At 51.4% G+C, this 57,671-nt stretch carries 47 protein-coding genes, 1 tRNA gene and 5 pseudogenes (2 of these 53 cut by a window edge); 20 read left to right on the top strand and 33 right to left on the bottom strand.

All coding sequences use genetic code 11. From position 1 onward, the window contains the following. On the bottom strand, window positions 1-1,480 hold the 5' portion of the coding sequence (gene acs, locus ACLJRS_RS14435) for an acetate--CoA ligase (RefSeq protein ID WP_000083877.1). Its footprint begins 479 nt before the window's first position; the window shows 1,480 of its 1,959 coding nt (coding positions 1-1,480); its start codon is at window positions 1,478-1,480; its stop codon lies beyond the left edge, outside the window. Between the two features lie 431 nt (window positions 1,481-1,911). Between acs and nrfA the strand changes: the two genes are divergently transcribed. The 7 genes from nrfA to gltP all read left to right on the top strand — a co-directional run bounded on the left by nrfA (window position 1,912) and on the right by gltP (window position 10,067). Then, window positions 1,912-3,348: an ammonia-forming nitrite reductase cytochrome c552 subunit gene (gene nrfA / locus ACLJRS_RS14440; protein ID WP_000101770.1), complete on the top strand. Its 1,437-nt coding sequence runs from the start codon at window positions 1,912-1,914 to the stop codon at window positions 3,346-3,348. Window positions 3,349-3,392: 44 nt separating this feature from the next. After that, complete coding sequence (gene nrfB, locus ACLJRS_RS14445; RefSeq protein ID WP_000115065.1) at window positions 3,393-3,959, top strand: cytochrome c nitrite reductase pentaheme subunit; 567 nt, start codon at window positions 3,393-3,395, stop codon at window positions 3,957-3,959. Then, complete coding sequence (gene nrfC / locus ACLJRS_RS14450) at window positions 3,956-4,627, top strand: cytochrome c nitrite reductase Fe-S protein (RefSeq protein ID WP_001278030.1); 672 nt, start codon at window positions 3,956-3,958, stop codon at window positions 4,625-4,627. Before nrfB ends, nrfC begins: the two co-directional genes overlap by 4 nt. Next, window positions 4,624-5,580, top strand: a complete 957-nt coding sequence (gene nrfD, locus ACLJRS_RS14455; RefSeq protein WP_000199636.1) for a cytochrome c nitrite reductase subunit NrfD — start codon at window positions 4,624-4,626, stop codon at window positions 5,578-5,580. The genes nrfC and nrfD overlap by 4 nt, the downstream gene beginning before the upstream one ends. Then, the gene (gene nrfEF, locus ACLJRS_RS14460; RefSeq protein WP_000551707.1) at window positions 5,573-7,795 is read left to right on the top strand and encodes a heme lyase NrfEFG subunit NrfEF; all 2,223 of its coding nucleotides are present in this window, start codon (window positions 5,573-5,575) and stop codon (window positions 7,793-7,795) included. The genes nrfD and nrfEF overlap by 8 nt, the downstream gene beginning before the upstream one ends. Then, window positions 7,792-8,412 (top strand): heme lyase NrfEFG subunit NrfG, encoded by a 621-nt coding sequence (nrfG, locus tag ACLJRS_RS14465; RefSeq protein WP_000083243.1) that lies wholly within the window; start codon window positions 7,792-7,794, stop codon window positions 8,410-8,412. The genes nrfEF and nrfG overlap by 4 nt, the downstream gene beginning before the upstream one ends. 344 nt (window positions 8,413-8,756) lie before the next feature. After that, the gene (gene gltP / locus ACLJRS_RS14470) at window positions 8,757-10,067 is read left to right on the top strand and encodes a glutamate/aspartate:proton symporter GltP (RefSeq protein WP_000793278.1); all 1,311 of its coding nucleotides are present in this window, start codon (window positions 8,757-8,759) and stop codon (window positions 10,065-10,067) included. Window positions 10,068-10,224: 157 nt separating this feature from the next. Here the strand turns inward: gltP and yjcO are convergent, their stop codons facing one another. The 6 genes from yjcO to ACLJRS_RS14500 form a co-directional block, all read right to left on the bottom strand. Then, a complete protein-coding gene (gene yjcO, locus ACLJRS_RS14475; protein WP_410957835.1) occupies window positions 10,225-10,914 on the bottom strand; it encodes a Sel1 family TPR-like repeat protein YjcO in 690 nt (229 codons plus the stop codon). Window positions 10,915-11,090: 176 nt separating this feature from the next. Next, window positions 11,091-13,238, bottom strand: coding sequence for a formate dehydrogenase H subunit alpha, selenocysteine-containing (locus tag ACLJRS_RS14480; RefSeq protein ID WP_011233236.1), 2,148 nt, complete (start codon window positions 13,236-13,238; stop codon window positions 11,091-11,093). A 353-nt stretch (window positions 13,239-13,591) separates the two neighbouring features. Beyond that, a complete protein-coding gene (gene lpxO / locus ACLJRS_RS14485; RefSeq protein ID WP_000457031.1) occupies window positions 13,592-14,500 on the bottom strand; it encodes a lipid A hydroxylase LpxO in 909 nt (302 codons plus the stop codon). A 257-nt stretch (window positions 14,501-14,757) separates the two neighbouring features. Beyond that, window positions 14,758-15,192: an aminoalkylphosphonate N-acetyltransferase gene (gene phnO / locus ACLJRS_RS14490; RefSeq protein ID WP_001673662.1), complete on the bottom strand. Its 435-nt coding sequence runs from the start codon at window positions 15,190-15,192 to the stop codon at window positions 14,758-14,760. A gap of 151 nt (window positions 15,193-15,343) precedes the next feature. Then, window positions 15,344-15,787: a VOC family metalloprotein YjdN gene (yjdN, locus tag ACLJRS_RS14495; RefSeq protein WP_001131301.1), complete on the bottom strand. Its 444-nt coding sequence runs from the start codon at window positions 15,785-15,787 to the stop codon at window positions 15,344-15,346. Window positions 15,788-15,906: 119 nt separating this feature from the next. Continuing rightward, the gene (locus tag ACLJRS_RS14500) at window positions 15,907-16,242 is read right to left on the bottom strand and encodes a zinc ribbon domain-containing protein YjdM (protein ID WP_000056482.1); all 336 of its coding nucleotides are present in this window, start codon (window positions 16,240-16,242) and stop codon (window positions 15,907-15,909) included. Window positions 16,243-16,709: 467 nt separating this feature from the next. On the opposite strand from ACLJRS_RS14500, the gene proP reads away from it, so the two are divergent. Both proP and pmrR read left to right on the top strand, forming a co-directional pair. Continuing rightward, window positions 16,710-18,212, top strand: coding sequence for a glycine betaine/L-proline transporter ProP (gene proP, locus ACLJRS_RS14505; protein ID WP_000919710.1), 1,503 nt, complete (start codon window positions 16,710-16,712; stop codon window positions 18,210-18,212). Between the two features lie 69 nt (window positions 18,213-18,281). Next, window positions 18,282-18,371: an LpxT activity modulator PmrR gene (gene pmrR / locus ACLJRS_RS14510; protein WP_000844399.1), complete on the top strand. Its 90-nt coding sequence runs from the start codon at window positions 18,282-18,284 to the stop codon at window positions 18,369-18,371. Between the two features lie 7 nt (window positions 18,372-18,378). On the opposite strand, the gene pmrB is transcribed toward pmrR, so the two are convergent. From pmrB to melR, 7 genes are all read right to left on the bottom strand, one after another. Beyond that, window positions 18,379-19,449 (bottom strand): two-component system sensor histidine kinase PmrB, encoded by a 1,071-nt coding sequence (gene pmrB, locus ACLJRS_RS14515; RefSeq protein ID WP_001212189.1) that lies wholly within the window; start codon window positions 19,447-19,449, stop codon window positions 18,379-18,381. 9 nt (window positions 19,450-19,458) lie between these two features. Next, window positions 19,459-20,127 (bottom strand): two-component system response regulator PmrA, encoded by a 669-nt coding sequence (gene pmrA / locus ACLJRS_RS14520; protein WP_000697899.1) that lies wholly within the window; start codon window positions 20,125-20,127, stop codon window positions 19,459-19,461. Beyond that, window positions 20,124-21,767, bottom strand: coding sequence for a phosphoethanolamine transferase EptA (gene eptA / locus ACLJRS_RS14525; RefSeq protein WP_000919293.1), 1,644 nt, complete (start codon window positions 21,765-21,767; stop codon window positions 20,124-20,126). The genes pmrA and eptA overlap by 4 nt, the downstream gene beginning before the upstream one ends. Before the next feature lie 133 nt (window positions 21,768-21,900). Next, window positions 21,901-23,238: an arginine/agmatine antiporter gene (gene adiC, locus ACLJRS_RS14530; protein ID WP_000093130.1), complete on the bottom strand. Its 1,338-nt coding sequence runs from the start codon at window positions 23,236-23,238 to the stop codon at window positions 21,901-21,903. A 139-nt stretch (window positions 23,239-23,377) separates the two neighbouring features. Then, window positions 23,378-24,139 carry an AraC family transcriptional regulator gene (locus ACLJRS_RS14535; RefSeq protein ID WP_001217075.1) on the bottom strand — a complete coding sequence of 254 codons (762 nt, stop codon included), beginning with the start codon at window positions 24,137-24,139 and terminating at the stop codon, window positions 23,378-23,380. Between the two features lie 297 nt (window positions 24,140-24,436). Further along, the gene (adiA, locus tag ACLJRS_RS14540) at window positions 24,437-26,704 is read right to left on the bottom strand and encodes an arginine decarboxylase (RefSeq protein WP_001669297.1); all 2,268 of its coding nucleotides are present in this window, start codon (window positions 26,702-26,704) and stop codon (window positions 24,437-24,439) included. A gap of 232 nt (window positions 26,705-26,936) precedes the next feature. Continuing rightward, window positions 26,937-27,869, bottom strand: a complete 933-nt coding sequence (gene melR / locus ACLJRS_RS14545; protein ID WP_000106992.1) for a transcriptional regulator MelR — start codon at window positions 27,867-27,869, stop codon at window positions 26,937-26,939. A gap of 268 nt (window positions 27,870-28,137) precedes the next feature. Here melR and melA point away from each other — a divergent pair, with 268 nt between their 5' ends. Both melA and melB read left to right on the top strand, forming a co-directional pair. Continuing rightward, window positions 28,138-29,493, top strand: a complete 1,356-nt coding sequence (melA, locus tag ACLJRS_RS14550) for an alpha-galactosidase (RefSeq protein WP_001527488.1) — start codon at window positions 28,138-28,140, stop codon at window positions 29,491-29,493. 83 nt (window positions 29,494-29,576) lie between these two features. After that, on the top strand, window positions 29,577-31,007 hold the full coding sequence (gene melB / locus ACLJRS_RS14555; protein WP_410957836.1) for a melibiose:sodium transporter MelB: 1,431 nt from the start codon (window positions 29,577-29,579) through the stop codon (window positions 31,005-31,007). A gap of 97 nt (window positions 31,008-31,104) precedes the next feature. Here the strand turns inward: melB and fumA are convergent, their stop codons facing one another. The 5 genes from fumA to ACLJRS_RS14580 form a co-directional block, all read right to left on the bottom strand. After that, a complete protein-coding gene (gene fumA / locus ACLJRS_RS14560) occupies window positions 31,105-32,751 on the bottom strand; it encodes a class I fumarate hydratase FumA (RefSeq protein WP_000037202.1) in 1,647 nt (548 codons plus the stop codon). Window positions 32,752-32,846: 95 nt separating this feature from the next. Then, the gene (gene dcuB / locus ACLJRS_RS14565) at window positions 32,847-34,187 is read right to left on the bottom strand and encodes an anaerobic C4-dicarboxylate transporter DcuB (RefSeq protein WP_000899149.1); all 1,341 of its coding nucleotides are present in this window, start codon (window positions 34,185-34,187) and stop codon (window positions 32,847-32,849) included. A 146-nt stretch (window positions 34,188-34,333) separates the two neighbouring features. Continuing rightward, window positions 34,334-34,600 (bottom strand): hypothetical protein, encoded by a 267-nt coding sequence (locus ACLJRS_RS14570; RefSeq protein ID WP_410957837.1) that lies wholly within the window; start codon window positions 34,598-34,600, stop codon window positions 34,334-34,336. 316 nt (window positions 34,601-34,916) lie between these two features. After that, window positions 34,917-35,636: a two-component system response regulator DcuR gene (gene dcuR / locus ACLJRS_RS14575; protein WP_000611307.1), complete on the bottom strand. Its 720-nt coding sequence runs from the start codon at window positions 35,634-35,636 to the stop codon at window positions 34,917-34,919. Continuing rightward, complete coding sequence (locus ACLJRS_RS14580; protein ID WP_000682894.1) at window positions 35,633-37,264, bottom strand: sensor histidine kinase; 1,632 nt, start codon at window positions 37,262-37,264, stop codon at window positions 35,633-35,635. Before ACLJRS_RS14580 ends, dcuR begins: the two co-directional genes overlap by 4 nt. A gap of 374 nt (window positions 37,265-37,638) precedes the next feature. On the opposite strand from ACLJRS_RS14580, the gene ACLJRS_RS14585 reads away from it, so the two are divergent. The 4 genes from ACLJRS_RS14585 (at window position 37,639) to ACLJRS_RS14600 (ending at window position 42,143) form a co-directional block, all read left to right on the top strand. After that, window positions 37,639-40,068 carry a DMSO/selenate family reductase complex A subunit gene (locus tag ACLJRS_RS14585; protein ID WP_000403490.1) on the top strand — a complete coding sequence of 810 codons (2,430 nt, stop codon included), beginning with the start codon at window positions 37,639-37,641 and terminating at the stop codon, window positions 40,066-40,068. A 13-nt stretch (window positions 40,069-40,081) separates the two neighbouring features. Then, window positions 40,082-40,708 carry a DMSO/selenate family reductase complex B subunit gene (locus ACLJRS_RS14590; protein ID WP_000816143.1) on the top strand — a complete coding sequence of 209 codons (627 nt, stop codon included), beginning with the start codon at window positions 40,082-40,084 and terminating at the stop codon, window positions 40,706-40,708. Further along, on the top strand, window positions 40,701-41,474 hold the full coding sequence (locus tag ACLJRS_RS14595; RefSeq protein WP_000544933.1) for a dimethyl sulfoxide reductase anchor subunit family protein: 774 nt from the start codon (window positions 40,701-40,703) through the stop codon (window positions 41,472-41,474). The genes ACLJRS_RS14590 and ACLJRS_RS14595 overlap by 8 nt, the downstream gene beginning before the upstream one ends. 75 nt (window positions 41,475-41,549) lie before the next feature. Beyond that, window positions 41,550-42,143, top strand: a complete 594-nt coding sequence (locus tag ACLJRS_RS14600; RefSeq protein ID WP_001575311.1) for a molecular chaperone — start codon at window positions 41,550-41,552, stop codon at window positions 42,141-42,143. A gap of 83 nt (window positions 42,144-42,226) precedes the next feature. On the opposite strand, the gene ACLJRS_RS14605 is transcribed toward ACLJRS_RS14600, so the two are convergent. Next, window positions 42,227-43,627, bottom strand: a complete 1,401-nt coding sequence (locus ACLJRS_RS14605; protein ID WP_000773785.1) for a DUF1996 domain-containing protein — start codon at window positions 43,625-43,627, stop codon at window positions 42,227-42,229. A gap of 303 nt (window positions 43,628-43,930) precedes the next feature. On the opposite strand from ACLJRS_RS14605, the gene ACLJRS_RS14610 reads away from it, so the two are divergent. After that, complete coding sequence (locus ACLJRS_RS14610) at window positions 43,931-44,836, top strand: SdiA-regulated domain-containing protein (protein ID WP_001268195.1); 906 nt, start codon at window positions 43,931-43,933, stop codon at window positions 44,834-44,836. Between the two features lie 294 nt (window positions 44,837-45,130). Here ACLJRS_RS14610 and ACLJRS_RS14615 read toward each other — a convergent pair. Both ACLJRS_RS14615 and ACLJRS_RS14620 read right to left on the bottom strand, forming a co-directional pair. Continuing rightward, window positions 45,131-45,262, bottom strand: a pseudogene (locus tag ACLJRS_RS14615) (hypothetical protein); the annotation flags it as partial. A gap of 117 nt (window positions 45,263-45,379) precedes the next feature. Then, window positions 45,380-45,685 (bottom strand): annotated as a pseudogene (locus ACLJRS_RS14620) (Ig-like domain-containing protein); the annotation flags it as partial. Between ACLJRS_RS14620 and ACLJRS_RS14625 the strand changes: the two are divergent. After that, entirely contained in the window at window positions 45,621-45,929 is a 309-nt protein-coding gene (locus ACLJRS_RS14625; RefSeq protein WP_072095651.1) for an ATP-binding cassette domain-containing protein, read from the top strand. The pseudogene ACLJRS_RS14620 and the gene ACLJRS_RS14625 sit on opposite strands and share 65 nt — an antisense overlap. Here the strand turns inward: ACLJRS_RS14625 and rtsB are convergent. From rtsB to ACLJRS_RS14640, 3 genes are all read right to left on the bottom strand, one after another. Further along, window positions 45,922-46,209 carry a transcriptional regulator RtsB gene (gene rtsB / locus ACLJRS_RS14630; protein ID WP_001269916.1) on the bottom strand — a complete coding sequence of 96 codons (288 nt, stop codon included), beginning with the start codon at window positions 46,207-46,209 and terminating at the stop codon, window positions 45,922-45,924. The two genes, ACLJRS_RS14625 and rtsB, sit on opposite strands and share 8 nt — an antisense overlap. Next, window positions 46,206-47,081: an AraC family transcriptional regulator gene (locus ACLJRS_RS14635; RefSeq protein ID WP_000921674.1), complete on the bottom strand. Its 876-nt coding sequence runs from the start codon at window positions 47,079-47,081 to the stop codon at window positions 46,206-46,208. The genes rtsB and ACLJRS_RS14635 overlap by 4 nt, the downstream gene beginning before the upstream one ends. Before the next feature lie 264 nt (window positions 47,082-47,345). Further along, window positions 47,346-47,567 carry a hypothetical protein gene (locus ACLJRS_RS14640; RefSeq protein ID WP_001576552.1) on the bottom strand — a complete coding sequence of 74 codons (222 nt, stop codon included), beginning with the start codon at window positions 47,565-47,567 and terminating at the stop codon, window positions 47,346-47,348. Window positions 47,568-47,683: 116 nt separating this feature from the next. On the opposite strand from ACLJRS_RS14640, the pseudogene ACLJRS_RS14645 reads away from it, so the two are divergent. Next, a pseudogene (locus tag ACLJRS_RS14645) lies at window positions 47,684-48,565 on the top strand (IS3 family transposase). Window positions 48,566-48,902: 337 nt separating this feature from the next. Further along, a complete protein-coding gene (locus tag ACLJRS_RS14650) occupies window positions 48,903-49,904 on the top strand; it encodes a DUF1202 family protein (RefSeq protein ID WP_000676525.1) in 1,002 nt (333 codons plus the stop codon). An 88-nt stretch (window positions 49,905-49,992) separates the two neighbouring features. Here ACLJRS_RS14650 and ACLJRS_RS14655 read toward each other — a convergent pair. Both ACLJRS_RS14655 and ACLJRS_RS14660 read right to left on the bottom strand, forming a co-directional pair. Then, window positions 49,993-51,038, bottom strand: a pseudogene (locus tag ACLJRS_RS14655) (IS256 family transposase). A 142-nt stretch (window positions 51,039-51,180) separates the two neighbouring features. Next, window positions 51,181-51,933 carry a non-specific acid phosphatase gene (locus ACLJRS_RS14660; RefSeq protein ID WP_000842430.1) on the bottom strand — a complete coding sequence of 251 codons (753 nt, stop codon included), beginning with the start codon at window positions 51,931-51,933 and terminating at the stop codon, window positions 51,181-51,183. Window positions 51,934-52,486: 553 nt separating this feature from the next. Here ACLJRS_RS14660 and ACLJRS_RS14665 point away from each other — a divergent pair. After that, a pseudogene (locus ACLJRS_RS14665) lies at window positions 52,487-52,564 on the top strand (helix-turn-helix domain-containing protein); the annotation flags it as partial. 79 nt (window positions 52,565-52,643) lie between these two features. Here the strand turns inward: ACLJRS_RS14665 and ACLJRS_RS14670 are convergent. The 6 genes from ACLJRS_RS14670 to aspA all read right to left on the bottom strand — a co-directional run. Next, window positions 52,644-52,719 (bottom strand) — tRNA-Phe (locus ACLJRS_RS14670). Window positions 52,720-52,834: 115 nt separating this feature from the next. Beyond that, complete coding sequence (locus ACLJRS_RS14675; RefSeq protein WP_001188509.1) at window positions 52,835-53,410, bottom strand: transcriptional regulator; 576 nt, start codon at window positions 53,408-53,410, stop codon at window positions 52,835-52,837. 36 nt (window positions 53,411-53,446) lie between these two features. Next, entirely contained in the window at window positions 53,447-55,150 is a 1,704-nt protein-coding gene (locus ACLJRS_RS14680; RefSeq protein WP_000068885.1) for a protein-disulfide reductase DsbD, read from the bottom strand. Beyond that, a complete protein-coding gene (gene cutA / locus ACLJRS_RS14685; RefSeq protein WP_000887832.1) occupies window positions 55,126-55,473 on the bottom strand; it encodes a divalent cation tolerance protein CutA in 348 nt (115 codons plus the stop codon). Before cutA ends, ACLJRS_RS14680 begins: the two co-directional genes overlap by 25 nt. A gap of 120 nt (window positions 55,474-55,593) precedes the next feature. Further along, window positions 55,594-56,895, bottom strand: a complete 1,302-nt coding sequence (gene dcuA / locus ACLJRS_RS14690; RefSeq protein ID WP_000637595.1) for an anaerobic C4-dicarboxylate transporter DcuA — start codon at window positions 56,893-56,895, stop codon at window positions 55,594-55,596. A gap of 114 nt (window positions 56,896-57,009) precedes the next feature. Continuing rightward, window positions 57,010-57,671: the 3' portion of an aspartate ammonia-lyase gene (gene aspA, locus ACLJRS_RS14695; protein ID WP_000069440.1), read on the bottom strand. The gene runs 775 nt beyond the window's last position; the window shows 662 of its 1,437 coding nt (coding positions 776-1,437); its start codon lies off the right edge, out of view — the gene reads right to left on this strand; it ends in the stop codon at window positions 57,010-57,012.

Consider the following 57,671-nt stretch of genomic DNA (forward strand, 5'->3'; position numbering starts at 1 on the left):
TCTTAAAGGTAGAGAAATAGGTCTGCTCAAAACGTTCATGATCGCCGAACAGAGTGCGCGCCTGGCCCGGCCAGGAATCGGTGATGACCAGATTGCCTTCCGTCGCGCCTTCTTGCGGATGGCCTTCGTTATCCACCAGCGCAGGCTGTACGCCAAAGAAAGGACGGGTGGCGGAACCGGCTTTCAGTTCGATAGCGCCTGGTAGCGGCGTGATCATAAAACCGCCTGTTTCAGTCTGCCACCAGGTGTCGACGACCGGACATTTTTCCTTGCCGATCTTCTTCCAGTACCATTCCCACGCTTCGGGATTGATCGGCTCGCCGACGGAACCCAGAATGCGCAGTGAAGAACGGTCGGTGCCTTCAATGGCTTTATCGCCTTCCGCCATCAGCGCGCGGATAGCCGTCGGGGCGGTATAAAGAATGTTGACCTGGTGTTTGTCGACCACCTGGCACATGCGAGCGGGCGTTGGCCAATTCGGCACGCCTTCAAACATTAAGGTGGTCGCGCCGCAGGCCAGCGGGCCATACAACAGATAGCTGTGCCCCGTCACCCAACCCACATCGGCGGTACACCAGTAAATATCGCCAGGGTGATAATCAAAGACATACTTAAAGGTGGTCGCGGCGTAGACCAGATAGCCGCCGGTGGTGTGCAGCACGCCTTTCGGCTTGCCGGTGGAGCCGGAGGTATAAAGGATAAACAGCGGATCTTCGGCATTCATCGCTTCAGGCTGGTGCTCAGGGCTGGCTTTTTCAATCAAATCGCGCCACCACAGGTCGCGGCCTTCTTGCCAGTCAATGTCGCTGCCGGTGCGCTTCAGGACGATCACATGCTCAACGCTAGTGACATTCGGGTTTTTCAGCGCGTCATCGACATTCTTTTTCAGCGGGATACTGCGTCCGGCACGTACACCTTCGTCAGCGGTGATCACCAGCCGCGAGCTGGAGTCGATAATGCGTCCGGCGACGGCTTCCGGCGAGAAGCCCCCGAAGATCACCGAATGCACCGCACCGATGCGGGCGCAGGCCAACATTGCCACCGCCGCTTCCGGCACCATCGGCATATAAATCGCTACCACATCGCCTTTTTTAATGCCCAGATCCAGCAGCGTATTCGCGAAACGGCAGACATCGCGATGCAGTTCGCGATAAGAGATATGTTTACTCTGCGACGCGTCATCGCCTTCCCAGATAATGGCGGTGCGATCGCCATTTTCCTGCAAATGGCGGTCAAGACAGTTCGCCGCCAGATTCAGCGTGCCGTCCTCGTACCATTTAATCGACACATTGCCTGGCGCAAAGGAGGTGTTTTTCACTTTTTGGTACGGCGTGATCCAATCGAGAATTTTTCCCTGTTCGCCCCAAAACGTATCGGGGTCGTTAATAGACTGTTTATATTTAGTCTCATACTGCTCTGGATTTATCAGGCAACGATCCGCAATGTTGGCGGGAATGGCGTGTTTATGTGTTTGGCTCATGCTGTTGTTCTCCTTGTAGGATGTTAATAATATGTCGCATAAACGTTAAATGTAGGGTCTTAATAAGTTTTGTTTAGTATTTGGGCGACAGATCACGCAAAAAGGGAACTGTGCAAATAAGCAGCAATCTATTTTTTGATTGTGTCCCGCAAAATTAGATAAATTTTCGGGATAACATGACGTTATATGAAATTTTTTAAAAAAGTGATCCGTGTCCGGAAATCAGAAAAGAGAGGGAGTTTTGTCCAGGTTACTAACTCTAAAGTGGTATTTTACATACACTTACAATTGATTAAAGACAACATTTTAAGTGTGGTTATTTGTTACACATAGAGGAGATCAATGTAATAACAGTATTTGTGCGGTTGCTGTTATGGAAAACGATAAAAAATCGCCATTAAAGATAATGGCGCAATCTGGATGAGACCTCTATGGCAAGGAAAACACTACGCGCACGCCGTTTCTTCAGCCTTATATTTCCTTTTTTCTTCATTACCTCTGTTTACGCTGAGCAAACGCCTGAATCCGCAAAAACCGTTACTGTTGAAGCGAAAAATGAAATGTTCGCGCCTCAACACCCCGACCAATATCAGTCATGGAAAGCGACGTCAGAACAGTCTGCCCGTGAAGATGCGCTGGCGGAAGACCCTCGTCTGGTGATCCTGTGGGCGGGCTATCCCTTCTCCCGTGATTACAACAAACCACGCGGCCACGCGTATGCGGTAACTGACGTGCGCGAAACACTGCGTACCGGCGCGCCAAAAACGGCGGAAGACGGCCCGCTGCCGATGGCCTGCTGGAGTTGTAAAAGCCCCGATGTCGCGCGCCTTATCCAACAAGAAGGCGAAGACGGCTACTTCCATGGCAAATGGGCGCGCGGCGGCCCGGAAATTGTCAACGATTTGGGCTGTGCCGACTGTCATAACACCGCGTCGGACGATTTCGCCCAGGGGAAGCCAGCGTTAACGTTGTCGCGCCCCTATGCCGAACGGGCGATGGAGGCTATCGGCAAACCGTTTGATAAAGCGGGACGATTTGATCAGCAATCGATGGTCTGCGGTCAGTGCCACGTGGAGTACTACTTTGACGGTAAAAACAAAGCCGTTAAGTTCCCGTGGGATGAAGGCATGAAGGTCGAAAATATGGAGCAATACTACGACGCCATCGCCTTCTCTGACTGGACTAACTCGCTGTCGAAAACCCCAATGCTCAAAGCGCAGCACCCGGAATATGAAACCTGGAGCGCGGGCATTCACGGTAAGAACAACGTGACCTGTATCGACTGCCACATGCCGAAAGTACAGAACGCCGAAGGCAAGCTCTACACCGACCATAAAATCGGCAACCCGTTCGACAATTTCGCGCAAACCTGCGCCAACTGCCACACCCAGGACAAAGCGTCCCTGCAAAAAGTGGTCGCCGAGCGTAAACAGGCGATTCATGACCTGAAAATCAAGGTTGAAGATCAGCTGGTACATGCGCACTTCGAAGCGAAAGCCGCATGGGATGCGGGGGCGACAGACGCGGAAATGAAACCGATTCTGAACGATATTCGCCACGCGCAGTGGCGTTGGGATCTGGCGATTGCGTCACACGGTATTCATATGCATGCCCCGGAAGAAGGTCTACGGATGTTAGGCAGTGCGATGGATAAAGCCGCGGATGCCCGTACTAAACTGGCGCGACTGCTGGCGACCAAAGGCATTACCCATGAAATTCCGCTGCCGGATATTTCGACGAAAGAGAAGGCGCAGAAAGCGATTGGTTTGAATATGCAACAAATCAACGCGGAGAAGCAGGACTTCCTGAAAACGGTCGTACCGCAGTGGGAAGATCAGGCGCGTAAAAACGGTCTGTTAAGCCAATAACCCCATTCCGCCCCGTAAGGGGCGGATAACTCAACGGAGTGAATATGAGCGTATTACGTTCGTTATTAACTGCTGGGGTGCTGGCGTCAGGCCTGTTCTGGAGCCTGAGTGGAATTACTGCCACGCCAACGCCGCAGGAGTCGGATCAACGCTGGACGGTCACCCAGCAGCGTAATCCGGATGCTGCCTGTCTGGACTGTCACAAGCCGGACACCGAAGGTATGCACGGTAAACATACGGGCGCTATCAACCCGAACAATAAATTGCCGATAACCTGTACCAACTGCCACGGTCAACCGTCGCTTCACCACCGTGAAGGGGTGAAAGATGTGATGCGTTTTAACGACCCGATGTATACGGTAGAGCAACAGAACAGCGTCTGTATGTCCTGCCACTTGCCTGAACAACTGCAAAAAGCGTTCTGGCCGCACGATGTTCATGTTACTAAAGTGACCTGCGCCAGTTGCCATTCCCTGCATCCGCAGCAAGACACGATGCAGACGCTAAGCGAGAAAGGGCGGATCAAAATATGCGTGGATTGCCACAGCGATCAGCGTACTAACCCGCACTTTAACCCGGCGTCCGTTCCGTTGCTTAAGGAGCAGCCATGAGTTGCACCCGACGTCAATTTATTACCCGCGTCGGCGCGCTGGCGGCGGTCAGTGGGATGGCAGGACGCGTTGTAGCGAACACGTTGAATATTAACGGCGTGCGTTATGGCATGGTACACGATGAGTCATTATGCATCGGCTGCACGGCCTGCATGGATGCCTGTCGGGAAGTCAACACCGTGCCGGAAGGCGTATCGCGCCTGACGATTATTCGCAGCGAGCCGCAGGGGACGTTTCCTGATGTGAAGTATCGCTTCTTCCGCCACTCGTGCCAGCATTGCGACCATGCCCCCTGCGTTGACGTCTGCCCGACGGGGGCATCATTCCGCGATGCCGCCAGCGGTATTGTCGACGTGAATCCGGACCTTTGCGTCGGCTGCCAGTACTGCATTGCCGCGTGTCCCTACCGCGTGCGCTTTATCCATCCGGTCAGTAAGACGGCGGATAAATGCGATTTCTGCCGGAAAACCAACCTGAAAGCGGGCAAACAGCCCGCCTGCGTTGAGTCATGCCCGACGAAGGCGCTGACGTTTGGTAATCTGGACGATCCCAACAGCGATATTTCCCGTTTGTTGCGGCAGAAAACCACCTATCGTTACAAGCTGGCGCTGGGCACAAAACCGAAGGTCTACCGCGTTCCCTTTAACTATGGGGAGGTGAGCCAATGACATCCGCTTCTGCATTTCATTTTGCATCACTGGTGTGGGACTGGCCCATCGCCATCTATCTGTTTCTGATTGGCATCTCCGCCGGACTGGTTACGTTGGCGATTCTGCTGCGCCGCTTCCATCCGGAGGCGGGCGGTTCGGACAGTACGCTGCTGCGCACTACGCTGGTGTTAGGGCCGGGGGCGATTATTCTTGGTCTGCTGATTCTGGTCTTTCACCTGACGCGCCCGTGGACCTTCTGGAAGCTGATGTTCCACTACAGCTTTACCTCGGTGATGTCGATGGGGGTGATGCTGTTCCAGTTGTACATGGTAGTGCTGGTGCTGTGGCTGGCGAAAATCTTTGAAAAAGAGGTGATTGCCCTGCAGCAGCGTTGGCTGCCGCGGTTAGAGATCGTGCAGAAAGTGTTGGCGCTAATAACGCCGTTTCACCGTGCGCTGGAGACGTTAATGCTGGTGCTGGCGGTTCTGCTCGGGGCGTACACCGGGTTTCTGCTGTCGGCGCTGAAATCTTACCCGTTCCTGAATAACCCGATCCTGCCGGTACTATTCCTGTTCTCCGGGATTTCCTCCGGCGCGGCGGTGGCGCTGATCGCCATGGCGTTACGCCATCGTAGCAACCCGCACAGCACCGAAGCGCGCTTTGTGCATCGCATGGAGGTTCCGGTGGTATGGCTGGAAATTTTCCTGCTGGCGGCGTTCTTCGTCGGTCTGGCGCTGGGCGATGACGGCAAAATGCGCGCGCTGGCGGCGGCGCTGGGCGGCGGATTCTGGAGCTGGTGGTTCTGGCTTGGCGTCGTAGGGCTGGGATTGATTATCCCGCTGCTGCTGAAACCCTGGGCAAATCGTAGCGTCACGTTTCACGGCGTGCTGGCCGTTTGCGGCGCCAGTTTGACCGGCGTGCTGCTGCTGCGCTTTTTCATTCTTTATGCGGGACAGCTAACGGTTGCATAATCTGGACATCTTCCTTCCTGAAGCCGGATTTCTGGCGCTGTTGTTGAGTCTCGGGGTCAACGTGCTGACCCCGCTGGCGACGTGGTGCGGGATGGGGCAACATTGGCGTGGCGTCATGCGCCTGACGACCTGCGGCGCGTGGACGGCGTTCACGCTGCTGCTACTGGCGTTTGCGATTCTGGTTAGCTGTTTTCTGACCAGCGATTTTTCGGTCGTTTATGTTGCGCAGCATAGCCATAGTCAGTTGTCATGGGGACTGAAACTGGCGGCGGTATGGGGCGGTCATGAAGGCTCGCTCCTGCTGTGGGCGCTGCTTTTTTCGGGGTGGACGGCGCTATTCGCCTGGCGCTCCCGGCATGAATCTGACGCGCTTTTTCCGCTGACCCTGAGCGTCTTGTCCCTCATTATGGCTTCGCTGCTGCTATTTATTGTGCTGTGGTCCGATCCGTTCCTGCGTATTTTCCCTCCCGCCATGGAAGGGCGCGACCTTAATCCCATGCTGCAACATCTGGGGCTGATCTTACATCCGCCGCTGCTCTATCTGGGTTATGGCGGCCTGATGACCGCGGCGAGCGTAGCGCTGGCCTCGCTACTGTGCGGCGGCTTTAACGCGGCAACCGCCTGGGTGTGCTGGCGCTGGGCGTTACCCGGCTGGTGCGCTCTGACGCTGGGGATCATTCTCGGATCGTGGTGGGCGTATTGCGAACTGGGCTGGGGCGGCTGGTGGTTCTGGGACCCGGTGGAAAATGCCTCGTTGTTGCCGTGGCTTGCCGCCAGCGCGTTGCTGCACAGTCTGTATGTCAGCCGCCAGCGCGGGAGCTTCCGTCACTGGTCGCTGCTGCTGGCGATACTGACGCTGATCCTCTCGTTGCTGGGAACGCTGATTGTGCGTTCCGGCATTCTTGTTTCGGTACATGCCTTTGCGCTGGATAACGTGCGCGCCGCGCCGCTGTTTGCGCTGTTTAGCGTATTGAGCCTGGCGTCGCTCGGGTTGTACGCCTGGCGAGGCCAGCAAATTCGCCAGAATGCGCGTTTTGGCGGCTGGTCGCGTGAGATGCTTATTCTGGTCGCGCTATTACTTTTTTGCGCGGTGCTACTGATTGTGCTGATTGGCACGCTCTATCCGATGATTTACGGGTTGTTCGGCTGGGGAAGGCTTTCGGTGGGCGCGCCCTATTTTAATCGCGTCACGCTGCCGTTTGGCCTGCTGATGCTGGTGGTTATCGTGCTGGCGACAATCAGAAGCCGCAAAGTCTCTGTGCATCGTCAGCTTCCGGCGTTGCTGGCGCATACGGGCGTATTTATCTTCGCCGCCGGGATCATGGTTTCCAGCGGCAGTCGGCATGAAATCAGTCTTAACCTCAGCCCCGGGCAGCAGGTGGTACTGGCGGGCTACATTTTCCGCTTTGAGCGTCTGGATCTGGAGGCCAAAGGCAACTACACCAGTGAAAAAGCGCGGATCACGTTGTGGCGGAATGAAAAACGCATTGGCAGCCTGCAGCCTGAAAGGCGCTTCTATGCCGCGCGTCGTCAACAGATGATGGAGCCGGGGATTCACTGGAACCTGCTACATGACTGGTACGCGGTGATGGGCGAAAAAACCGGACCGGATCGTTACGCCATGCGCTTATACGTGCAGACCGGCGTGCGCTGGATCTGGGGAGGGGGATTGTTGATGGTGTTTGGCGCGCTGCTGAGCGGATGGCGGGGGAGGAAGCATCCTGAGTTATTGCCTGATGGCGCTGCGCTTATCAGGCCTACGAGTGAAAAGCATGGTAGGCCGGATAAGGCGTTTACGCCGCCATCCGGCAAGACGATGTTACTTGTGGCTTTTCTGATTTTTCTGCCTTTTACCACCCACGCCCAGGTGGTGGATACCTGGCGCTTTGACAATCCGCAACAGCAGGAAAAAGCGCTGTCTATTGCCAGTCAACTGCGCTGTCCGCAGTGTCAGAACCAGAATTTGCTGGAATCCAATGCGCCCGTGGCGGTCAGTATGCGCCATCAGGTTTACAGCATGGTGGCCGAAGGTAAAAGCGAAGCGGAAATCACCGCCTGGATGACCGACCGTTATGGTGATTTCGTACGCTACAACCCGCCGTTGAATGAGCAAACGCTGCTGTTGTGGGCGCTGCCGTACCTGCTGTTATTGCTGGTGGGCGTGGTGGCCTGGCGGGTGAGAAAGCGTCAGCATGCAGGAGAGGGGGAACAATGAGCCAGTCTGAACACTCCACTGTGCCGTTACGTCCCATGCCCGTAAAGCGTCTGGCGGCTGCGGCGGTGTTGATGGTGGCTGCCTGTGTCGGCGGCTATCTGTTGACGCCGAAATGGCAGGCTGTGCGTAGCGAGCAACAGCGTCTGGCCGATCCGCTACGTGACTTTACGAACCCGCAAACGCCAGAGGCGCAGCTTTCCAGGCTGCAAGAAAAAATCCGCGCCAATCCGCAGGATAGCGAGCAATGGGCGCGGCTGGGCGAGTATTATCTCTATCGCAATGCGTATGACAATGCGCTGCTGGCATATCGTCAGGCGTTGCGTCTGCGAGGCGATAACGCGCAGCTTTTCGCCGCGCTGGCAACGGTGCTGTATTACCAGGCCGGGCAACATATGACGCCTGCGACGCGTGAAATGATTAATAAAGCGTTAGCGCTGGATGCGACAGAAGTGACCGCGCAGATGCTGCTGGCGGCGGATGCGTTTATGCAGGCGGATTATGCGCAAGCCGTGTCGCTGTGGCAAACCTTACTGGATGCCAACTCGCCGCGAGTGAACCGCGCGCAGCTGGTAGAGGCCATTAATTTGGCTAAATTGTTACAAAATCGGCAGAAATAATTTTTTCTTTTTTGTGACTTTTGTCATGTGTGCTGTTTAAAAAAACGGCGAATGAGACACAAGTAAAAATTAATTACCTCAGTGTATTATTCGTTTTTGACGAAGTAAAAAACTTTCCATAACAAATAGTTATTCATCATTAACGCCATAAACTCGCGTTATTATGCATAAAAACAGCCAAAAGCCCTGTTATGAAAGGGTTGCGCAAGACGCTATGCAAATGATACTGATTATGCGCGTTAAAAAACTCTACAAACCAACGCAACACAAATCATACCCTTTCAGTATGTATTGCTCTCATGCTTTCGGCGGAGAGCAACGCTTCATCGAGGAAGTCTGTTGTTATGAAAAATTTGAAAGTCAGCCTGGCCTGGCAAATTTTGCTGGCTATGGTGCTGGGCATTCTGTTGGGCAGCTATCTGCATTATCACAGTGACAGTCGTGAATGGCTGATTGCCAACCTGCTGTCGCCTGCTGGCGATATCTTTATCCACCTGATTAAAATGATCGTCGTGCCGATCGTGATCTCGACTCTGATTGTCGGCATCGCCGGCGTTGGCGATGCGAAACAGCTAGGCCGTATCGGCGCCAAAACCATTCTCTATTTTGAACTGATCACCACGGTGGCGATTATCCTCGGCATTACGCTGGCGAATGTCTTTCAGCCAGGCTCAGGCATTGATATGTCGCAACTGGCGACCGTCGATATTTCGAAATACCAGAACACCACGGCGGAAGTACAAAGTCATGCGCATGGGCTGATGGGGACGATACTGTCGCTGGTGCCGACCAATATCATCGCATCGATGGCCAAAGGGGATATGCTGCCAATTATCTTTTTCTCGGTCCTGTTTGGGCTGGGGTTGTCATCCCTGCCGGCAACGCACCGCGAACCGCTGGTGACGGTATTTCGTTCCATCTCTGAAACCATGTTTAAAGTCACCCATATGGTGATGCGCTATGCGCCAGTGGGCGTTTTTGCGCTGATCGCCGTCACGGTGGCGAATTTTGGTTTCGCGTCGCTGTGGCCGCTGGCGAAACTGGTGCTGCTGGTACACTTTGCCATTATCTTCTTTGCGCTTGTAGTGCTGGGCATCGTGGCGCGCCTGTGCGGGTTAAGTATCTGGATTCTGATTCGCATTCTGAAAGATGAATTGATTCTGGCGTACTCGACCGCCAGCTCCGAGAGCGTACTGCCGCGCATTATCGAGAAGATGGAAGCTTACGGCGCGCCAGCCTCTATCACCAGTTTCGTGGTACCGACCGGTTACTCATTTAACCTCGACGGCTCCACGTTATACCAGAGCATCGCCGCCATTTTTATCGCGCAGCTATACGGTATCGACCTGTCGCTGTGGCAGGAAATTGTACTGGTGCTGACGCTGATGGTGACGTCGAAAGGGATTGCCGGCGTGCCAGGCGTTTCCTTCGTGGTGTTACTGGCGACGCTGGGCAGCGTGGGCATTCCGCTGGAAGGGCTGGCGTTTATCGCTGGTGTCGACCGTATCCTCGACATGGCGCGTACTGCGCTAAATGTGGTGGGGAATGCGCTGGCGGTGCTGGTGATCGCCAAGTGGGAACACAAGTTTGACCGCAAAAAAGCGCTGGCCTACGAGCGCGACGTGCTGGGCAAATTTGATAAGACCGCCCAATAACGGATTGCCGGATGGCGCTTTGCTTATCCGGCCTACAGCGAAAGAGAATGTAGGCCGGATAAGGCGTTCACGCTGCCACCCGGCAACCTACTCCGGGTTGCCTGATGGCGCTACGCTTATCAGGCCTACAACGACTACGTTCATCAGGCAATAAACATCAGCCATTCGTTAGCGTTTCGAACTCTTCGCAACCGGTATCAAACCCTTCCAGACAGCTTAGATTCAACCAGTGCAACGCCTTCTGCTTATTCTTTTCAATAAAGCCCGGTTCACCGTTTAAAAACATCATTCCCGCCCAGTATTCTGAATAGCCGGTACGGGAAATGGCGGAACTGCGTTTGAAATACCTGGCGGCTTTTTCATCATCGGCGGCAATGCCCACGCCGTTGGCGTAAATCAGGCCAAGCAACATTTGCGCATCCACCGCGGAGTCGTTATCCAGATCTTCAGAGGCCTTTTGCAGCAGCGAGATGGCTTTTGGGTAGTCCGGACGCCCGGCCTGGGTGTTGACCAGGATCCGCGCCAGCGTAATTTCTCCCGCTTTACTGCCCGCGTTAGCCGCCTTTTCAGCCAGCTTTTTCGCGTCGGGATAATCCAGGCTTACCGGATTAGTGATTTTGATTTGCGCCAGTAGCGCGCAGGCGTCGGCGTCGCCACTGTCGGCGGCTTTTTGCGCCCAGTATTCAGCTTTGTTCAAATCGCCATAGCTCAACCAACTGTCGGCCAGAAAATATTGTGCGCGTCTGTCACCTGCCTCTGCTGCCTGCCAATACTGGCTACCCGGCTCAGGATCTGCGGCATGGGCAAAGAATGTCATAAACAACATCAATGCAAGAAGTAGTTTCATTTTGAGTTTTATTTAGGGTACGGAAAAGACAGTATAAAGAGATCGTATGGATAAAAAAACAGCCTCCGGGCGGAGGCTGTTATAGGGAAAATGCCTGATGGCGATGCTAATGCATCTAATCAGGCCTACAGTAGACGCAGGCCGAATAAAGCATTCTGATGCCGCCATCCGGCAGATCAACCCATTGCGCTTTCGCGCAGGCGGGTTTTCAGCTTGTTGTACTCATCAATCACATACTGCTCGGCGGCTCGCTGATCGGCGATCGGCTCAACGCGTACGGCGCAGTATTTGTACTCCGGCGTTTTGGTAATCGGGCTGAGGTTTTCAGTCACCAGCTCGTTACAGGCGCCAATCCACCACTGGTAGGTCATGTAAATCGCCCCTTTGTTCGGGCGATCGCTGACCTGCGCGCGGGTGATGATTTTACCTTTGCGCGAATGAACCCACACCAGCGCTTCATCTTCAATGCCCAGACGCGCGGCGTCGGCGGTATTGATTTGCGCATAGCCCGGTTCATCGGCCAGCGCGGCCAGCGCCGCACAGTTACCGGTCATTGAGCGGCAGGAGTAGTGGCCGACTTCGCGCACCGTCGACAGTACCATCGGGTACTCTTCGGTGAGTTTATCGATAGGCGCTACCCAGTCGCAGGTGAAGAACTGCGCCAGACCGTTGGGGGTATCGAACTTCTCTTTAAAGAGGTACGAGGTTCCCTGATCGGCATCTGACGTGTCGCGGCACGGCCACTGGATATACCCCAGCTCGCCCATTTTCTCGTAAGTGGCGCCGTAGAAATCCGGGCACAGATGACGCAACTCATCCCAGATCTCCTGGGTGTTGTTGTAGTGCATCGGATAGCCCATCCGGGTGGCGATTTCACTGATAATCTGCCAGTCGGTTTTCAGGTCCCACTTCGGCTCAACGGCTTTAAAGAAGCGCTGGAAGCCACGGTCAGCCGCAGAGAAGACGCCTTCATGCTCGCCCCATGAGGTAGAGGGTAAAATCACATCCGCCGCCGACGCGGTTTTGGTCATGAAGATATCCTGCACGATGACCAGTTCCAGATCCTCAAACGCTTTACGTACTGCAGAGAGTTCCGCATCGGTTTGCAGCGGATCTTCACCCATAATGTACGCCGCGCGCACTTCGCCATGCGCCGCACGGTGCGGCAGCTCGCTGATGCGATAGCCGGTATGCGCAGGCAGACTTTCTACGCCCCAGGCTTTAGCGAACTTCTCGCGGTTTTCCGGGAACTTAACGTACTGGTAGCCCGGATAAGTATCCGGCAGCGCGCCCATATCGCACGCGCCCTGAACGTTGTTCTGGCCGCGAACCGGGTTAACGCCCGCGCTTGGCTTGCCGAGGTTGCCGGTCAGCATCGCGAGGCTGGTCAGTGAACGCACGGTTTCCACACCCTGATAGAACTGGGTGACGCCCATACCCCACAAGATCGCTGCGCTTTTCGCGCTGGCATACATCCGCGCCGCCTGACGAATTTCCTGTGCGCTCACGCCAGTGATCTCTTCGACGGACTCCGGCGTATAGCCTTCGACAATCTTACTGTATTCTTCAAAACCTTCGGTACGGCTGGCGACAAACGCTTTGTCGTACAGGTTTTCTTCAATAATGACATGCCCCATGGCGTTGAGCAGCGCGATATTCGAGCCGTTTTTCAACGCGATATGCATGTCAGCAATGCGCGCGGTTTCAATTTTGCGCGGATCGCAGACGATAATTTTCGCCCCGTTGCGTTTAGCGTTAATCACATGATTCGCCACGATAGGGTGGGAATCCGCCGGGTTATACCCGAAGACGAACACTAAATCAGTGTTATCAATTTCATTGATAGCATTACTCATTGCGCCGTTACCGACCGATTGGTGCAGACCTGCAACCGATGGGCCGTGTCAGACGCGAGCGCAGCAGTCAACGTTATTGGTACCAATAACGGCGCGTGCGAATTTTTGCATTACATAGTTGGTTTCATTTCCGGTACCGCGAGAGGAGCCGGTTGTCTGGATTGCATCCGGACCGTACTTCGCTTTGATGGCGCTCAAACGTTCAGCGACGTAATTGAGCGCTTCATCCCAGGAAACAGATTCCAGTTTGCCGCCACGCTGGCGACGGATCATTGGGGTTTTCAGGCGCGGGGTCAGGATCTGGGTATCATTAATAAAATCCCAGCCGTAGTAGCCCTTCAGACACAGGGTACCCTGGTTGGTTTTCCCCTGCGCCGCCTCAGCCCGGACGATTTTGCCGTTATCGACCACCAGATTGATTTTGCAACCTGATGCGCAATACGGGCAAACCGTGACGACTTTTTTCATCGGTTTCGCTCCAGTTAATCAAATCGCGCATACGCGCTGTCGCCCTCAGTATGCATGTTTTATGCCACTTTTTTAGTATGGGCTTTCCCTGATATTACGGGCGAATTTTGCTCAAAACCCTGACGAAAAACAGGCTATCGTCAGTTTTGACGTGTCGAAAGAAAATACCGCATGACATTTATTATGGGGAGAAACGCGGAGCGCAGGCCAGATAAGGCGGAGCCGCTATCCGGCAATCTGCTCTGCCTGAAGTGGAAATTATCCGGATGGATAGACTCAAGGCCAGGGAACGCTTTGAGACTAACGCCAGGATAGAACAGGCCGCGGCAGGCAGTTCCATACCGCGGCCGGCTTCAGAGGAGGCTGAAAAGGATTATCGCGGCAAAAATAGCAGCAATAACGAGATATTTCAGCGCGTAATAGAGAGTGCGGTTTTTCTTTTTCAGACGTTGCCCGGCATCGCGTGCTGCGTGAACGTATTTAAAGATGCGATTAATCGCACCGGTGCGATCGTTCTCGTCGTTTGGCGAACTGGCGGCGGACATCAACGATGCGCCGACCCAGTGGTTTACGCTCTGCGCCCAGCGCCATTTCATTGGGCGCTCAATATCGCAAAAGAGGATAATACGCGTCTGCTCAGTTTTATTTTCCGCCCAATGAACGTAGGTTTCGTCGAAGATGACGGCTTTGCCGTCGCGCCAGCTATGGCGCTGTCGATCAACTTCAATAAAACAGCGGTCGTCATTCGGTGTGCTTAATCCAAGATGGTAACGTACTGAACCGGCATAGGGGTCGCGATGTTTTCCCAGATAGGCCCCGGGAGGCAACTCGGCGAACATCGCCGCTTTAATAGAGGGGATGCTGTTGACCAGCTTTGTCGTTATCGGGCATAACGTTTCCGCCGACGGGTGGGCATCGGAATACCATTTAAGGTAAAACCGTTTCCAGCCGCGCTTGAAAAAGGTGTTGAATCCGGCGTCGTTATTGGCCTGCGCGGCTTTTATGTGATGCTGAAGCCGTAGCGCCTCTTCACGAATCACCTGCCAGTTTTCCGTCAGCTTCTGCAGCTCTGGAAATGCCGTGGTATCAAAGTACGGCTGCTTTGCCGGTAACGTTGAGAAGCGAGTCATGAACATATTGATCGGCGCCATAAACGTCGAGTGGTCAAAGAGTTGACGGGAAAGTTTTTGTTTTTCCACACCGCGTGAATGCGCATAAATGACGCTGATAATAAAAATACCGATAATGATTGCTGCGAACATAACGTCACTGTCCTTCTAAGAAAACCTCATCCCGGGATTTTCAGGCAACCCTCCCGGTGATGCCAAAGAGAAAAGTGTAGTTCGTTGACAATAAATTTACATTTCTACAACTTAAAAGGGCCATTTTTGCTAAAGAAGCGAGTCAGCCCGTTTAACCTTTATCCAGGCTTGCCGACAGTAGAATTGAGATGGCTCCGCTACTTCACCCGGTGACGGCTGATTACGTTATGCCTTATCTCCTGATGACGGCTGCCAGATCACAATGCTTTCGTAAACCGAAAATGACTTTGCTTGTAACCTTCGCGAAGATAAAAACGGTGTGCATCGCGGCGTTTAATATTTGTGGAAAGCTCCGTTAGCTCGGCGCCCGCCTGACGTGCTTCTTCTTCTGCCCAGGCCAGAAGCTGACTGCCAATTTTTTGTCCCCGCATCGGCGGTAATACCACCAGCTCCTGAATTTCGCCAATCCAGTTGGCATGATGGAGATGAAACTGCATATGCAGGCTGATCATGCCGACTACCTCTCCGTTGCGTAGCGCTAAACGATAATGAAGGTTGGGGTCCAGTAAATTAGCGGCGAACCCATCCCTGAAAGCCTGATAATCAAGCTCATTTTTAAGTAACTCACAGATAAGCGCGTAAACAGAATCGGTATCCTCTGTTGTCGCGTGGCGTAATTCACAGACTGGCATAATGTCCTCCCGACGCTTCATCAGGATCAACCATCTTTCGCCAGACTGTAGCAAACTACCGTCATTATTTATTCTATGGCAGCTAAACGGCGGATAACGTGCAGCCAAAGATCAATCTGATGGCAAGGGGGAGGGCGAGCCTCCCGGGGAGTTAGGTGGCAGGCTGATGTTTAACCACGTTAATCATCCACGGCACCCCGAAACGATCGCTGACCTTGCCGAAACCCTGCGCCCAGAAAGTCTCCTGCCAGTCCATTTCGATTTGCCCTTGTGCGGCAAGGTTATCAAACCAGCGCTTCCCTTCTGCTACATCCTGGGTATCAAGCACCAGCGTAAAGCCGGAATAATGCGCCGTTCCCGACGCGCTGGCATCACTCATCATGATATCGCTGCCGGCAATGCGCATGTTGGCGTGGGCGATAGCAGTATCGGGAAAGCGCATTCCTGACGGGCAGCCCTCTTCGTTATCCGCCGCCGAGGGGGGCATTTCACCGAAGCTGAGTTTATAAAGCAGTTCTGCGCCTAACGTTTGTTGATAATACGCGATGGCGTCGGCACAGTTGCCGGCAAAAGAGAGATAGGGACTTAACGGCATGATGGTTACCTCAGGTAAGAGATGCTCGTTAAGTGTAGTTCGAAATTGGCACAATATTGTCGGTGGCAGGGCCGCTCAGGCCCGGTAAGCAAGGCGCTACCGGGCAATGACACGGTAAATCAGTTCTTTTTCACGAACTCGGATTTCAGTTTCATCGGGCCAAAACCATCGATTTTGCAGTCGATGTTATGGTCGCCTTCAACCAGACGAATGTTCTTCACTTTGGTGCCGATTTTCAGCATGGAAGAGCTACCTTTTACTTTCAGATCTTTCACGATGGTGACGCTATCGCCGTCTGCCAGCAGGTTGCCGTTGGCGTCTTTGACAATCAGCTCATCGCTCTCCTGAGCGGGTTCCGCATCGTTCCATTCGTGAGCGCATTCCGGGCAGATGAACATGCCGTTATCTTCGTAGGTATATTCGGAGTTACATTGCGGGCAGTGGGGTAATGACATGTTGGTATCCTCAAAAAGTCAGCGGGGGCAAACGCGCCCAAAAATGGCAGATCGCCGAAAAAGGCCGCAATTATACACAAAATCCTTAGCGTTGTCGGGACTATTGCCGCTTTTATAAAAGGGTCTGCGCCACGCCAGTCAGCAATGGTTTACACTCGAATAACCGCTTTTTTACTGTCACCACAGCGCATTAGGGCGTCCTTATTTACACCTTTTGACCGAATTGACATATATGTGTGAAGTTGATCACATATTTAAACCCTGTTAGGGTAAAAAGGTCATTAACTGCCCATTCAGGCGTCAACAGGTTCGGTTGTACAGTCCGTAACCGGACAGTGTAAGTAAACCTGCTACGCTTGTATGAGGGATAGCGTTCGCGCCCCTCCCTCCGCTCGACGGCGACGCTGGCGCGGTATGCCAGTGCCCGCCGTATATAGCGCTACAGGGCTTAGCCTATGAGGACAGCTATGCTGAAAAGGAAAAAAATAAAACCGATTACACTGGGCGATGTGACCATCATTGATGACGGTAAACTTCGCAAAGCGATTACCGCCGCCTCGCTGGGCAACGCGATGGAGTGGTTTGATTTTGGTGTTTATGGATTTGTTGCCTACGCGTTGGGTAAAGTCTTTTTCCCCGGCGCCGATCCCAGCGTTCAAATGATTGCCGCGCTGGCCACGTTTTCCGTTCCCTTCCTGATTCGTCCGCTCGGCGGGTTATTCTTTGGTATGCTCGGCGATAAATACGGGCGCCAGAAGATCCTGGCGATCACGATTGTGATTATGTCGATCAGTACCTTCTGTATCGGGTTAATCCCCTCTTACGCGACGATCGGTATCTGGGCGCCAATACTGTTGTTGCTGTGTAAAATGGCGCAGGGCTTCTCGGTTGGCGGGGAATATACCGGCGCGTCGATCTTTGTCGCGGAATATTCGCCGGATCGTAAACGCGGATTTATGGGAAGCTGGCTGGATTTTGGTTCCATCGCCGGGTTCGTGCTGGGCGCGGGCGTGGTGGTCTTGATCTCGACGATTGTCGGCGAGGAGAATTTCCTTGAGTGGGGCTGGCGTATTCCGTTCTTTATCGCCCTGCCATTGGGGATTATTGGTCTCTACTTACGCCATGCGCTGGAGGAGACGCCAGCGTTTCAGCAGCACGTGGATAAACTGGAGCAGGGCGACCGCGAAGGGTTGCAGGATGGGCCGAAAGTCTCCTTTAAAGAGATTGCCACCAAACACTGGCGTAGCCTGTTGTCATGTATCGGTCTGGTGATTGCCACCAACGTGACCTACTACATGCTGCTCACCTACATGCCGAGCTACCTGTCGCATAACCTGCACTATTCTGAAGATCACGGCGTGTTGATTATCATCGCCATTATGATCGGGATGCTGTTTGTGCAGCCGGTGATGGGGCTGCTGAGCGACCGTTTCGGTCGACGTCCATTTGTGATTATGGGCAGCATTGCGCTGTTCGCGCTGGCGATCCCGGCCTTCATCCTGATTAACAGTAACGTTATTGGCCTGATTTTTGCCGGTTTGTTGATGCTGGCGGTGATTCTGAACTGCTTTACCGGGGTGATGGCCTCGACATTGCCGGCGATGTTTCCGACGCATATTCGTTACAGCGCGCTGGCGGCGGCTTTTAATATCTCTGTATTGATTGCCGGTCTGACGCCAACGCTGGCGGCCTGGCTGGTGGAAAGCTCGCAGGATCTGATGATGCCGGCGTATTATTTGATGGTCATCGCGGTGATAGGCTTGATTACCGGTATTTCCATGAAAGAGACGGCCAATCGTCCGTTAAAAGGCGCAACGCCAGCGGCGTCGGACATCCAGGAAGCGAAGGAAATTCTGGGTGAGCATTACGATAATATTGAGCAGAAAATCGACGACATCGATCAGGAAATTGCGGAGCTGCAGGTCAAACGTTCGCGTCTGGTACAGCAACATCCGCGTATCGATGAATAAATTTCGCGCTTAAGGTTCGCTTAATCTCTCGCGGGCATACTCTCCTCCATACCTTTGGAGGAGAGCGTCATGAAAAGCTATATTTATAAAAGTTTGACGACCCTGTGTAGTGTGCTGATTGTCAGCAGTTTTATCTATGTGTGGGTCACGACGTATTAAACGCCTGTTATGCCTTTTTCAACAGCACCCAGGCACGGGTGCCTGTTCTTTCCGTACGGTTTTGCAGGAAAAACTGTCCCTGATGTAGCTGGGTGATGCGGCTGACGATACTCAGCCCCAGGCCAATTCCGCCATAACGGCTGTCCATCCGCACGAACGCTTCGCTTAGCTTCCCGCATTTGCTTTCATCAATACCCGGCCCCTCGTCTTCGACCGCCATAATAGCGTCGGGGTCGGCGCTAATGTGGATAGTGATATGGGTTCCTTCAGGGCTATAGCGATGCGCGTTTTCCACCAGATTTCGCAGCAACATACGCAGTAACGTCGCGTCACCGCGCACCACCACGTCCGCCGCGCTTTCCGGCAGCAACAGAGTTTGCTGGCGCGTTTCCAGCATGGTGTTCAGCTCATCGTAGGAAGGGAGGATCACATCTTCCAGCAGTTTTACTTCCTGATAATTCCCGGAAGAGAATGACTGGCCCACGCGCGCCAGTTGCAGAAGCTGGGAGACGCTATCCATCATCTGGTCAAGACGGGCGATAAGCGGCGCGACATCAACATTGTGGGTTTTTGACAATAATTCCAGATGCAAACGCACCCCCGACAGCGGCGTGCGTAGCTCATGGGCCACATCGGCGGTAAAAAGGCGTTCATTGTCGAGCGTGGTGGTCAAACGCGTAACCAGTTGATTGATCGCCGAGACGACGGACTCAATCTCAAGCGTGGAGCTGTGAATGGCGATCGGCGCCAGATTATCCGCCGTTCGCGCTTCCAGCTCTTTTTGCAGTTCGGCGAGCGGACGGGTAATACGCCGTACCGCCTGGTAACAAATTAGCAGCGTCAGGCTAACCATAAATACGCCGGGGACGATCAGGCTGGCGACCGCCTCGCGAATTTCGTGCATGATATGGCGATCGTTGTTGCGATTATCCCGCAGCGCCTGCTCGAACAATTGGATTTGCTCAGTGCTTTCATGCCATAACCAGAAGGTACTGATTAACTGGAACACCAGCAGAATAAGACCAATTGTCAGCATTAAACGCTGGCGAAGGGTCATCGCTCTTCGCTGAAAACGCATCAGGCTCACTTAGCTTTCCTCAGTGGCAACCAGCATGTAGCCAAACCCGCGAACCGTGCGAATGCGCGACTTGCCGACTTTGTCGCGCAAATTATGTATATGCACTTCCAGAGTGTTGGTCGAGGGTTCGTTATCCCAGTTGTAGATATCGTTATAAAGAATTTCCCGGTGCACCGGACTGCCTGCCTTGAGCATCAACCGTGAGAGCAGCGCGTACTCCTTAGGCGTCAGGGTCAGTTCCTGTCCATCCCTCCATGCCTGATGGCGGCCTATATTGAGCGTCAGATTGCCAACCGTCAGTTCACTTTCACCCTGATTATTATGGCGGCGCAGCAGCGCGCGGATGCGGGCGTGCAACTCCTCCAGGGCGAAGGGTTTAACCAGATAATCATCTGCGCCGACATCCAGCCCGGTAATGCGATCGTTGAGCGTATCGCGGGCGGTCAGAATGAGTACCGGCAGGGTATATTTTTTCTGTCGGATTCGCGTCAGGAAATGCAGGCCATCCTCATCGGGCAGCCCTAAATCCAGCACCATCAGACTGTAATGACCAGACTCCAGGCTATGCTCGGCGGCACGCGCTGTCGAAACGCCATCACACGCATAGCCTTCGGTTTGCGCGGCGAGTATTAACCCCTGTAATAATAGCGTGTCGTCTTCAACAATCAGTATCTTCATTCGCTTAGTCTCCTGCACGGTTGCAGAATATCATCTGCGGCCTGGTAATACGTCGTTTGTACGCCGGTTAATCCCAGCATGGTTGAGAAAAGATTGTCCTGTGAATAATCCAGCGTGCTCGCCCGTTTTTGCAGGCAGGCCTGATCCACCTGATAACGCTGTTGATAATCTTTAGAAAGCCAAATGAGCATCGGGACATGTTTTTGCGTATCCGGCGCAATGGAATACGGCAAACCGTGTAAATAAACGCCATTTTCACCCAATGATTCGCCGTGATCGGAAAGATAGACCAGGCTGGTGGTGAATTTATCCTGATGAGATTTCAGCAGGTTAATGGCTTTATCTACAATATAGTCCACGTACAGCACGGTATTATCATAGGTGTTGATCAACTGCTGTTGGGAACAGTTCTGAATTTCGTTAGTGTCACAGGTTGGGGTAAATTTTTTAAACTGCGGTGGATAACGGTTGTAATAGGTTGGGCCGTGGCTGCCGATGGTATGTAATACAATAACGCCATCGCCTTTCAAATGGTCGATATAGTCTTCCAGACCGTGAAATAACACTTCATCGTAGCACTCGCCGTCGATACATTGTCCGGGCAGGTTTAGCTCGGTGACATTTTGATGCGGAACGCGATCGCATGCGCCTTTACAGCCGCCGTCATTATCATTCCACAGTACGTTAATCCCCGCGCGCTGGATAATATCCAGCAGCCCTTCCTGGTGATGCGCCAGCTCTTCGTCATAATGTTTGCGCGGCATATCAGAAAACATGCAGGGAACGGAGATCGCGGTCGCCGTACCGCAAGAGGTGGTATGCGGGAAGTAGATCACATCGTCTTTCGCCAGCCGCGGATTGGTGTCGCGCGGATAGCCGCCAAGAGAGAAATCATCGCCGCGCGAGGTTTCGCCAACGATGAGAATCGTCAGGTTTTTGCGATCGCCTTTCAGCATTAATGGATTGCGATGGGCATCCTCGCCAATGCGTACCAGCGGCAAATTCGCCAGCCGTTGATGCGAATACCATGACCAACTGGCGACAATACTGTTCGATGGGCTTAACGATTTGATCAACTGTTTATTATTTCGAAATAGCGAGGCGTAATCTTTATAGAAAAAGGCGGCGACCAGAATAACTAATAAAATAGAGATCAGGACGCTGGCCAGGCGGTAAAGCCCGCTACGTAAGCGCGGCGTCGCCGGGCGGATTTTGACCCAGAAGGCAATCACGGCTGCCAGAACGCCGCTTAATCCCAGCGTCAGCACCATTTGCGGCGTCATCAGCGCAAAGGTTTCCGCGGGCGTGGTATCCATCATATTGGCGATCATGGAGCGATCGATGATGATGCCGTAAGTCAAAATAAAATACTGCGCGGCAGCGCCGACCAGAATAAAAACGCAGGCCAGCAGTCGGTTTAGCCAAATAAATGAGGCCAGCGTCAGCACACTATTGACCACGCTAAACGCGACGACCGGCATGGAAATAAACACCAGCACATTGCGCAGCGAGTTTAACGGTAGGTCTTGTAGTACCTGCTTGTAGAACGCAATGTTCAGGCAGACGGCAATATAAAAGGAAAAAAGCAGAAGCCAGGCGATTTGCCCAAGAACAGGTCTTTTAAGAAAGCGCTTTAACATGTTGATGCGTCCATCGATTCGGTGACGCTAATCGTGACAAAGTAAAATTAAGTGAACCTTAAGAACTTAATGTTGGTGGCGGCCGGATAACCTGCGCTATCCGGCCTGTTGCGATAACATTAACTACACGTGGTCAATCCTGTTTAACCGGCGCATCCAGCGGATACGGGTTTTTGTGAATACGGTTGTAATTCAACGCATACAGCGCGGTGATCACCATCAACGTGACGAACGACCACATCACTTCTTTGGCGCCGGAACCGATGACCGCCCAGATGCAATACACAAACGCGACGAAGGTAATCAGCAGATACAGCGGGCGCGCTTTACCAAAGTGACCGTGGCCCAATAGCAACAGCGCGGCACAGGTGTAAAGATAAGGCACCAGGGTGAAGATAACCGACACGGAGGAGACCAGACCAAACTCTTTCGCGGCGTTCGGCGACATACTGCTGAACTGGAAGATAGTCATCAGCACGCCGACGATAAGCAACCCAGCCACTGGCGTACCGGCTTTATTAACCCGTGCGAAGATTGGCGGGAAGAGACCATCGTCCGCCGCCGCTTTTGCGGTTTGACCGGCAAGCAGCGTCCAGCCGCCGAGAGAGCCCAGGCAACCTGCTGCCGCACAGAAGGAAACAATAGCCCCTGCGGTATCGCCCAGCGCCATACGCGCCGCGTCACCGAAAGGCGATGCCGACACGCGCAGCGCCGCGTTGGGGATCATCCCCATAATCGCCGTTGTGGAGAGCACATAGCAGACGGCGGCGATCAGTACCCCGCCGATGGTGGCGATAGGCACATTGCGTTTCGGGTTTTTGACCACACCGGCCGCAACGGAGGCGCTTTCTACCCCGATGAATGACCATAGCGTGACGTTCAACGTGCTTTGAATCGCCCCGAAGGTATTCATGCCGCTCACGTTCCAGGCCGCCATATAGGTTTCGCCTTTAAACCAGAACCAGCCGAAGACCGCAATCCCTACGATAGGCACCAGCGCCAGTACGGTGGCGACGGCCTGTACGCGGGTAATCATTTTCGGCCCGACGATGTTCAGCAGAACAAAAATCCACAGCACCGCGACGCAGGTAAGCGTTAATACCAGCGGATCTTTCAGAATCGGGAAGAAATAGCTCAGATAGCCGACGCCGATAACGACCATCGCGATATTACCGATCCAGCATGCCAGCCAGTACAGCACGTTCGTTTGATAGCCCAAAAACGGCCCGAAGCAGCGGCGTGCGTAGGCATAAGAACCGCCGGGACTGGGATCTAAGGACGACATTTTGGCATAAACCATCGACAGCGCCAGGGCGCCGATGATAGTGACCAGCCATCCGTAGATTGCAATCCCGCCAGTGGCCGCCAGGTTGGCAGGGAGTAAGAATACCCCTGAACCCATAATATTCCCCGATACCATTAAGGTGACGGGGATTAGGCCCACTTTGTGAGCATCAGCATCCGAAGACATAATTTGGACTCCTGAAAAGGTGACTTCGTTACGATAAATTACGTCGTATCATACCCCCTCAGAATGCCGCTGAATTATGTCGGAGACGGGTTATCGCCAATGCTGTTATTATCGTGTCTTATCGTTGAGTGTAGAAAAATTAGGCAGCCGATCGTTCCCGATGTTGGCTAACATAATGCAGGGGGGTCATACCATAAAACTCTTTAAACACGGAAATAAAGTATGATGTGCTGTTATACCCACACAGCTGTGAGACTTGAGAGATATTTTTCCCGTCCATTAATAATTGGTTTACGGCATAACGCATTCGGCAGGTCGTGATTATTTGGCTATAACTGGTATTCTCGTTTTTGAGCTTTTTCTTTAACAAGCTTGGACTCAGGCACAGGCAGCTGGCAACGGCGCTCAGATTCCAGTCTTTATGAATATCGCTCTGAATGATGTGGTAAACGCTGTCACTGATGCGGCTGCGTAGCATGTGCATTAACAAAGAAATAAATTTTTTGTGGTCAAGAAAGCGGGATAAAACGGTGAAAAGGAGCGCACGGGTACGTTCACTAACAATTTCATCCGGTGTTTCCATCGCGCTGTAGCGGGCGGCGACCCTGAAGATATCCGGCGTCAGACAGTTGGCGGTCAATAAGGGATCGGCGTTGCGTTGCCAGACGGGAAGGTGTGAGAGATCTTTATTCAGGAATTGTAAATAGTCTTTAATATTATTGCGACTCACTTGTATTACTAGCACGCTATTTAATGATGAAATGTCAATAACGTTATTTTCACAAGCCAGAATGGCCATATGATTCGCTTTTAAGCTGATTGGCTCCTTACCATTTACTCGTAACCATGTATCTTTTTCGGTTAATAACACTATGCAAGGTTCGTTGCTGCAAATCCTCATACCCGAACTCCTGGAATATGAACATAAAATACCGGATCTCGCCAAACGGGAGAGATAACGGGGACTGAGTCAATTGTGTGATGAATTGAAACTGCACTAAAATAACTTTCCTGAATAATATTACAATATTTGTACGATGAATTAGGGTGTACAAAAAGTTGTACGCGAGTGGAAACTTGTCATTTTTGTATAAAAAAAGCGCGGGATGGGGCCCGCGCAAAAAGGTATGACAGTATTATTGTTTTGCAGCAATACTCAGGGAATACATGCCATCCTCAAAAAAAAGACTCTTTGTGATTAGGCTTTCACGCACATAACGTGATATACGCCATCAATAATTTCCGTGCCTTCGGTTTCATGCTCAAAGCCAGGGAAGTGATGATCCCAGGATTGCAGTGAGCGTAAGTAACCCACCTGCGGACTGTTTTCATCGCCAAAGTTTTCGCCGGAGAGCAGCATCGGGATGCCTGGCGGGTAAGGAATAACGGAGTTCGCCGCAATGCGACCCGGTAGATTTTCAATCGCCACCATTTCAATATTGTTGTTCACAATCGCGTTGTAGGCGTCGCGCGGGGTAATCTCCGCAACCGGCAGGGTGGAATAGGCGGCGTTGAGACGGGCGCCCGGGTTATTTTTACGTAGCCAGGCAAACATTTTATCGCCCAGGTCATGAATACCCATGTTCGCGTAAGTGTCAGGATAATCCTGCACCAGTTCCGGCATCACCTGCGCCAGCGGCGTATTCGCGTCGTAATGATGTTTGAAGGAGCACAGCGTGTTGATCAGCGTTCCCCATTTCCCGCGAGTTACCCCCATAGAGAACAGGAACATAATCTGAAAGTCGGTGGTGCGGGTCGGCACGATACCGTGGCGGCCAAGCCATGCTGTGACCAGCGCAGCGGGTACGCCGGATGCTTCCAGTTCGCCATCGTCGCCCATACCCGGCGCCAGGATACTGACTTTAATCGGGTCCAGCATACTCCAGTTATCCGGCAGGTCTTTAAAGCCGTGCCAGGTTTCTCCGGGGCGCATGACCCAGCAGTTCTGGTCGGTGGCCAGCAGTTTTGCCGGCGCGTCGGCGAAGTCATATGTTTTACCGGTTTGTGGATCGGTGACGACGTCTTTATTCCACGGTTTAAAGAACCAGTCGCCTTCATCGGTAAACTCTTTATAAAGACGCGCCATCGCCTGACGGAAATCAACCGCTTCGTCAATCACCTCTTGAGTCAGGGACAGGCCGCTGTTACCGTCCATCATCGATACCGCCACATCGTTGGATGCGCAGATGGCATATAACGGAGAGGTGGTGGCATGCATCATATATGCCTGGTTGAAGCGGGAGAAATTCACCGCGCCACGGCCTTCACGGACGTGAATGTAGGAAGCTTGTGAAAGCGCATTCAGTAGTTTGTGTGTGGAGTGGGTGGCAAACACGGTCGGACCGTTATGGTCGCCTGGCTCGCCGCGCATCGCGTAGTGATCGCAATAAATCGGGTTGAAGCGCGCATAGCCGTACCATGCTTCGTCGAAGTGAATGCGATCGCTGGTTTTTGCCAGCAGATCCTGCGCCTCTTTGGCGTTATAGCATACGCCGTCATAGGTACAGTTGGTCACCACGCTGTAAGACGGTTTCTGTCCGGCTTTGGTTTTGGTCAGCGGGCTGGCGCTGATTTTTTTCTGCAAGGTTTCAGGCTGCATTTCCTGCGGGTAGATTGGCCCGATAATGCCGTAACGGTTACGGCTTGGCACCATATATACCGGTTTGGCCCCAGTGAGGATCAGCCCCTGCTCGATGGATTTATGGCAGTTACGATCCAGTACAACGACATCATTATCCGTCATACAGGCCTGCATAATAGTACGGTTAGAACCGGAGGTCCCGACAACCACGGACCAGGAGCGGTCAGCACCGAATACGCGGGCGGCGTTTTTCTCGCTTTCGCCAAACGCGCCGGTATGGTCGAGGAGTGAACCGAGCGTGGTACGCTCAATCCCCATATCGCTGCGGAACAGGTTTTCGCCATAATAATCGTGATAAAAGCGACCGGCAGGCGTTTTAGTGAAACCGACGCCGCCCTGGTGTCCCGGCGCCGCCCATGAATATTCATGAATGTCGCTGTATTTCATCAACGCGTTAAACAGCGGCGGTAACAGTTGCTGGCGATACCGGGTCATGGCGGCAACGGCGCGTCCGGCGATAAAGTCAGCGGTGTCTTCCAGAATCCAGGCGAATTCATCGACAAGCTCCAGCAGGTCGCGGTCCAGCGATGCCGTCGCTTTTTCCCTGTCGCCTAACAGGAAAACGGGCACGTTTTGCTGACGCTCGTGAAGCTTACCGATCAATTGCCTGACGCTCAGGTGCTCATCCGGTTGTTCCATTTGGTAGCTAAACATCAGACAGTCAATGGCTTCGTTCGCGGACAAGATGGCATAGCCGTCATCGAAGGATGTCGATTTAATGACGGTAACATTTTGTTGGCTCAGGGCATCCGCCAGACGCTCAACCGCGTTGCCAACCCAGGTGTCCTGATGCAGAAACTCACTTTCAACAATTAATACTTTCATCATCTTTTACCCGGTTGTGGAGGCCGTGCAATTTACGCCTTGCCGACCCGCCGTATGAATGTGACGTGGGCAAGTATTACCCCGTCAAATAGGGGGTGTAAAGTGATGGAATAATGGTCAATTATTGATATTATTTTTTAATAAACAATGGGTTAATTATTGATGTCGAGCGATTTCACCCGCCGTTTATCGACAGGTGAATTATTTTTTTGGCTGATAGTGGTATCCGGCTTTAGCCGGGCATCGTCTGGCGTCGTTGCTGGCTTAGCTTGCGGTATTGTTGCGGCGACATACCGACAAATTTGCTAAAAGTACTGTAAAAACGGCTGCTGGATCGGAACCCGGCAGTCAGAGCGACATCGAGGATCGTTTTGTCAGTATCGCTCAATAAGGCACGTACGTGATTGATGCGCATCGCCGTGATGTACTGCTTCATCGTCAATTGCATAACCCGCTGGAATATTCCCATCGCGTAATTAGCATTGAGTTTGACATGCTCCGCGACGTCGTTAATGGTGAGCGCCTGATCGTAGTTATCGGCAATAAATCCCAGCATCTGGCTTACGTAAAACTGCGCATGGCGTGAGACGCTATTCTTGTGGGTGCGTGATGTTTTATTGAGCAAAATGGGCTGCCAGCCGGAAAGGCTAAAGCGTTTAAGCATCAGGCCGATTTCATCGATCGCCAACTGGCGAATTTGCTCATTCGGGCTGCTTGTTTCCTGCTGCCAGCGCAACACTTCAAAGGTGCTAAGCTGCTGGGTCGCCAGTGATTTAACCACCATCCCGTGCGTGACGTGGTTGATAAGATCGCGATCCAGCGGCCAGGAGAGAAACAGGTGCATCGGCAAACTGAAAATCGCCATCTGGCGGCAGTTGCCGGGGCGGGTAAGCTGGTGTGGCGTACAGGCCCAAAACAGGGTGATATGCCCCTGCTTTATCTGCACGACTTCATTGTTGATTAAATACTCCACATCGCCGTCAAACGGAACATTCACTTCTACTTGCCCATGCCAGTGACTGCTGGCCATTCTGTGCGGCGGCCTCAGTTCAACGTCCAGTCGTTGATATTCGGAATAGAGCGACAGCGGGCTACGGGTTTGCTTTTCATCGCCGTTGCACATGTGCGGGTCGGGCGGGAGGAGGGATATTGCTTGCGTACTCATCGTCACTCCATTTCCTGAATTATCAGAATTATGCCCCTTTAGCCGGGAGGAAACCGGGAATCCGGACACAGAATCCGTCGATATTGTAGAGCGTAGCCTGACTATCAGGCCGAATACTCTGCTTTTTACGCCATTTTGTCCCAAAAACTCAGATCTCCCGCGCGCCAGCATACGATCTGAGTTTTCGGGAATGCTCATCGGGGAAGACGGAGGTTTTCACCGGGAACGCGTGCCACCATGAAGGTGTCCACTACTGTTCTGGAGAGTCATGATGACGGCACCCAAAATTACCTTTATCGGCGCAGGTTCTACGATTTTCGTCAAAAATATCCTCGGCGATGTGTTTCACCGCGAGGCGCTAAAGTCAGCGCATGTCGCCCTGATGGATATTGACGAAACCCGGCTGGAAGAGTCGCACATTGTGGTACGGAAACTGATGGACTCAGCGGGCGCTTCTGGCCGGATTACCTGCCATACCAACCAGAAAGCGGCGCTACAGGATGCGGATTTCGTGGTGGTCGCCTTTCAGATTGGCGGCTATGAACCCTGCACCGTGACCGATTTTGAGGTTTGTAAGCGTCATGGCCTGGAACAGACGATCGCCGATACGCTGGGGCCGGGCGGCATCATGCGCGCGCTGCGGACCATCCCGCATCTGTGGCGGATTTGCGAAGACATGACGGAAGTCTGTCCGAAGGCCACCATGCTCAATTACGTCAACCCGATGGCGATGAATACCTGGGCGATGTATGCCCGCTATCCGCATATCAAACAGGTCGGCCTGTGCCATTCGGTACAGGGAACAGCGGAAGAACTGGCGCGCGACCTGAATATCGATCCCGCCTCGCTGCGCTACCGCTGCGCCGGCATTAACCACATGGCGTTTTACCTGGAACTGGAGCGCAAAACGGCTGACGGGACTTATGTCGATCTCTATCCTGAATTGCTGGCGGCCTATGACGCCGGACAGGCGCCGAAGCCCAATATTCACGGCAATGAACGCTGCCAGAACATTGTGCGCTATGAGATGTTCAAAAAGTTGGGCTACTTCGTCACTGAGTCATCAGAGCATTTTGCCGAGTACACGCCGTGGTTTATTAAACCGGGACGCGAGGATCTGATTGCGCGCTACAAGGTGCCGCTGGATGAATATCCGAAACGCTGCGTAGAACAACTGGCGAACTGGCATAAAGAGCTGGAGGAGTATAAAACCGCCGAGCGTATCGACATCAAACCGTCCCGCGAGTACGCCAGCACCATTATGAACGCTCTGTGGACCGGCGAGCCGAGCGTGATTTACGGCAATGTGCGTAATGAGGGGCTGATTGATAACCTGCCGCAGGGAAGCTGCGTGGAAGTGGCTTGTCTGGTGGATGCCAACGGCATTCAACCGACGAAGGTGGGGACGATCCCTTCTCATCTGGCGGCGATGATGCAGACCAACATCAACGTGCAAACGCTGTTGACCGAAGCCATCCTCACGGAAAACCGCGATCGCGTGTATCACGCGGCGATGATGGACCCTCATACCGCAGCGGTGCTGGGTATCGAAGAAATCTATGCGTTGGTTGACGATCTGATCGCCGCGCATGGCGACTGGCTTCCGGCCTGGTTACGCCGTTAATCTCCAGCCGCGCTGGACGGCAAATCCGGCGTTTAACCTCTACTAACAGAAGGCGGGCGCTGGTAACAGCGACCCGGTACCCTATGAGCATCTCTCTGACAACAAAGCTGAGTTACGGGTTCGGTGCGTTTGGTAAGGATTTCGCCATCGGCATTGTGTATATGTACCTGATGTATTACTACACCGATGTGGTGGGACTTTCGGTCGGCCTCGTCGGCACTCTCTTTCTGGTCGCGCGAATCTGGGATGCGATAAACGATCCCATCATGGGCTGGATTGTCAACGCCACGCGTTCGCGGTGGGGGAAATTTAAGCCGTGGATATTGATCGGCACCTTAACCAATTCGCTGGTGCTTTTCCTGCTGTTCAGCGCCCATATTTTTGAGGGAACCGCGCAGGTTGTATTTGTCTGCGTAACCTACATCCTGTGGGGCATGACGTATACCATTATGGATATCCCATTTTGGTCGCTGGTGCCGACCATTACGCTTGATAAGCGAGAACGCGAACAACTGGTGCCGTTCCCGCGTTTCTTCGCCAGTCTGGCTGGCTTCGTCACTGCCGGTATAACGCTGCCGTTTGTGAGCTATGTTGGCGGGGCGGATCGTGGGTTCGGCTTTCAGATGTTTACGCTGGTACTGATTGCGTTCTTTATCGCCTCGACTATCGTGACATTACGCAACGTACATGAGGTGTACTCCTCCGACAACGGTGTAACGGCAGGCCGCCCACATCTGACGTTAAAAACGATCGTTGGATTGATATACAAAAACGATCAGCTCTCTTGCCTGTTGGGAATGGCGCTGGCGTATAACATTGCCTCCAATATTATCAATGGCTTTGCGATCTACTACTTCACCTATGTGATTGGCGATGCCGATCTTTTTCCCTATTACCTTTCTTACGCCGGCGCGGCGAATCTGCTGACGCTGATTGTCTTCCCCCGGCTGGTGAAAATGTTATCGCGGCGGATATTGTGGGCGGGCGCCTCCGTGATGCCCGTTCTGAGTTGCGCAGGGCTCTTCGCGATGGCGTTGGCGGATGTCCATAATGCCGCTTTAATCGTGGCGGCGGGTATTTTCCTGAATATCGGGACCGCGCTCTTTTGGGTGCTTCAGGTAATCATGGTGGCGGATACGGTCGATTATGGGGAATTTAAGCTCAATATTCGCTGCGAGAGTATCGCTTATTCCGTACAGACGATGGTCGTGAAGGGCGGCTCGGCGTTTGCGGCGTTCTTTATCGCTTTGGTGCTGGGGCTGATTGGCTACACGCCGAACGTGGCGCAGTCTGCGCAAACCCTGCAGGGGATGCAGTTTATTATGATTGTCCTGCCGGTACTGTTTTTCATGATGACGTTGGTTCTCTACTTCCGCTACTACCGTTTGAATGGCGACATGCTGCGCAAGATTCAGATCCACCTGCTGGATAAATACCGGAAAACGCCGCCATTCGTCGAACAGCCGGATAGCCCGGCGATTTCTGTGGTAGCGACCAGCGATGTAAAAGCGTGAGCATGTTCTCTCGTGCAGGCCGGATAAGCCGGATAAGCGTAGCGCCATCCGGCAATTAACCGATAACGCGGCCCGGGAGAACGCCGGGCCTGCCAGGTTATTTCGCGCAGTTAGCGCACTGTTTGCTGACAATCTGCTGGAAGAAATCGTTGCCTTTGTCATCCACCAGGATAAAGGCCGGGAAATCTTCTACTTCAATTTTCCAGATAGCTTCCATGCCGAGTTCCGGATATTCGACACACTCCAGATGCTTAATGCTCTGCTGTGCCAGTACCGCCGCCGGGCCGCCGATACTGCCCAAATAAAAGCCGCCATGTTTTTTACAGGCATCCGTGACCTGCTGACTACGGTTGCCTTTCGCCAGCATGATCATACTGCCGCCGTGGGATTGCAGTAGATCGACATAAGAGTCCATTCGGCCTGCGGTGGTGGGGCCTAATGAGCCAGATGGATAACCTGCCGGGGTTTTTGCCGGACCTGCGTAATAGATGGGATGGTCTTTAATATACTGCGGCAGGTCTTCGCCGGATTCAATACGCTCTTTTAGCTTCGCGTGGGCGATATCGCGACCTACGATAATGGTGCCCGTCAGCGACAGGCGAGTCGAGACCGGGTACTGCGATAGCTGGGCGAGGATCTCTTTCATCGGACGGTTGAGATCGACTTTTACCGCGTCGCCTTCGCCCGCCTGACGCAGTGCTGGCGGAATATACTGGCCCGGATTGTGTTCCAGTTTTTCGATCCAGATGCCTTCGCGGTTGATTTTCGCTTTGATGTTACGGTCTGCCGAGCAGGAGACGCCCATCCCCACCGGACAGGAAGCGCCGTGACGCGGCAGGCGAATTACGCGAATATCGTGGGCGAAATATTTCCCGCCGAACTGGGCGCCGAGGCCAAGTTTTTGCGCTTCTTCCAGCAGTTCCTGTTCCAGGTGGAGATCGCGGAATGCCTGGCCGTGCTCGTTACCTTCCGTCGGCAGCGCGTCGTAATAGTGGGTGCTGGCGAGTTTAACGGTTTTCAGCGTGCTTTCCGCCGAGGTGCCGCCAATGACAAAGGCGATATGGTATGGCGGACAGGCCGCGGTGCCCAGCGTGCGCATTTTCTCAACGAGGAAGTTTTTCAGCTTGCCTGGGGTGAGCAGCGCTTTGGTCTCCTGATAGAGATACGTTTTGTTTGCTGAACCGCCGCCTTTCGCCACGCAAAGGAACTTGTACTCGTCGCCGTCGACGGCATAGAGATCGATTTGCGCTGGCAGGTTGCTGCCGGTATTGACCTCTTTGTACATATCCAGCGGCGCGTTCTGCGAGTAGCGCAGGTTATCTTCGATATAGGTATTAAACACGCCTTTGGAGAGCGCGGCTTCATCGCCGCCGCCCGTCCAGACGCGTTGGCCTTTTTTACCCATGATAATCGCCGTGCCGGTATCCTGGCAGGTCGGCAGAACGCCTTTGGCGGCGATTTCGGAGTTTCTCAGGAATTGCAACGCCACATATTTGTCGTTTTCGCTGGCTTCGGGGTCATGGAGAATGGCGGCGACTTGCTGCTGGTGTTCAGGACGGAGCATAAAAGACGCATCATGGAAGGCTTGCTGAGCCAGCAATGTTAACGCCTGCGGCTCAACGTTGAGGATAGATTCTCCATTGAATTCACTGACGCTGACATAATCGGAGGTGAGCAGATAATACTCTGTTTTGTCCTCTCCCATCGGGAAAGGCGCCTGATAGATAAACTCTTTTTTCGACATGTGCTTCCAGCCTAATAGTAAGAAAATGTATTAAGAGCCTCACGGGCCAGGCTCTAAGTCGCGCGCCGCGCATAACCGGGCGGCGCGCGCGGCCATTACAGGAATCCGTACATTGCGGCAAAGATCCAGCCAAAGACGCAGGAGACGCTCACGCCAATCAAACCCGGCAGAATGAAGCTGTGGTTAATGACGAAGCGGCCAATACGGGTTGTGCCGGAACGGTCAAACTGAATCGCCGCCAGATCGCTTGGGTAGGTCGGCAGGATATAGTAGCCATAACATGCCGGCGCAGAGGCCACGATATACGCCGGATCGACACCGATAGCCAGCGCGACGGGAACAATCGCCGCCAGCGCCGCCGCCTGGGAGTTAACAAACTTGGAGACCAGAAGCAGAACGATGGCATAGGCCCACGGATACTCTTTGACCATTTCGCCCAGCACGCCCTGAATTTCCGACATATGCGCGCCGAACATGGTTTCCGCCATCCAGGCGATCCCGTATACCGCGACAATCGCAATCATACCGGAACGAAAAACTTCGTTTTTTGAGATAGACGCAGGATTGGTTTTGGTCAGGATGATAATGAGCGCCCCGGTCAGCAGCATGAACATCTGAATGACCAGCACCATCGACAACGGTTTGCCGCCGAAGGTTGGACGTAAGTCGGAGTCCGCGCCCAGGAGAGCGACCACGGCAATCGCCGCCAGGAAGATCCACATCGCCAGCCAGTTGCTTTTCGGCAGTTTTTTATCCAGCAGCGTCGCGGTATCGCCGTACACGTACTGACGGTTTTCCGGTACGGAAATAAATTTCTGAAACGCTTCGTCTTTATCCAGATCTTTACCGCGGAACCAACTAAAAATACCGATTGCTAGGATACCGAGCAGGGTAGACGGGATGGTGATCGACAGCAGATCGAGGAACTCCAGATGTTTTCCGTCAAATGTCACGTTGCCCAGCATCGCTACCAGAGAAACCACGGCGACGGAAACCGGACTGGCGATGATGCCCATTTGCGCGCCGATAGAACTGGCCGCCATTGGACGTTCCGGACGGATATTATTCTTGATCGCCACGTCATAGATAATCGGCAAAATGGTGTAGACCACGTGGCCTGTCCCACACAGAATCGTCAGGGTACAGGTGACGAACGGCGCCACAATAGAGACGTATTTGGGGTTGCGGCGCAGCAGCTTTTCGGCAATCTGCAACATCACATCCAGTCCGCCTGACGCCTGCAACGTTGCCGACGCGGCGACTACCGCGATAATGACCAGCATTACGTCAACGGGCGGTTTACCTGGCTGGAGATGGAAAACAAACACCAGAATGACCAGACCGATACCGCCCAACAACCCGAGCGCGATCCCGCCCTTTCGGGCACCATAAAACAGACATATTAATATTATGAGAAGCTGTATACTAAATAACATTTTTATTTATCCTCGCGATAAACCCAGTCAATTTTGATAAATGGATCACAGCCATCTTCTGATTTGTGTGAATGAGCATCAGGAAATGGCGAATATTCAATGCGCCAGTGGCGACGATTAACGATTAAGCTTTTTACAGAGTTGCTTTAAGTAATTATTTTCTTGCGATAGTGATGTTCAGAGGGGAGTACCCTCTGGCGATGGGCAGGTGGAGTCAGCGAGAGCAGTAAATTATGATTTGTCTGTTTTAAAAACAGGCGTTTATTATTTAATTTTTGTGTCTCGCCATCAGGTAAATCACGAGATAAATCGAACAGAATGTGACTTATGTGATCATTGTCACGCCATTTTTTTAAATTATTAGTATGGCGTGTGGAGACGCGTATCTGCTCACCAATATACGTATTGTCCATAGGCGTAGCACAAGCTCCATTGCTACAAACATAATTTTATTTAAGTGTCAGGAAAATTCCGGACAAATCCCTTTTTTAATAAAAATACACACTCTCGGCATGGGATAATACTTAATTAACTTTTGTTAGCGTTTTGAAATTAAAAACAGCGCAGAGCGCTGTAATAATAGAAAATAACGTTAACAGGCCTGGGGTGAGTATATTTGATCTGACACAATTTCCCAGGTTTGTTATTAATGTGATAGCGTTTTTATTGGCATTGTTATAATAAATGTTACCAGGATATAACGCTTCGCGTCGGCTTTATGCGGTATCCTTACTGACAATATTGTTTCAGTAAAGAGTAATGTTCCGGCTGAACGCGGTAGCGGTAAACCGGCCTGCCGGTCACGCCGTAATGAATACTGGTAAACAAGATATGGCAATTCACCAGCCAGATGAGATATTTACGGCAGGAGACGCGCGAGATATTCACTTCGTTGGCCAACTCGTCGGTAGAAAATTCCTGCTCCTGATGCGCATCAATCCACTGACATAAGGTGCGTAGCGTTTGCTGCGTCAGCCCTTTTGGTAGCCGACGAGGCTCCTGCTCGCTGGATGAATTACCGTGAATGAGCAGGTCAAGCTCAGACTGTTCGTAATACTGGCGTTTTTCCATCGCCGTTTTCTTACGTAGCCAGCCGGTCAACGCTTCTTCAAAGCGCGTGGCCTGAAAAGGCTTGATCAGATAATCCACCACGCCGTAGTGAAGCGAATCTTTAATGGTGGCGGCGTCAGCGGCAGAAGAAATGACAATAACGTCGCTTTTGCAGCCTGCGCTGTGCAGGACAGGCAGCAGATCCAATCCGTTTTCCTGCTGCATATAGATATCCAGCAGGATTAGGTCAATGTGATTTTCACTGTTGAAGATAAACTCTTTCGCTTTTTCCAGCGTCGAAGCGGTTCCACAACAATGAAAACCGGAGATTTGCGCGACATAGCGGCGATTTAACTCCGCGACCATCGCATCGTCATCGACAATTAATACATTGATCATAGGCTGGTCCTTTTTCCATCCCAGGGTAACTGTACAAAAAATTGTGTGAAGATCCCAGGCTCGGACTCCACGGAAATTACGCCGCCAAGTGCTTCAACCTGCTGTTTAACCAGCGCTAAACCGACGCCGCGTTCGGCGCCTTTCGACGAGACGCCTTTTTCAAAAATCGCCTCGATGCGCTCAGGTTCGATACCCGGACCGTCATCGCTCACTTCGCAATGCAGCCAGCCATGACGGTAGTGTAACGAGACGCTGATTTCGCCGCCGGATTCCTGGCTCAACGCTTCCAGAGCGTTTTCAATCAAATTACCCAGCGCCGTAATCAGCACCGTAACCTGATCTTCATTGTTATTATCCGGTAACTGGCTGTCGCTGCTTATCACCAGGCTGTGCCCGAAATCAGAGGCACGAGTAATCTTACTGAGCAAAAAGCCAGCGATAATCGGCGACTTTATTTTACCTAGCAGCAAACCGATCTCTTCCTGATAGTTATTGGCCGTCTTGATAATATACGCTTCAAGCTGCTTATAACTCTTCAGGTGCAATAATCCCAGAATCACATGTAATTTGTTCATGAATTCGTGGGATCGTTCACGGAGCGCATCCGCGTAGTTCACCATCCCGTCCAACCGCTGCATCAGTTGGCGAACTTCTGTTTTATCCCTGAAGGTGGATATCGCGCCGATAATTTCGCCGTTGCTGCGCACCGGAACGGTATTCACCAGCAGCAGGCGGCCTTTGACGATGATCTCTTCATCGCGGCGCGGCGTACCGTCACGCAACACTTCGCTAATGTCCACCACCTGTGACCAGGCATGACTCAGGGTGGATAATCTGGCGTCATCCTGCGTTTTTCGATAATCGAGCAGCGCCTGCGCCGCATGGTTAATCAACGTGACTTCGCCGCTATCATCCACGGCGATAACGCCCTCTTTGATTGACTGCAGCATTGCCTGGCGTTGTTCAAACAGGGTTGAGATCTCATAGGGTTCGAGGCCAAACAGGATACGTTTTAGCACCTTGACCAGCGCATACGTGCCTAATAACCCCACCAGAGCGCCGAACAGAATGGACCAGATAATACTGCCGCGGCTATTGTTGATCTGCTGCGTAACGTGACTGAGTTCCAGGCCAATCGCTACAACGCCAATCTGCCGGTGGCGTTCATCATAAACCGGTGTGAAAACGCGTAGAGCTTTGGCGAGAAAGCCGCGATTAATGGCAACGTTTTCCTTTCCCTGCAACGCGAGCAGAATATCATCGCCTTTGAACGGTTGGCCGATTCGCTGCGTTTCTGGGTGTGAATAACGGATGCCCTGCATATTGGTCACTACAATAAACAAAAAGCCATTATGCTGGCTCACCGCTTCGGCGAGCGGCTGAATGCCGCTTTCCGCAGGCGGTTTTTTCAGCCCCTCGCGAATTGCCGGAGAGTCCGCCAGCGAGCGAGCCACCGCCAGCGCTTTATCTGCCAGCGCGTCGCGCGTCATGCTGCTGATTTGCGAAAAATAGATCAGATGGACCACAACGAGCACCGAAAACAAAACGGCGCTGACCATCAGAATGACGGTAGTGCCGAGTTTCATGGGGCGTTTGCGTAACGCCCGGCATGGCAGGGAGTGTTTCATAGTGGACCTGAACGGACGAATCGTAAGGTTATTATCCCTGATGAGGCGTCTAATTCAAAGGCATAGGCGATGTTGCTCCAGTGTTGAAAAGCCCGTCTAGTCTTGCAGGGGGCGCTACCTGCTCATGTCGACTGGCAAACGTCATGTCGTTAATTAATATCGCCGGATACCGTGATGGGTAATTTATTTTCATCAGAATTACATAAAATAATTTTTCATTAATTTTTATAATAACGTATGCGGTATCACATTTTATTTTTACTGACGTTCAGAATGCGTTTGATCACAATCAATCAGCACAAATATTTAATCTATTATGATTAGTTTTCATTACATATTATTAATAATTATGGAAGCAATGTGAGAAATAAAAAATGGAAATAAAAAAATGGCTGAACACAACCATAACCCGACGTGATGCTATTGTCGCTACTGCAAAAGTAGGGGCGGCGGTGACGCTAAGCCAGGCGATTACGCTGCCTTTTGCTACCACTGCCCAGGCGCAGGATACCCCGATACCGAAGGATGCCAACGGCGAAACCGTCAGGCACAGCGCCTGTCTGGTCAACTGTGGCAGTCGATGCCCGCTTAAGGTTATCGTGAAAAATGATCGCATTGTGCGTATTGAGCCGGAAGACGCGAAAGATGACGCGGTATTCGGCGAGCATCAGATTCGTCCCTGCCTGCGTGGGCGTTCCAGTCGCTGGCGCGTCTATAGCCCGGATCGCATTAAGTATCCGATGAAAAGAGTGGGAAAACGCGGCGAAGGAAAATTTAAACGTATTTCATGGGATGAGGCCACGGCCTTTATTGCGGCGGAATTAACGCGTGTTAGCGAACAATATGGCCGGGAAGCTATTTATTATAATTATCAATCCGGGGCATATTATCATACGCAGGGATCGCCCGCCTGGAAGCGATTGTTAAATCTCACCGGCGGCTATTTAAATTACCATAATACCTACTCGACCGCGCAAATCGCGACGGCAACGCCCTATATGCATGGTACCTATGTCGGTAGCCATTTTACGCAGATCGCGCATTCCGATCTGGTGGTGCTATTTGGCCTGAATCTCTCAGAAACGCGGATGTCCGGCGGCGGTCAGGTTGAAGAGCTGCGCCGGGCGCTGGAGACCTCGAAAGCCCGAGTCATTATTATCGATCCGCGCTATACCGATTCGGTGATTACCGAACACGCCGAATGGCTACCGATTCGCCCAACCACGGACGCCGCGCTAGTCGCCGGCATAGCGCATACGCTGATTACCGAACAGCTTCTCGACGAGGCGCTGGTAAACCGCTATTGCGTCGGCTATGACCGTAGCACCTTGCCGGACACGGCTGCGCCTAACGCCAGCTATAAAGATTATGTTCTTGGCACGGGCGATGACGGTATCGCGAAAACCCCGGAATGGGCGGCGGATATCACCGGTATTCCGGCAACGCGTATTCGCCAACTGGCGCGCGAAATCGCCTCGGCGCGCGCCTGCTATATTTGCCAGGGCTGGGGGCCGCAGCGTCATGCCAACGGCGAACAAACCGTGCGTGCTATTCAGACGCTGCCAGCGTTAACAGGCCACTTCGGGCGGCCCGGCACCAACAATGGCAACTGGCCTTACGGTACGCCGTATGGCGTGCCATTGTTGCCTGTCGGTAAGAATCCGATCACAACCTCTATTCCTTGCTATCTGTGGACGGACGCCATTCAGCATCCGGAGAAAATGACCGCGACGACAATGGGGGTGAAAGGCGCGGACAGGCTAAAAACCGGGATTAAGCTGTTTTTCAACCAGGCCGGTAATACCTTGCTGAATCAGCACGGCGAAACGAACCGCACCCGACAAATTCTCGCGGATGAATCGCTGTGTGAAACCATTATCGTGATTGAAAACCATATGACGCCCAGCGCGATGTATGCGGACCTGCTGTTGCCGGAGACCAGCTATCTTGAGGCGGAAGACCTGGTGGACAGCTCCTATGCGGCGGGATCGCATAACTATATGATTGCGATTCAGAAAACCGTTAAACCGATGTGGGAAGTGCGCAGCACGTATGACATCTGCGCGGATATCGCCGGGCATCTTGGACTGCGCGAGCAATATACCGAGGGCCGAACTCAGGCGCAGTGGGCGGAGATGCACTATCAGCAGATCCGTGAAAAACGTCCATACCTGCCGGAGTGGAGCGTGGCGAAAGAGATGGGTGTGATTGACCAGCGTATCGCTACCGAGCAGCAGAGCCTTGCGTTTGCCGATTTCCGCGCCGACGCCGAGGCTAATCCACTCTCCACGCCGTCGGGCAAAATTGAAATTTACTCCCAGGCGCTGGCGGATCTGGCGCAAGCGTGGACGTTGCCAGAAGGCGAGCGAATTCCCGCATTGCCGGAATTTTGTCCGGCGAAAGAGTCGCACCTTAACAAAGCGCTGACGGCGAAGTATCCGTTGCAGTTAAGCGGCTTCCATACCAAAGGGCATACCCACTCGACCTACAGCAATGTGCTGATGCTGCATGAGGCGGTGCCGGATGAAGTCTGGATTAACCCGATTGACGCCAGCGCCCGCCAACTGAAGTCCGGCGATCGGGTTCATGTATTCAATGACCGCGGCGTGGTGGAGCTTCCCTGTAAAGTGACCCAGCGCATTTTACCCGGCGTGGCGGCGATGCCGCAGGGCGCGTGGACGCGGCTTGACGGCAACGGCGTTGATGTCGGCGGCTGTATCAATACGCTGACCAGCCACCATCCTTCGCCGCTGGCGAAAGGCAATCCGCAGCATACCAATCTGGTTGAAATTAAACGCGCTTAAGGAGTGATGTACGATGAAACAGTATGGCTTTTATGTTGACTCCTCGCGCTGTTCAGGCTGTAAAACCTGCCAGGTAAGCTGCAAGGATAATAAAGATCTGGATGTCGGTCCGAAACTGCGCCGCGTCTATGAATATGGCGGCGGAAGCTGGGTGAAAGAGGGGGAAAGCTGGCATCACGACACCTTTACCTACTACCTCTCTATTGCTTGTAACCATTGCGATGAGCCGGTATGTGTCTCCGGCTGTCCGACCGGGGCGATGCATAAACGCAAAGAAGATGGTCTGGTCGTGGTGGATGACAGCGTATGCGTCGGCTGTCGCTATTGTGAAATGCGCTGCCCCTACGGCGCGCCGCAGTTTGATACGCAAGCAAACGTGATGCGTAAATGCGACGGTTGTCTTGACCGACTGGAGAACAATCTGCGCCCTATCTGTGTGGACTCTTGCCCGCAGCGAGCGCTGGATTTCGGCCCTGTCGATGAATTACGGGCAAAATATGGCACGGAGAATCAAATCGCGCCGCTACCTTCGGCGTCGTTCACCCATCCTAACCTCATTATTAAACCGCATCCGAAAGCGAGACCCACGGGCGATACGGAAGGCGCAATCATGAACATTCGGGAGGTGCGCCATGCATGAGTTACCGCTGGTCTTTTTTACGGTCTTTACCCAGAGCGCGGTCGGCTCGTTTATTCTGCTGCTGATTGGCGGCGCAATGGGGCTGGTCGCGCCGCGGCGCAAGGCTATTGGTCTGTTCTCGGTGATGTGCCTGTTTGGGCTTGGCGTCATTGTCGGCACCTTCCACGTCGGGCAACCGCTGCGTGCGCTGAATATGCTGCTGCGCGTCGGACATTCGCCGATGAGTAACGAGATTGTCCTGTCGGCGGCTTTTGCGGCGCTCGGCGGGCTGGGGGCGCTCGGTTTGTTGCTGAACCGGGCGACGCCGCTGTGTAACGCGTTGGTCTGGTTGGCGGCGATAGTCGGAGTAGTCTTCTTATACGCCGTTCCGCAGATTTACCAACTGCCGACGGTGGCGACCTGGCGTTCATCTTACACCACGGCAATGATGATATTGACGCCGTTGATTGGCGGCGGCGCGTTGGCGGCATTGTTTGGCGTGCGCCGTCTGGGGCTACTGGTCAGCGTGTTGGCGATTTTGGTGAGCTTTTGTCTGCGCCCGGGCTATATGGCGACGCTGATGAGCGCCGATAGCGCTCTGACCGCCGCGCAGCATAGCTGGTTTACCGCCCAGGCGATATTGCTGGCGGCGGGCGTGGTCGGGGTGGTGGTCTGCGCGCGCCTGAAATCGAGCGCTGCGGTGCTGGCCATGACGGCTGTGGTGGTTATCGCGGCGGAGTTGGCGGGTAGGATTGCGTTTTACAATCTGTGGACGCTGCCAATGTAGTTTTTTGCCCGGTTTATGCCATGTAAGCCTGATCAGCGTAGCGTCATCAGGCGAAATATTTCAGGAGCTATTGCTATGCTTTCCCGTGCTGTTTTGCCGCGTATCCTCGGCGCACTGTTTTACTACTCCCCTGAGAGGCCGGAGGTGAAAGCGTTGTTCGATTGTTTGCCAACGTTGCCTGAGCTTTACCCCTGGCGCGATCGCGGACATATTGAATCACTGTGTGCGTCATGGTCGCTACCGGATGATGATGCGCTTACATGGCAATTTTCTGTGTTGTTTGAAGGCCAGGGAAAGATGCCCGTCCCGCCCTGGGGATCGGTCTATCTGGAAAAAGATAATTTGCTGATGGGGGAAACCACCGCCGATTATCGAGCTTTTTTACAGTCGCAGGGAATGGTATTCACTGGCCGTGAACGCGAGCCGGAAGATCAGTTTGGCCTGATGCTATTGGCCTGTAGCGATCTGCTGGCACGAGGCGACAACGTGGCGGCCAACCGGTTACTGGAGGCGCATCTGCTGCCCTGGGGATTCCGCTATCTGGAATTGCTGCAACGCAATACCGTTAGCGCCTTCTATGCCCGGCTTGCCGTCGTAGCGACCTGTTATCTGCAGGATGTTCAGCAGCAACAGGGACTACAGCCTGAGAATAAACGGTTGTTTTTCTGAGGTATTGGTCGGGTTTTGATGGCGTGCCGTAATACTTGTGCCGCCATTGTGCCCGCTGTTGCGTCAGCGGGCACAGTTTACTATTACAGCTCCGGCGTCTTTTTGAAACCGGTCAGCATCAGCACCAGGCTCTGTTTTGAGTTCGCTGGCGTAAAGTCGTAGTGATTTCCCTGACGGTCGCCGCCGATATACCAGGATATTTCCGTTTTCCCTTCCGCTAGCGCTTTGCGCACCGCTTTATCGACATCAACCATGCGATACTCATGTGAATGGTTTAGATATAATACGGCATCGGAACGGTAATTGATCGCCGGTTTATTGTTCCAGGACACGGTACTGACGTGCCAGTCACTGCTGGTCGGGTAAAAGAAAATTTGATCGGCGCCGTTCGCTTCCGTTTTGCCGCCAAAAAGGCGAATACGGTATTTGAATAGCGAAGCGTCCATATTGGCAGGCAGGGGCGGGATCTTAAATTTCACCAGCGTGAGCGTTTCCGGGTGCTGCGTGCGTCCGCCATTTGTCCAGTCATCCTGTACGTACAAGGTATCGACGCTGGCATGAGGCTTGTCGTCTTCGCTGCTTACCCAGGTATTTTCTTCCGCTTTACTGTAGGCGTAAGGAACCGTAGTGCCGCAATCCAGTCCCTGATTCATACACAGATCCGTCATAAACTGCGCGCCATCTTCCGTCCAGCCATTCATAAAATCGGCATGGGCGGTATAAAGACTTCCCCAGCGCTCTTCCCGGGTTTCGCCATGCATTACCGGGTCCATCGACAATTCTACTTTGGACGTATCCAGCGAGGAGATCTGCGGGAGTACCCAGGCGATGTTCATATTAACCGTCGGGATTTTGACCGGATAGTCTGCGGAACATTTCCCGTGGTCGGCATAGATAGCGTTATTGTGGCTATGGGTTGGTTTCAGGTTGACGCCATCCCAACAGTTGGGGAAAGCGATCCCGATATTAAACTGGACGGCATCGCCCGCTTTACGCAGGCCGCATATTTCGCCTACCTTGTTGGTGTAACCTTTGCCGTTGGCACATAAAAAGGTGATTGCGGAACTGGGGCCAGTACCGTGATGATCGCCTGCCAGTAACTCCAGCCCGGCCGGGAATGGATGGAGCGGATATTGCGCTACATTTGTGGATTGATAATAGGTCTTTTGGTAGGCCGGATTTACGATTTCACCATCAGGTAATTTCATGGACGGCGCCCAGTAAGCGGAGCTGTCGGCTTTATTATCACAGGTGGTATCGGGTTGCGCGCGCAACGTCTGGTAGGTAGAGACCGCATCGGTGTGGGTGTTGCCAAAAAAGTCATGCCACATCGCCTGATTCGCTTTACCAAACATCATAATCGCGTCATCGCCCAGCGTGTGGTGATAGCCGCACACGACATGCGCCTGAGGACCGGCATGGGCCGGGAATGCGCCAGCGGCAACGAGCGTAGCCAGGCTGACGGTAATAAGGTTGAGTTTCATTTTTTTGCTGCCCGGTTGAATAGAAGTGGGAGCAGCAATAGCAGATCAAATTGCGGTGTTACATCTCATTAATTATCACTTTTTGTCATTTGCCCTGCATACAGGGGCGAATTTGCAGACGTACTATTTAAATAATTAGCCGAAACCACCCTCCTCTTGATTATGTCAATTTACAAAAAGGGTACGTTAGTGATTAAAATCGGGCTTTTTGTGATAACCCTCACTATTTCATTTTGCCTATGCTAATGGCGCTCGCCATAACCGAATAACGATTCTATCGGACATCGGCTTTATTTTTAAGAAATGCGTTACGACATCAGTCGTGACGCGATCTGCTATGGATTTTTTATGAGATTACTAAAACGCGTTATTGTGGTTGTACTCTTGGGCGTGATTTTATTTATGGTCAGGGACGATATACGCTATGTTTATCAACTGATCCTCAAATATGGTGATAAACCCTCGGCGCTGGCACTGAGTAGCTATAAAGCGGTTATTCAGCAAAAACCAGTCGCAGGAGTTAAGAGTAACCTTTCAGGTTTGACCTACTCCGCCGAAGACAGGATGCTTTTCGCCGTTATTAATAATCCCCCTGAACTGGTCTGGTTAACGACAGAAGGGCAGCTGGTAGGGCGGATGCCGCTGCAGGGTATCCACGACCCGGAGTCTATTGCATGGAGTGGGGGCAACCAGTTCCAGATAGGCAGTGAGAAAGATGGCGCGGTCTATAAAACACAGGTGGATATTCAGCGCGGCGCCATGCAGATAATCTCCATGGTGAAGCTTGAGGGCTATGACAAAGCAAAAAATAAAGGGCTGGAAGGTACGGCATGGGATGCGAAAAATGAGAGATTATATGCCGCAAAAGAAAGAAAACCCATTATGATCAAAGAAGTAGAGATGAGCAAAAATGGTATCACCAGAGCGTTGCCTTCTGCCATCACTGCGAGTGTGAGCGATGTCTCCGGACTTGAATACCATGCCCCAACGGATTCGCTGCTGGTGTTGTCGGACGAGTCAAAAATGATTCTGGAGGTCAGTTCCGAGTGGCGGGTGCGCGATCGATTGTTCCTGACGGCGGAGTGGTCAGGGCTCAGAGACGATATACCCCAACCAGAAGGGATTGCCATGGATAATGAAAATAATTTGTATATTGTGAGTGAACCAAATCTGTTTTATAAATTTTCGTGTGATATACAGAATGACTAAAATCTATTTTTACTGTCACAGTATGCTAAAACAGAACAAGATTGTTAATACCATGATTTGACGATTGCTTGATTCGTTGATTCATTGTTGGGGATATTTATGTTTTACTTACCTCAGTAACGGATTACTTTGTGGTGTAGCGTAACGGTAATTGTCCTCCTCATATTTGCGGCAGCGTAGTCTGCCGCTTTTTTTTTATAAATTAACTCTCTCTGTAATAATTAACAGACAATGAATATTATTCTGTTTTTTCAGCAGGCCTCCGAAGAGACCTCGCATGGTGATGTTTAGTTATCAGGCATAATATTCTTCATCAACACTTACCGAATGCCATGTCGCCTCGCTAAGCGAAATCATTTCATCTACGCCGGAACTCTTGTTAACCGGGTTTTTCGTCGGCGATGTGCCTGTAAATGTTCCACTGGCGGCGGCGCTATTACCAGCGGGATCGGTGGCCGTTATGGTGTACTGATTTGCCCCCGACAGAATAGCGGGTTGCGGAACAGAAACATGTCAGTTACTGATATCGTTATCGATACTGGCGGTGTAGTCCGTATCGTTGACCGTGACCTTCACCTGAATATCCTGATGCGCCTCCACGACTCCCTTAAGGGTGACGGTGTTATCCAGACTGTTAACAGTCGATCCCAACGTTGGTTCGGCGGACGGTTGTGTATCAATAGTCAGCTTAATTGTTGCGTGAGCTTCTGAGGAGCCGATGAAGGTCGGTGTATTGATGTTAGTGATATTATCGCCTCTGGCGCCAATATCACTATTATCCTTCATGGAACGTACTGGTGGTGTAGAGTCTATCGTCAGCCAGCCGATAGACAGCGAAGAATTATCCATAGCGTTTGCGGAACGAACACTGATTGATCAGCTTTCATTCACTGCTGTTCCCGGAGATTTTATGGGTATTATCGGTACATCAGGTTCAGGTAAATCTTCTTTAATCAAAGCACTATCAAATTCCAGTCATTGCTATACGGGAACAGTTAAATTAAACAACGTAGATATCACACCGATCTCTGAAGATGATATCCAGAGTTGCCTTGCCTACCACTCTACCAACATTTTAGGAAAAATTACGTAATATCGACTGATATATAAAACTCATTCAGCATCAAATGGATTAATTCAACATCAGTAGTAATATCCATTTTTTTATAGGCTGATCTCTTTTGTGTTGAAATCGTTTTTATATTTCGATCTAATAAATTTGAGCAACTTTTAACAGATAATCCTGCTGCCACGTAATAAATAACTTTTTTTTCGCTCAATGTTAGGTCGAATTTTTTAGCGAGCAACAGAATCCCATCTCTTATATTAATATGTTTTGCTTTGTTCTTATACTGCATTGTCAGATATCTCAATTAACATATTGATGACGAGAGGAAGATAAAAACGCTAAAAATTCCGATGGTGTAGTTTTGAAATGTTTTTTAAAAACGCATGTAAAATAAGAAGCACTATCATAACCACACATATAAGCCACTCGAGTAATATTATATTCACTATTGCGTAGAAGTTTTGTCGCTTTATTCATTCGCGCATTAAGGTAAACTTCGCTGAATGAGGTGTGCTCTTGTTTCAATTTCCTTTTTAATGTGGAACAACTCATATAGAGTGAGTCAGAAATATCCTTGAGCGCCCATTTTCGACTTATGTCGCTTATAATAATATTATAGATGTTTTCGGCTAATGTATTTTGCGATAGTTCTCTGAAGAGAGCAAATGCTTCAGGTTCATAGATGAACTCTGAAAGCAGAAATCTTATTAAATATTCCTTTTTATCTTGGGATAATTTCTGGCTTTTATTTGAAGAGTGTAAGAGGTTGAATACTCTTGCTACGCCTGTTTCTATTGGCGCTAACAGATGTTTTGTCGTCGGTTTTGTTAATGGGGCCGAAAAGTCTGCATGTTCATACAGAAAAAAATTATAAGCATTTTTTATTGACGCTGAATCTAATTCAATTAAATTATAATTTAACTGTTCATGAGTCTCTTCCATAGTGATATGAATGGTTTGATCTTTAGCTAAAAATATTAACATTGGCCCTGATGCCGTAATATACTCCCCGGACGATGTCGTAATTGAAATTTTACCCGTGGTGAGCTTGATGAGTACGGACTGCAGTAAATTTAATCCCTGAAGTGATAAGGATTTCCTCTGCCAGTTTTGCGCTGATTGTAAACATTCAATGCTCCCCACCTGGACAGGTGAGGGATTAAATACTTTTAGCATGATAATTTCCTTTTATTAAATGTGCGTGTAAATCAAAATTATTCTGAAAAATATTTCAAAAGAAAACTAATATATAGCTATATAATTATTTGCGAACTTAAGGTATCAGGTGGCGATCTTTTCATTTTCTATGGAAAATGCTATTTTATATTGCATTTCTACATATTATAGTATCGTTAAAAAACTATGTCGCGTATAAAAAAAAGATGGAAATTTACAAGAATTGGCTCATGTTATTATCAATTTATCTCTTTAAAATTTGAATTAAGTAATAATTGCCTTTAATCTTTTAGAGAATAGCTCTTTAATTTCATGGAGGTAGTTAGCATGAGGTATAAGATCTGATGTTAATTTGTGATAAGGTTTATCCTGGATGTAAATATTAACGCTCTCGGCCAGGAAAGGCATACAACGCGGTAAATATATACTGCGGCGGGTAGACGGTGTAGCGATATCCGGAAGTTTGAGGGGAGGGGAAGCATTCAATCGTATGGTTGGCTTTATGAAAAACGGTGTAACACGTTAGTGAGGTTCTTTGATCTTACCCAGCAATAGTGGTCACGTGACTAAGTGAGTAAACTCTCAAGCAAGAGGTGACTCATATGAAAAAACCAGCATCAACCACCAAAAAGCCACGCAAGCAGCACACGCCTGAATTTCGCAGGAAGCCCTGAAACTGGCTGAACGCATTGGGGGGCCGCTGCCGCCCGCGAGCTTAACCTGTATGAATCACAGCTCTACAACTGGCGAAGCAAACAGCAAAATCAGCTCTCTTCTTCTGACCGCGAACAGGCGATGCCCGCAGAGATCGCCCATCTGAAGCGTCCGCTGGCAGAAGGGGATGAGGAACTGGCCATTCTCCAGAAGGCCGCGGCATACTTCGCGAGGCGCCTGAAATGAAGTATGTCTTCATCGAAAAACATCAGGCTGAATTCAGTACCAAAGCCATGTGCCGTGTACTTCAGGTTGCCCGTAGTGGCTGGTACGTCTGGCATCAGCGTCGTCATCAGATAAACCAGCGTCAGCAGTTCCGCCTTATCTGTGATAACGTCGCCCGGGAGGCATTCAGTGACGCAAACAGCGCTATGGTGCGCCACGCCTGACGGATGTATAACATAAAAACCGTGGCGGCCAGCTTGCGATGCGTTACAGATGGTGCAATGGCGGCGTAAACGACTGGGAAAGTCAGCGTGCATACAGACAGAGGTGGTCAGTACTATTCAACGGATTAGCAGAGCTTACTGAAACGACATAATCTGCGGGGGAGTATGAGCACCAGAGGCTGTTGTTATGACAATGCCTGTGCAGAAAGCTTCTTTCACACGCTGAAGGTGGAATGTATCCACGGAGAGGGCTTTGCCAGCTGGGAAATAATGCAGACAGCAGTGTTTAATGATATCGAGTGTGATTACAATCAACGGCGTCGTCACAGTGCCTGTGGCAGTCTCAGTCCGGAACAATTTGAAAACCAGAACCTTGCTTAGGGTTGTGTCCATATTACGCGGGTAGGATCAGTCCATTTCTGTAGTCTGCCTGTTGTTCTTCATCGTCAGTTGAAGTAACAGCTTTACCTCCGGCTACAGTAAGGATGATTGAAAAAATCATTTTAATGGCTTCAGCCAGCCCATTAAAAAATTACTTTCCAACTATCTGATTTATTAGAGGTATTGTCTTTCATTAAGATAGCGAGTCCTGGTGGTTTAAAAATAAAGACACAGTATTATAATGAAAATAACACATCATTAAATATTGAATTTGCTAACTCGTTGTGTGATGCTGAAATGATTTTATTGCATATTATTAATTTCTGGGATGAATGTTATGAAAGGAAAATTTTTGTGTGGTTTATTGGTTTCGCTATTAATTAGCGGATGCGGTGACGATAACACCCCTACAGAGAAAGTCTTGAAAGAACAATTTAGTAATCAATTTCATGGGCGTCTTATCCTTGATTCAATTGATATCAAGGAAACATCGGTTGATGGAAATAAGAGAACATATGCTGCTGATGGCTTACTTTCTACTGGCTACGATCTGTATACGCCAGTTGCCTCGTTAACTGATTATATTGTTGTTCAAAAATCGTGGGATAAAGGCAAAGATATTAAATTCTCAGCAACTTTGAACAGTCTTGGTAATAAAGATACTGGATGGAAAACAATATTTTCTTCATTACAAATGTCAGAAACACCAAAAGGCAATCCAATTCCTAATGTGGAAACTGACGGTAAATATATCATCATGGATGGAGCAGGTTTTGATGATAAAATAAATGCAATTAAAGATGAATATGCCAGGAAGAAAACAAAACTAAACGAATTAAATAATGATATCGCAAAAGTTAAAACTAATATATTAGTTATTAATAAAGAAATCGATGAGTATTGGGGGAAAGGGGAAGATGGAAAAACACAAAGCCGTTATTTTGTTCAGCGTGATTTGAATAAAGAGCTGGAACTCTTTAATAAAGAAAATGCTCCTTATTATTTTGAGAAGAAGTACAATGCTGAAGTTTTCGACCCAGCAATGAAGGCTCGCCGGGAAAAATTAAAGAATTACAGGTTGAGTGATTTTGATGACATAAGGGCGGAGAAACGTGCTGTATTAGAAAAACATAAAGAAGAATACTCCGTAAAATATAATGAAATTAATGAGAAGATAAAAGCGAAAATGAAGGTGCTCGATGATGGTTTACAAGAGTTGATAGCAAAGAAACGTGGTCTCATACAGCAGCAATCAACCATCTCAGACGAGATTCGCAATCTTGATTATCAATATAAAAATTGGGTAAATTTTATGGAAGAGCTAAATAAAAGAAAATAACTGACTATTATTATGAGTGATAAAAAAGAGACTGAAATCTGGTCTCTTTTTTTGAGCCTGTCAGTAATTCTATGTAACTGCTAATATATTAAAGGTGATTGCTCAGGCGGTCACCGAACTCGATAATAAAGCGACTCATCGCCAGCCGCCAGTTCTGGATCGGCATACTCCATTTTTTTGATGCATCCTTGATTGCCAGATAAATAACCTTTCGTACCGAGTCATCCGTCGGGAACACTTTGCGTTTCTTAATCGCGGCACGGATCACGCTGTTCAGGGATTCGACTGCGTTTGTAGTGTAGATGGTAGATGGTCTTGCGGATATCCGGCGGATAACTGAAGAGCGTATTGAGGTTTTCCCAGTGCGCACGCCAGCTTTTGCTGATTTGCGGATATTTCGGGAAGACGCTGTTTATCGCATCCGGGAAGCCCTTCAGACCGTCCACACAGGCAATCAGGATGTCCTGAAGGCCCCGTTTTTTCAGCTCCATCAGCACGCTTAGCCAGAACTTTGTGCCTTCATTTCCGGACAGCCACATGCCGGCAACGCTTTCTGACCTTCGGTATTGATCCCCAGCGCAGGGAAAACTGCTTTGTTTATCACACTGCCATTCTGATGAACTTTGACAACATACAGTCCATATAAACAAAGGGATACAGCGTATCCATTTGTCGGTTTTGCCACTCAATGACCTGCTCTTTTACGGCGTCGGTGACTTTAGATATCAGCGTGGGCGACACATCGGAGTCGTACATTTCTTTGAAGGTGGCAACGATTTCGCGGGTAGTCATGCCTTTGGCGCAGAGGGATAAAATCTGTCTGTCCATCTGCGTAATGCGCGTCTGGTGCTTCTTAATCAGCTGTGGTTCGAAGGTATTTTCACGGTCACGCGGCGTGTTCAGTTCGATCTCGCTGTTATTGCATAACACCGTTTTTGACGAGTAGCCATTGTGGGTGTTTGAGCCTGTTTTGGGCGCATTTTTCTCATACCCGGGGTGGTCAGCCAGCTCCGTATTGAGCGCTGTTTCGACGGTAAGCTTCGTCAACATGCGGGAAAAAGCATGGAGATCGGCTTCGGTTTTAAGGCCTTCAGCCACTTCAGCCGCAAGGGCTTTGAGTTTCTTTTCGTCCATAATTGCCTGTCTCTGTTACTGGAGTGAACATATCAAAAACAGGCACTTACACAATTTTAATTACAGTCTCACGCCCGGTCGCCCCTACGCAGTTGCACTTCCTTTCATTTGCTGTGGCCAGTTTGCGGGAAGACTTTCACCTTCAGTAATTAAGTTCGGGGTGATCTTCTTTACTCAATAAATTATTTTTGTCGTTCAGCTCCTCACGGACTTTTGCCAGTGACTTCTGAAAAGCCGGGATTGTTTGCAGCCTTGCAAACTCTACTGCTCCCACATAACGACCAGCATCAACATCACTTTGCCAGTGAGCACCACATATCACTCTGCTTTGCCCGAACTCCCATCCTCGTCTGGCGAGCTCCTGCGCGCGTTCCGGTCTGGCCTCGGATAATACTAATGCCAGAAGTGTACCATAAGCAGTATGCCCGGAAGGGTAAGAGCCATCTTTTCGCAAAGTATTCTCATCTTCAGGACGGCAGGTGGAATGATTAAATAAGACAAAGGGGCGGGTACGCATATAATATTTTTTTGCCGAAGCAGTAGCGTAGTAGCCGCCCATTTTCAGAAGATTCTGTAACATATTCCAGGTTTCAGGCGTATCTTTGGGATTAATTTTAGCACCCACTACTGGCGAGAATATTCTGGCTATATTTTCCACGCTTACATCTGCATCCTCAGCAGCTTGTTTCCATCGTGGGGAACCCTTTATCGCATAGCCCTTGAAATAAGCCTCCTTATCATAGCGGAAAGCCGGATCATCATTACCTGGCGGTGGTGGTAAGTAGAACTGACTGTTCACTGATTCTTCAGGAGAATGAAAGGGTTGCACTGTTTCTGCTGATGTATATTTAGCTACGATCAGTGGTAGAAAAAATACTAAATAACGACTTTTCATAAAGACTCACTCCGGATCAGGCAATAATAAACAGATGTAATCCTATAATGATTTATTGCAATGGTTATTCAACATACAGGTAAAAAAGCAGGACGCTGTACTGGCATTATCCTCTACCCATACCGAACTGACTGCAGCGGACAACAGAACAATACTGGTACTTCCGGCTAACAGCATTTTGTTTAACTTTTCTCCCCGGTTGTTTTTTATCTGCGTGCCTGACTGACACGCATTAGGTTAAAATGTTTACGTAATAACAAACTATGAATAAGTATTTTAAACTATGTGCCCTGTTACCCCGACAACTACCACCAGTCATGATGTGCTGAGTATTAATTTATGATTATGAACAAGAGTCGTAAACAATATTTAAGAATAAAGAAACCGAAAAAGAAAAAATGCCAAAATTGGCGAAGGGATTATTGTTTTCAGTGATGAAAAAGTTCATGGCGGAGATATTGGATTCACTTGTCGGGGCTAGCGAACCGTCAGATGGAGTGATACGCGTTATTACTGGTAATAATCTCCCTGTAGCTAAGTAAGCTTTTGACCCTGGCCCAAAGGTGAGCGGCTGATCGCCGAAGCGCTGGGCGTTGCGCCAGAGAAAATCTGGCCTTCTCGTTATAGCTAGTCAGACCAGAGATGGGGGCTACGGATTTCCATTCCCAGAAAAGCAAAAACCCAGCCATAGGCTGGGTTTTCTGAATAAGTGGTGCCCGGACTCGGAATCGAACCAAGGACACGGGGATTTTCAATCCCCTGCTCTACCGACTGAGCTATCCGGGCAACGGGGCGCATTAAACCGTAAAGGGGCGCGGTCGTCAACGGCTTTACACGAAAAAAGTGATAAAAGCGCGCTGACTGCCTGCTTTTCAGGCAAAATGCATAAAATCAGTACCCGTCAGGTGAGCGCGCCACCCTGACGGCACTGTGCAAAACGCAGAATATCTTCCGCCAACCGCTGAGCGGTATCTACATCAGCCTGACTGCGGTTGACCAGCATTCGGCTGAGACAACCTTCCAGCACCAGCTCCATCTGCCTTGCAACCATCGCCGGATCGTCAATTTCCAGCGTGGTCAGTAGCTCATGGGTAAAATCATGTGCCGCGCGTTTTTGTTGATTGGCCAGTTGGTGAATAGGATGGGTTGGGTCGGGATAAAACGTACAGGCGGCAATGAACAAGCAACCAGGATAACGGTTATTACTGACACATTCCGAAAGCGCGCTGTAGCGTGCCAGTAGCTTTTGTTCAGCAGAAAGCGTCTCATCAAGAAGAAGCTGGCGTCGCCAGATATCTACCTGCTGACTCAGATAACGTAGCGCGTCATATAAAATGGCTTCTTTATCTGGCCAGAAACGCTGTAATGTGTCGAGTGGGCGATTTACGCGCTCCGCCACCATTTCCAGCGTAGTATCGGCTATCCCTTGCGTCTCCAGTAATTTCAGGGCTTCTCCCAGAATATCTTCACGTTGCACGGTATTCTCCTCCGTCTTTGCTTTTGCAAGTGTCGCTCACGGTTGGCGATCGTGCAAATGCGCGCTAAAGGTGGCGGCGTCCATAAAGCCGGTGACTCGCGATTGCGGCTGTTCCTGGCCTTGGGCATTAAAGAACAGAATGGTGGGCAGCCCGAGGACTTGCAGATGCTTTAACAGCGCGACATCCTGCGCATTGTTAGCGGTGACGTTAGCCTGCAAGAGCACCGTGTCGCCGAGCGCCTGCTGGACCCGCGGATCGCTGAAGGTATACTTTTCAAACTCTTTACAGGCCACGCACCAGTCGGCGTAGAAATCCAGCATAACGGGTTTGCCTTTGGCCTGCGCCAGCGCCTGATTGAGTTCGTCCACGGTAGAAATAGCCGTGAAATTGAGGTGCGCTGGAGCTTGCGCGGATGGCGATCCGAACGCCCAATCCTGTAGAGGCCGCACGCTAATGAGCGCTGCCGCCAGCAGGATAATCTGTACGATACGCATCCACGCTCGTCTGGCCTGAAGGCTGGTGATAAAGGCCCAACCAAAGAAAGCGACGCCCAGCAGCGACCACAGACGTAAACCCCAAGCCTCGCCAATAATCCGCTCCAGTAAAAAGACCGGTAACGCGAGGATCACGAAACCAAAAGCGGTTTTAACATGCGCCATCCACGGGCCGCTTTTCGGTAACAGGCGGTTGCCAAACACGGTGACCAGCATTAGCGGCAGACCCATACCTAATGCATACAAATACAGCGTGCCGCCGCCCAGCCACATGTTGCCGCTCTGAGCGATATAAAGCAGGATCGCGCTTAACGGCGCTGTAGTGCAGGGCGAGCAAATTAATCCGGCAATCGCCCCCATAACAAAAACACCGCCGGGCGAGCCGCCTTGCTGACGATTACTCATTAATGTCAGCCGGGTTTGCAGTGAGGAGGGGAGCTGTAGTGTGAACAGGCCAAACATCGACAACGCAAGCAGGGTGAACACGATGGCAAGGCCGATTAACACATAAGGGTGCTGCAGCGCCGCCTGAAACTGTAATCCCGCTGCGGCGACGACCAGACCCAGTGCGGTATAGGTCAGCGCCATCCCTTGTACATAGATAAAGGCCAGCAGCAGTGCGCGCCCCGTCGACAAACGTTGCCTTCCCCCCAGGACAATACCGGAAATCAGCGGATACATGGGTAAAACGCAGGGCGTAAAGGCGATGCCTATGCCGATCAGCAGTGCCCAGAGCGCGGAAAAAGGTAGCTGGGCGGCGGGTTTTGACGTCTCACTCGTCTGGGTGACAGCAGGCGTCGGCGTGGCGTCTATTGCCGCGGCGACTTCACTTAGCGGCACCGTTTTCGTTTCCGGCGGATAACAGAATCCCGCATCGGCGCACCCCTGGTACGTTATCGTTAATGTCGCGCCAGCCGCCGCCTGGTTAACCGTTACCGGAACGTTTAGCCGCTTACGGTAGATTTCGCTTTTTCCGTAGAACTCATCTTCATGCCAGACGCCTGCCGGGAGTTGGACTGCGGCGATATCCGCTTTCGTCGGCGTGATACTGATTTGTTTACGGTAAAGGTAGTAACCCTCTTTTACCTGCCAGGAGAGGGTAAGATCGTGTTGATTTTGCTGAAAATCAAAAACAAACGCCCGGTCGGCAGGGACGAACTGCGAGCGACCCGGCGCGTCGAATAATCCGGCGAAGGCGGATGTGCTGCACAGCAGCAGGATCAGCGTAAAGATGCGTTGAGCCATGAGAGGTAATCAGTATCTCCGTGAGTAACAGGTAAAACCAGAAGTTCAGGCGTTTGATACGGGTGATGAGACTTCAGGCAGTCGATAAGCGCTTGCTGATGTGAAACGGTGGTTTTTAAGATCATTTGAACTTCATACTCCTGCTCCAGTTTGCCTTCCCAGTAGTACAGCGATGTCGCGCCGGGGAGGAGGGTGGCGCAGGCGGCCAGTTTTTCCGCCAGCACTTTGGCGGCCAGATCCTGGGCGGTAGCTTCATCCGGGGCGGTACAAAGCACCACAACGGCCTCGGGGATGGAAATATCCTGACTCTTAACATCAAGCATAAACACCTCGAAAGAACAAAAAGACCCGCAAGTGAACGGTCACTATACAACGGACGAGGGCAGGATGTTAGTCAAAGGGCGGGAGAATGCGGGGCGTGATACGCCCCGCGGGTGAAACACTTACAGCATAAAGCTGCCCAGCAGGAAGCCGAAGCAGACAGCCAGAACGACGCCCAGGGTGCCTGGGATGAAGAACGGGTGGTTAAAGACGAATTTACCGATACGGGTTGTACCGGTGTCATCCATCTGTACCGCCGCAACCAGAGTCGGGTAGGTCGGCAAAATGAACAGGCCGGAAACGGCGGCGAAGGAAGCGACTGCCGTCAGCGGAGAGACGTTCAGCGCCAGCGCCATCGGCATCAGCGCTTTCGCCGTTGCCGCCTGAGAGTAGAGCAGCGCGGAAGCAAAGAAGAAGATGACGGCCAGCAGCCACGGATGACCCTGGATGACGCTACCCGCAGTGTCTTTGATCCAGTCGATGTTAGCGGATACGAAGGTATCGCCCAGCCACGCCACGCCCAGAATACAGATACAGGCGCTCATCCCTGCTTTAAAGGTACTGGAGTTGAGGATGGCGTCAGTTTCCACTTTACACAGGATGGTGGTCAGCGTTGCGACGCTCAACATGATGATCAAAATAGCGTTGGTGGTGTTCATCAGCGGTTTCTCAACCAGGCCGAGGCTCGGACTGTTGACAATCGCATAAACAACCACGCAAATAACGCCCAGCAGGAACAGCCAGACGGAATTTTTTGCCATCGGTTTGATTTCAATCTGCTTTTCACCACGCAGTTCAATCAGCCCTTCTTCCAGACGCTTGCGGTAAATCGGGTCGTCCGACAGTTTGGAGTTGAACAGCATCGTGACCAGGAAGGACATCACCAGCACCGCCAGCAGCGTAGAGGGGATAACCACGGACAGCAGGTGAATGTAGCTAATGCCATGACCTTCCATAACAGAAGACATATACACCACGGCCGCAGAAATCGGCGAGGCGGTAATCGCAATCTGCGCGGATACCACGGCGGTCGAGAGCGGACGGCAAGGTTTGATTCCCTGCTCCTTCGCGACTTCAGCAATAACCGGCAGCGTTGCCAGGGAAATGTTCCCGGTACCAGCAAAAATAGTCAGGAAATAGGTCACAATCGGTGCGAGGATAGTGATGTATTTCGGGTTCTTACGCAGCAGTTTTTCCGTCTGGTTTACCAAATAATCCAGACCGCCCGCGACCTGCATAGCAGAGATCGCGGCGATAACCGCCATGATGATGGAAATGACATCGAATGGAATTGTCCCTGGCTTCACGCCGATGGCGGCAAGTACCAGAACACCCAGCCCACCTGCGAATCCAATACCGATGCCCCCAAGTCTGGCGCCCAAAAAGATTGCCAGCAAAACAATGATAAGTTCGACAACTATCATATTAGCCTTCCTTGTTGTTTAACAAGTTGATATTAAATTGTTGTTATTTGGTAACTTCTTGTAAGAAAAAAGGCACGTCATCGTGACGTGCCTCTTTGGTACTACCCTGTACGATTACTGTTCGCTTTCATCAGTATAACGTTTAGCTTTATAAGCCGGGTGCATCAAGTTCTGTACGGAGAAAATATCGTCCAGCTCGGCTTCCGTTAACAGGCCGCGCTCCAGCACAACTTCACGTACGCTCTTACCGGTTTCAGCACAGATTTTACCGACGATGTCGCCGTTGTGGTGGCCGATGAACGGGTTGAGGTAAGTGACGATACCGATGGAGTTATAAACGTACCCTTCGCACACTTCTTTATTCGCGGTAATGCCGTTAACGCATTTTTCCAGCAGGTTGTAGCACGCGTTGCTCAGAATGTGGATGGATTCGAACATCGCCTGGCCGATAACCGGTTCCATAACGTTCAACTGCAACTGACCGGCTTCCGCCGCCATCGTAACGGTGGTGTCGTTACCGATGACTTTAAAGCATACCTGGTTTACGACTTCCGGTACAACCGGGTTCACTTTGGCTGGCATGATGGAAGAGCCCGCCTGCAGTTCCGGCAGGTTGATCTCGTTCAGGCCGGCACGAGGACCAGAAGAGAGCAAGCGCAGGTCGTTACAGATTTTGGACATCTTCACTGCCAGACGTTTCAGCGCGCTGTGAACCATAACATACGCGCCACAGTCAGACGTCGCCTCAATCAGATCTTCAGCCGGAACACAGGCGA

This window comes from Salmonella sp. SAL00670, assembly GCF_046552235.1.
GTDB lineage: Bacteria > Pseudomonadota > Gammaproteobacteria > Enterobacterales > Enterobacteriaceae > Salmonella > Salmonella enterica.

Excerpts from the sequence above, each read along its gene's own strand:
- ACLJRS_RS14610 (WP_001268195.1), top strand. The coding sequence starts at position 43,931 with ATGCGTTACGACATCAGTCGTGACGCGATCTGCTATGGATTTTTTATG.
- ACLJRS_RS14500 (WP_000056482.1), bottom strand. The coding sequence starts at position 16,242 with ATGTCATTACCCCACTGCCCGCAATGTAACTCCGAATATACCTACGAA.
- yjcO (WP_410957835.1), bottom strand. The coding sequence starts at position 10,914 with ATGAAACTACTTCTTGCATTGATGTTGTTTATGACATTCTTTGCCCAT.
- nrfB (WP_000115065.1), top strand. The coding sequence starts at position 3,393 with ATGAGCGTATTACGTTCGTTATTAACTGCTGGGGTGCTGGCGTCAGGC.
- cutA (WP_000887832.1), bottom strand. The coding sequence starts at position 55,473 with ATGCTTGATGTTAAGAGTCAGGATATTTCCATCCCCGAGGCCGTTGTG.
- nrfA (WP_000101770.1), top strand. The coding sequence starts at position 1,912 with ATGGCAAGGAAAACACTACGCGCACGCCGTTTCTTCAGCCTTATATTT.
- phnO (WP_001673662.1), bottom strand. The coding sequence starts at position 15,192 with ATGCCAGTCTGTGAATTACGCCACGCGACAACAGAGGATACCGATTCT.
- ACLJRS_RS14570 (WP_410957837.1), bottom strand. The coding sequence starts at position 34,600 with ATGGACAATACGTATATTGGTGAGCAGATACGCGTCTCCACACGCCAT.
- ACLJRS_RS14680 (WP_000068885.1), bottom strand. The coding sequence starts at position 55,150 with ATGGCTCAACGCATCTTTACGCTGATCCTGCTGCTGTGCAGCACATCC.
- ACLJRS_RS14635 (WP_000921674.1), bottom strand. The coding sequence starts at position 47,081 with ATGCTAAAAGTATTTAATCCCTCACCTGTCCAGGTGGGGAGCATTGAA.
- melA (WP_001527488.1), top strand. The coding sequence starts at position 28,138 with ATGATGACGGCACCCAAAATTACCTTTATCGGCGCAGGTTCTACGATT.
- melB (WP_410957836.1), top strand. The coding sequence starts at position 29,577 with ATGAGCATCTCTCTGACAACAAAGCTGAGTTACGGGTTCGGTGCGTTT.
- gltP (WP_000793278.1), top strand. The coding sequence starts at position 8,757 with ATGAAAAATTTGAAAGTCAGCCTGGCCTGGCAAATTTTGCTGGCTATG.
- dcuR (WP_000611307.1), bottom strand. The coding sequence starts at position 35,636 with ATGATCAATGTATTAATTGTCGATGACGATGCGATGGTCGCGGAGTTA.
- nrfG (WP_000083243.1), top strand. The coding sequence starts at position 7,792 with ATGAGCCAGTCTGAACACTCCACTGTGCCGTTACGTCCCATGCCCGTA.
- ACLJRS_RS14585 (WP_000403490.1), top strand. The coding sequence starts at position 37,639 with ATGGAAATAAAAAAATGGCTGAACACAACCATAACCCGACGTGATGCT.
- nrfD (WP_000199636.1), top strand. The coding sequence starts at position 4,624 with ATGACATCCGCTTCTGCATTTCATTTTGCATCACTGGTGTGGGACTGG.
- nrfC (WP_001278030.1), top strand. The coding sequence starts at position 3,956 with ATGAGTTGCACCCGACGTCAATTTATTACCCGCGTCGGCGCGCTGGCG.
- yjdN (WP_001131301.1), bottom strand. The coding sequence starts at position 15,787 with ATGCCGTTAAGTCCCTATCTCTCTTTTGCCGGCAACTGTGCCGACGCC.
- ACLJRS_RS14660 (WP_000842430.1), bottom strand. The coding sequence starts at position 51,933 with ATGAAAAGTCGTTATTTAGTATTTTTTCTACCACTGATCGTAGCTAAA.
- pmrA (WP_000697899.1), bottom strand. The coding sequence starts at position 20,127 with ATGAAGATACTGATTGTTGAAGACGACACGCTATTATTACAGGGGTTA.
- ACLJRS_RS14590 (WP_000816143.1), top strand. The coding sequence starts at position 40,082 with ATGAAACAGTATGGCTTTTATGTTGACTCCTCGCGCTGTTCAGGCTGT.
- ACLJRS_RS14625 (WP_072095651.1), top strand. The coding sequence starts at position 45,621 with ATGGAACGTACTGGTGGTGTAGAGTCTATCGTCAGCCAGCCGATAGAC.
- ACLJRS_RS14580 (WP_000682894.1), bottom strand. The coding sequence starts at position 37,264 with ATGAAACACTCCCTGCCATGCCGGGCGTTACGCAAACGCCCCATGAAA.
- ACLJRS_RS14605 (WP_000773785.1), bottom strand. The coding sequence starts at position 43,627 with ATGAAACTCAACCTTATTACCGTCAGCCTGGCTACGCTCGTTGCCGCT.
- pmrR (WP_000844399.1), top strand. The coding sequence starts at position 18,282 with ATGAAAAGCTATATTTATAAAAGTTTGACGACCCTGTGTAGTGTGCTG.
- eptA (WP_000919293.1), bottom strand. The coding sequence starts at position 21,767 with ATGTTAAAGCGCTTTCTTAAAAGACCTGTTCTTGGGCAAATCGCCTGG.
- ACLJRS_RS14600 (WP_001575311.1), top strand. The coding sequence starts at position 41,550 with ATGCTTTCCCGTGCTGTTTTGCCGCGTATCCTCGGCGCACTGTTTTAC.
- melR (WP_000106992.1), bottom strand. The coding sequence starts at position 27,869 with ATGAGTACGCAAGCAATATCCCTCCTCCCGCCCGACCCGCACATGTGC.
- ACLJRS_RS14595 (WP_000544933.1), top strand. The coding sequence starts at position 40,701 with ATGCATGAGTTACCGCTGGTCTTTTTTACGGTCTTTACCCAGAGCGCG.
- lpxO (WP_000457031.1), bottom strand. The coding sequence starts at position 14,500 with ATGTTCGCAGCAATCATTATCGGTATTTTTATTATCAGCGTCATTTAT.
- ACLJRS_RS14535 (WP_001217075.1), bottom strand. The coding sequence starts at position 24,139 with ATGAGGATTTGCAGCAACGAACCTTGCATAGTGTTATTAACCGAAAAA.
- dcuA (WP_000637595.1), bottom strand. The coding sequence starts at position 56,895 with ATGATAGTTGTCGAACTTATCATTGTTTTGCTGGCAATCTTTTTGGGC.
- fumA (WP_000037202.1), bottom strand. The coding sequence starts at position 32,751 with ATGTCGAAAAAAGAGTTTATCTATCAGGCGCCTTTCCCGATGGGAGAG.
- dcuB (WP_000899149.1), bottom strand. The coding sequence starts at position 34,187 with ATGTTATTTAGTATACAGCTTCTCATAATATTAATATGTCTGTTTTAT.
- ACLJRS_RS14650 (WP_000676525.1), top strand. The coding sequence starts at position 48,903 with ATGAAAGGAAAATTTTTGTGTGGTTTATTGGTTTCGCTATTAATTAGC.
- proP (WP_000919710.1), top strand. The coding sequence starts at position 16,710 with ATGCTGAAAAGGAAAAAAATAAAACCGATTACACTGGGCGATGTGACC.
- adiC (WP_000093130.1), bottom strand. The coding sequence starts at position 23,238 with ATGTCTTCGGATGCTGATGCTCACAAAGTGGGCCTAATCCCCGTCACC.
- adiA (WP_001669297.1), bottom strand. The coding sequence starts at position 26,704 with ATGAAAGTATTAATTGTTGAAAGTGAGTTTCTGCATCAGGACACCTGG.
- pmrB (WP_001212189.1), bottom strand. The coding sequence starts at position 19,449 with ATGCGTTTTCAGCGAAGAGCGATGACCCTTCGCCAGCGTTTAATGCTG.